43 protein-coding genes and 1 rRNA gene (1 of these 44 running past the window's edge) are annotated in these 47,439 nt (G+C 44.6%); 32 read left to right on the forward strand and 12 right to left on the reverse strand.

Annotated elements, in window-relative coordinates:
• On the forward strand, positions 1–287 hold the 3' portion of the coding sequence (locus ACFFLE_RS05730) for a YfiT family bacillithiol transferase (protein ID WP_380570176.1). It extends 223 nt beyond the left edge of the window; only the last 287 of its 510 coding nucleotides appear in the window; its start codon lies off the left edge, out of view; the stop codon is at positions 285–287.
• A 39-nt stretch (positions 288–326) separates the two neighbouring features.
• Complete coding sequence (locus ACFFLE_RS05735) at positions 327–1,190, forward strand: alpha/beta fold hydrolase (protein WP_380570177.1); 864 nt, start codon at positions 327–329, stop codon at positions 1,188–1,190.
• Between the two features lie 186 nt (positions 1,191–1,376).
• On the opposite strand, the gene ACFFLE_RS05740 is transcribed toward ACFFLE_RS05735, so the two are convergent.
• The 5 genes from ACFFLE_RS05740 to ACFFLE_RS05760 form a co-directional block, all read right to left on the reverse strand.
• Positions 1,377–2,291, reverse strand: a complete 915-nt coding sequence (locus tag ACFFLE_RS05740; protein ID WP_380570178.1) for an ABC transporter ATP-binding protein — start codon at positions 2,289–2,291, stop codon at positions 1,377–1,379.
• The gene (locus ACFFLE_RS05745; protein WP_380570179.1) at positions 2,291–3,334 is read right to left on the reverse strand and encodes an ABC transporter ATP-binding protein; all 1,044 of its coding nucleotides are present in this window, start codon (positions 3,332–3,334) and stop codon (positions 2,291–2,293) included. Before ACFFLE_RS05745 ends, ACFFLE_RS05740 begins: the two co-directional genes overlap by 1 nt.
• Before the next feature lie 5 nt (positions 3,335–3,339).
• Positions 3,340–4,254 carry an ABC transporter permease gene (locus tag ACFFLE_RS05750; protein WP_380570219.1) on the reverse strand — a complete coding sequence of 305 codons (915 nt, stop codon included), beginning with the start codon at positions 4,252–4,254 and terminating at the stop codon, positions 3,340–3,342.
• A 4-nt stretch (positions 4,255–4,258) separates the two neighbouring features.
• On the reverse strand, positions 4,259–5,197 hold the full coding sequence (locus tag ACFFLE_RS05755) for an ABC transporter permease (RefSeq protein WP_380570180.1): 939 nt from the start codon (positions 5,195–5,197) through the stop codon (positions 4,259–4,261).
• 78 nt (positions 5,198–5,275) lie between these two features.
• Positions 5,276–6,922, reverse strand: a complete 1,647-nt coding sequence (locus tag ACFFLE_RS05760) for a peptide ABC transporter substrate-binding protein (RefSeq protein WP_380570181.1) — start codon at positions 6,920–6,922, stop codon at positions 5,276–5,278.
• Between the two features lie 273 nt (positions 6,923–7,195).
• On the opposite strand from ACFFLE_RS05760, the gene ACFFLE_RS05765 reads away from it, so the two are divergent.
• The 3 genes from ACFFLE_RS05765 to ACFFLE_RS05775 all read left to right on the forward strand — a co-directional run bounded on the left by ACFFLE_RS05765 (position 7,196) and on the right by ACFFLE_RS05775 (position 10,034).
• Positions 7,196–8,623 carry an NAD-dependent epimerase/dehydratase family protein gene (locus tag ACFFLE_RS05765; RefSeq protein ID WP_380570182.1) on the forward strand — a complete coding sequence of 476 codons (1,428 nt, stop codon included), beginning with the start codon at positions 7,196–7,198 and terminating at the stop codon, positions 8,621–8,623.
• Positions 8,624–8,759: 136 nt separating this feature from the next.
• Complete coding sequence (locus tag ACFFLE_RS05770; protein WP_380570183.1) at positions 8,760–9,041, forward strand: DUF3219 family protein; 282 nt, start codon at positions 8,760–8,762, stop codon at positions 9,039–9,041.
• A 12-nt stretch (positions 9,042–9,053) separates the two neighbouring features.
• Positions 9,054–10,034 carry an LLM class flavin-dependent oxidoreductase gene (locus tag ACFFLE_RS05775; RefSeq protein ID WP_380570184.1) on the forward strand — a complete coding sequence of 327 codons (981 nt, stop codon included), beginning with the start codon at positions 9,054–9,056 and terminating at the stop codon, positions 10,032–10,034.
• Between the two features lie 29 nt (positions 10,035–10,063).
• Here the strand turns inward: ACFFLE_RS05775 and ACFFLE_RS05780 are convergent, their stop codons facing one another.
• Positions 10,064–11,014 (reverse strand): threonine ammonia-lyase, encoded by a 951-nt coding sequence (locus ACFFLE_RS05780; RefSeq protein ID WP_380570185.1) that lies wholly within the window; start codon positions 11,012–11,014, stop codon positions 10,064–10,066.
• Positions 11,015–11,260: 246 nt separating this feature from the next.
• On the opposite strand from ACFFLE_RS05780, the gene ACFFLE_RS05785 reads away from it, so the two are divergent.
• From ACFFLE_RS05785 to ACFFLE_RS05805, 5 genes are all read left to right on the forward strand, one after another.
• Positions 11,261–11,674, forward strand: coding sequence for a universal stress protein (locus ACFFLE_RS05785; RefSeq protein ID WP_380570186.1), 414 nt, complete (start codon positions 11,261–11,263; stop codon positions 11,672–11,674).
• A gap of 139 nt (positions 11,675–11,813) precedes the next feature.
• Positions 11,814–12,596: a Cof-type HAD-IIB family hydrolase gene (locus ACFFLE_RS05790; protein WP_380570187.1), complete on the forward strand. Its 783-nt coding sequence runs from the start codon at positions 11,814–11,816 to the stop codon at positions 12,594–12,596.
• A 140-nt stretch (positions 12,597–12,736) separates the two neighbouring features.
• Positions 12,737–14,632 (forward strand): heavy metal translocating P-type ATPase, encoded by a 1,896-nt coding sequence (locus ACFFLE_RS05795; protein ID WP_380570188.1) that lies wholly within the window; start codon positions 12,737–12,739, stop codon positions 14,630–14,632.
• A gap of 13 nt (positions 14,633–14,645) precedes the next feature.
• The gene (locus tag ACFFLE_RS05800) at positions 14,646–15,308 is read left to right on the forward strand and encodes a Crp/Fnr family transcriptional regulator (protein WP_380570189.1); all 663 of its coding nucleotides are present in this window, start codon (positions 14,646–14,648) and stop codon (positions 15,306–15,308) included.
• Between the two features lie 65 nt (positions 15,309–15,373).
• Positions 15,374–15,841: a Dps family protein gene (locus ACFFLE_RS05805; protein ID WP_380570190.1), complete on the forward strand. Its 468-nt coding sequence runs from the start codon at positions 15,374–15,376 to the stop codon at positions 15,839–15,841.
• A gap of 128 nt (positions 15,842–15,969) precedes the next feature.
• Here ACFFLE_RS05805 and ACFFLE_RS05810 read toward each other — a convergent pair whose 3' ends face one another.
• Positions 15,970–17,565: a BCCT family transporter gene (locus ACFFLE_RS05810; RefSeq protein ID WP_380570191.1), complete on the reverse strand. Its 1,596-nt coding sequence runs from the start codon at positions 17,563–17,565 to the stop codon at positions 15,970–15,972.
• 141 nt (positions 17,566–17,706) lie between these two features.
• On the opposite strand from ACFFLE_RS05810, the gene ACFFLE_RS05815 reads away from it, so the two are divergent.
• Positions 17,707–18,147, forward strand: coding sequence for a MarR family winged helix-turn-helix transcriptional regulator (locus tag ACFFLE_RS05815; RefSeq protein WP_380570192.1), 441 nt, complete (start codon positions 17,707–17,709; stop codon positions 18,145–18,147).
• Between the two features lie 104 nt (positions 18,148–18,251).
• Here ACFFLE_RS05815 and ACFFLE_RS05820 read toward each other — a convergent pair whose 3' ends face one another.
• Positions 18,252–18,944, reverse strand: a complete 693-nt coding sequence (locus tag ACFFLE_RS05820) for a YjjG family noncanonical pyrimidine nucleotidase (RefSeq protein ID WP_380570193.1) — start codon at positions 18,942–18,944, stop codon at positions 18,252–18,254.
• Positions 18,945–19,061: 117 nt separating this feature from the next.
• Here ACFFLE_RS05820 and malQ point away from each other — a divergent pair, with 117 nt between their 5' ends.
• Both malQ and ACFFLE_RS05830 read left to right on the forward strand, forming a co-directional pair.
• On the forward strand, positions 19,062–20,543 hold the full coding sequence (gene malQ / locus ACFFLE_RS05825) for a 4-alpha-glucanotransferase (RefSeq protein ID WP_380570194.1): 1,482 nt from the start codon (positions 19,062–19,064) through the stop codon (positions 20,541–20,543).
• Positions 20,540–22,888, forward strand: a complete 2,349-nt coding sequence (locus ACFFLE_RS05830; protein ID WP_380570195.1) for a glycogen/starch/alpha-glucan phosphorylase — start codon at positions 20,540–20,542, stop codon at positions 22,886–22,888. The genes malQ and ACFFLE_RS05830 overlap by 4 nt, the downstream gene beginning before the upstream one ends.
• Positions 22,889–22,935: 47 nt before the next feature.
• Here ACFFLE_RS05830 and ACFFLE_RS05835 read toward each other — a convergent pair whose 3' ends face one another.
• Complete coding sequence (locus ACFFLE_RS05835; protein WP_380570197.1) at positions 22,936–23,361, reverse strand: hypothetical protein; 426 nt, start codon at positions 23,359–23,361, stop codon at positions 22,936–22,938.
• Positions 23,362–23,382: 21 nt separating this feature from the next.
• On the reverse strand, positions 23,383–24,099 hold the full coding sequence (locus ACFFLE_RS05840; protein WP_380570198.1) for an SDR family NAD(P)-dependent oxidoreductase: 717 nt from the start codon (positions 24,097–24,099) through the stop codon (positions 23,383–23,385).
• Between the two features lie 138 nt (positions 24,100–24,237).
• On the opposite strand from ACFFLE_RS05840, the gene kynU reads away from it, so the two are divergent.
• From kynU to ACFFLE_RS05915, 15 genes are all read left to right on the forward strand, one after another.
• Positions 24,238–25,503: a kynureninase gene (gene kynU / locus ACFFLE_RS05845; RefSeq protein WP_380570199.1), complete on the forward strand. Its 1,266-nt coding sequence runs from the start codon at positions 24,238–24,240 to the stop codon at positions 25,501–25,503.
• Complete coding sequence (gene kynB, locus ACFFLE_RS05850; protein WP_380570200.1) at positions 25,503–26,132, forward strand: arylformamidase; 630 nt, start codon at positions 25,503–25,505, stop codon at positions 26,130–26,132. The genes kynU and kynB overlap by 1 nt, the downstream gene beginning before the upstream one ends.
• A complete protein-coding gene (locus ACFFLE_RS05855; RefSeq protein WP_380570201.1) occupies positions 26,125–26,967 on the forward strand; it encodes a tryptophan 2,3-dioxygenase in 843 nt (280 codons plus the stop codon). The genes kynB and ACFFLE_RS05855 overlap by 8 nt, the downstream gene beginning before the upstream one ends.
• Positions 26,968–26,982: 15 nt before the next feature.
• Positions 26,983–27,303, forward strand: a complete 321-nt coding sequence (locus tag ACFFLE_RS05860; protein WP_380570220.1) for a hypothetical protein — start codon at positions 26,983–26,985, stop codon at positions 27,301–27,303.
• 127 nt (positions 27,304–27,430) lie between these two features.
• A complete protein-coding gene (locus ACFFLE_RS05865) occupies positions 27,431–28,420 on the forward strand; it encodes a TAXI family TRAP transporter solute-binding subunit (protein WP_380570202.1) in 990 nt (329 codons plus the stop codon).
• Between the two features lie 4 nt (positions 28,421–28,424).
• Positions 28,425–28,952: a DUF1850 domain-containing protein gene (locus tag ACFFLE_RS05870; RefSeq protein ID WP_380570203.1), complete on the forward strand. Its 528-nt coding sequence runs from the start codon at positions 28,425–28,427 to the stop codon at positions 28,950–28,952.
• A complete protein-coding gene (locus ACFFLE_RS05875) occupies positions 28,942–31,167 on the forward strand; it encodes a TRAP transporter permease (RefSeq protein WP_380570204.1) in 2,226 nt (741 codons plus the stop codon). Before ACFFLE_RS05870 ends, ACFFLE_RS05875 begins: the two co-directional genes overlap by 11 nt.
• A 157-nt stretch (positions 31,168–31,324) precedes the next feature.
• Positions 31,325–32,473 (forward strand): NAD-dependent epimerase/dehydratase family protein, encoded by a 1,149-nt coding sequence (locus ACFFLE_RS05880; protein WP_380570205.1) that lies wholly within the window; start codon positions 31,325–31,327, stop codon positions 32,471–32,473.
• A gap of 16 nt (positions 32,474–32,489) precedes the next feature.
• Positions 32,490–33,626 (forward strand): glycosyltransferase family 4 protein, encoded by a 1,137-nt coding sequence (locus tag ACFFLE_RS05885; RefSeq protein ID WP_380570207.1) that lies wholly within the window; start codon positions 32,490–32,492, stop codon positions 33,624–33,626.
• A gap of 18 nt (positions 33,627–33,644) precedes the next feature.
• Positions 33,645–34,946, forward strand: a complete 1,302-nt coding sequence (locus ACFFLE_RS05890) for a pyrimidine-nucleoside phosphorylase (protein WP_380570208.1) — start codon at positions 33,645–33,647, stop codon at positions 34,944–34,946.
• Between the two features lie 249 nt (positions 34,947–35,195).
• A complete protein-coding gene (locus ACFFLE_RS05895) occupies positions 35,196–36,341 on the forward strand; it encodes a UTP--glucose-1-phosphate uridylyltransferase (protein WP_380570209.1) in 1,146 nt (381 codons plus the stop codon).
• Positions 36,342–36,394: 53 nt separating this feature from the next.
• Positions 36,395–37,063, forward strand: a complete 669-nt coding sequence (gene trhA, locus ACFFLE_RS05900; RefSeq protein WP_380570221.1) for a PAQR family membrane homeostasis protein TrhA — start codon at positions 36,395–36,397, stop codon at positions 37,061–37,063.
• A 78-nt stretch (positions 37,064–37,141) separates the two neighbouring features.
• Entirely contained in the window at positions 37,142–37,945 is an 804-nt protein-coding gene (proC, locus tag ACFFLE_RS05905; RefSeq protein ID WP_380570210.1) for a pyrroline-5-carboxylate reductase, read from the forward strand.
• 76 nt (positions 37,946–38,021) lie between these two features.
• Positions 38,022–39,578, forward strand: coding sequence for an amidohydrolase (locus tag ACFFLE_RS05910; protein WP_380570212.1), 1,557 nt, complete (start codon positions 38,022–38,024; stop codon positions 39,576–39,578).
• 13 nt (positions 39,579–39,591) lie between these two features.
• Positions 39,592–40,689, forward strand: coding sequence for an NAD/NADP octopine/nopaline dehydrogenase family protein (locus tag ACFFLE_RS05915; RefSeq protein ID WP_380570213.1), 1,098 nt, complete (start codon positions 39,592–39,594; stop codon positions 40,687–40,689).
• Positions 40,690–40,810: 121 nt separating this feature from the next.
• On the opposite strand, the gene ACFFLE_RS05920 is transcribed toward ACFFLE_RS05915, so the two are convergent.
• Together ACFFLE_RS05920 and ACFFLE_RS05925 are read right to left on the reverse strand one after the other, a co-directional pair.
• Positions 40,811–42,208, reverse strand: coding sequence for an alanine/glycine:cation symporter family protein (locus ACFFLE_RS05920; RefSeq protein ID WP_380570214.1), 1,398 nt, complete (start codon positions 42,206–42,208; stop codon positions 40,811–40,813).
• 27 nt (positions 42,209–42,235) lie between these two features.
• Positions 42,236–43,681 carry an alpha-amylase gene (locus tag ACFFLE_RS05925; protein ID WP_380570215.1) on the reverse strand — a complete coding sequence of 482 codons (1,446 nt, stop codon included), beginning with the start codon at positions 43,679–43,681 and terminating at the stop codon, positions 42,236–42,238.
• 164 nt (positions 43,682–43,845) lie between these two features.
• Between ACFFLE_RS05925 and ACFFLE_RS05930 the strand changes: the two genes are divergently transcribed.
• From ACFFLE_RS05930 to ACFFLE_RS05945, 4 genes are all read left to right on the forward strand, one after another.
• Positions 43,846–44,784 carry a mechanosensitive ion channel gene (locus tag ACFFLE_RS05930; RefSeq protein ID WP_380570216.1) on the forward strand — a complete coding sequence of 313 codons (939 nt, stop codon included), beginning with the start codon at positions 43,846–43,848 and terminating at the stop codon, positions 44,782–44,784.
• Between the two features lie 139 nt (positions 44,785–44,923).
• Complete coding sequence (salA, locus tag ACFFLE_RS05935) at positions 44,924–45,979, forward strand: iron-sulfur carrier protein/transcriptional regulator SalA (RefSeq protein ID WP_380570217.1); 1,056 nt, start codon at positions 44,924–44,926, stop codon at positions 45,977–45,979.
• 15 nt (positions 45,980–45,994) lie between these two features.
• Positions 45,995–46,765 (forward strand): KinB-signaling pathway activation protein, encoded by a 771-nt coding sequence (locus ACFFLE_RS05940; RefSeq protein WP_380570218.1) that lies wholly within the window; start codon positions 45,995–45,997, stop codon positions 46,763–46,765.
• A 423-nt stretch (positions 46,766–47,188) separates the two neighbouring features.
• Positions 47,189–47,439: ribosomal RNA gene (locus tag ACFFLE_RS05945) — 16S ribosomal RNA — on the forward strand; the annotation flags it as partial.

Raw genomic sequence — 47,439 nt, forward strand, 5'->3', positions numbered from 1 at the left:
GTCTGAAACTCGCCTTAACGGATGACGCGCCTAAAGTACCAGAATTTCTTCAAGAGGAATGGATAGCCCTGCCTGATATGGATCTTCCAGTGGAAAGTTCAATCAAAATGCTGGAAGGTATGAATGCGCGTATTGCTTCGATTGGACATAGTCTCACTGAAGCTCAATTGGACCGTTATTTTGTGCATGATACGAATGGTGAAATAACGGTTGCCACAAAGATGGCAAAACTTGCCTGGCATGAAGAACACCATCTTGCCCACATCAAAATCGCACTGTCCAATTGATCAGCCGGAATAGCTGGTGGTAAAGTAAGGGGGTTCGGGATGGATATTGATTTCGAATATATACACACAAATGGTGTTGACCTGCATGTCGCTGTTGCGGGTCCCGAAGAAGGTAGACTGGTAATATTACTCCATGGCTTCCCTGAGTTCTGGTACAGCTGGAGGAGACAGATACGTGTATTGGCCGAGGCAGGGTATCGGGTGGTCGCTCCTGACCAGCGCGGATATAACAAAAGTGATAAGCCTGCAGGCGTGGAATCATACGCCATAGAGATACTCAAAGAAGATGTAATCGGGCTCATCGATTATTTCAATCGAGATAAAGCGGCGATTGTTGGCCATGACTGGGGTGGTGCAGTGGGGTGGCACCTCGCGAGTGTCAATCCCGAAAGAGTAAGGTGTTTTACTGCGATCAATATGCCCCATCCAGGTGTATTTCCAGAAGTCATAATGACTAAGCCCACCCAAATCCTGAAGAGCGCCTATATGCTTTTTTTCCAGGTTCCACGTCTTCCCGAAGCCATCATGAGTTTTAAAGACTACAGTAGCATGGAACAAGCATTGAAGGTCACGAGTAGAAAAGGTACATTTTCCGATAAGGAGCTCGGTGCGTATAATATTGCCTGGTCTAAGGATAATGCGTTGAAAAGTATGTTGAACTGGTATCGGGCGATCTCCCATAGTATAAAAAGCATCGACAAGAAATCCAAAGTGGAGGTGCCTGTAAAAATCATCTGGGGCAGTTCAGATCAATTTCTTTCGCAACGGCTAGCAGAGGAGAGCCTTAAGTATACCCGGACTCAAAGAGTGGTATGGGTGAATGGTGCTACGCATTGGGTCCATCAAGAGTACCCTGATTTCGTCAATGACCAGATACTGAAATTTTTAGATGAACATAAGTAAGGAAAGCAAACCTTTGTAAGGAAAGCAAACCTTTGTCATAACCGTCTGACTTCATGTCAGGAATATATAAAAACGCCAGGCCCATGCTTAAATTTAAGCATGGGCCTGGCGTTACTGATTTTCACTATTCATTCGGAAAGGAAACGAACAGCCTTCAAAATCTCTGTTGTAACTAAAGCTGTTTCTTCAGCTCCAGTTATCGAACTCTTTTTTTGAGCAGAACACATAATGTCCGTTGCCGAAGTCCCTGAGTGTCACTTCTTCATCCTCACTATAATCATGCTGACTGGCATCATAGTCGATCCTCTTACGCTTCTTCTCGGTACGCGGATCGGGTTGTGGGACTGCCGAAAGCAATGATTTTGTATAAGGGTGAATCGGATTGTTATAAAGGTCCGACGCTTTCCCGACTTCAAGGAGCTGGCCCATATACATTACAGCGATACGGTCTGATATATACTTGACCATTGATAGATCATGGGCGATGAACAGATAAGCAAGCCCCCGTTCTTCCTGGATCTCCCTCATCATATTGACGACTTGGGCTTGGATGGACACATCTAGTGCGGAAATTGGTTCATCAGCTATTATCAATTTCGGATCGAAGCTGAGTGCACGTGCAATTCCGATTCTCTGACGTTGACCACCTGAGAACTCGTGTGGATACCTATTGGCATGCTCGCGGTTCAATCCTACAGATTCGAGCAGTTCATATATCTTTATACGACGCTCTTTTTTGTCTTTGTACATGCCGTGTATATCGTACCCTTCAGCAAGAATCTCAAAGACAGTCATTCTCGGATTGAGGGATGCATATGGATCCTGGAATATCATCTGGAGTTCCTGGTTGAATTTCTTTTGTTCTTTAGTGGACAACTGATCTGTATGCTTGCCATTGAATATGACTTCGCCACCGGTCTTCTCATAGAGTTTGATGATTGTTCTGCCTGTAGTTGATTTACCACAGCCAGATTCCCCAACGAGGCCAAGAGTCTCACCCGGCATCACATGGAAAGTGATATCATTTACAGCTTTGAGCGGATTATTTTTTGCGCCAAAGTATTTCTTTAAGTTCTTTACTTCAAGTATAGGTGCCGCCATCAGTTGTCACCCCCTGTATACTGAAGGTATCTGTTTTTAATGATGTCTGGTATCTCTGTTTTTGGTGCATCAGGATGCAGCCGCCACGTTTTAGCGAAATGCTGATCGTTTACTTTGAACATAGGCGGATTTTGTTCATAGTCAATTTTCATGGCGTACGGGTTCCTCGGTGCGAAGGCATCTCCCTTTGGAGGGTCGGTCAAATCTGGCGGTGAACCTTCTATTGTGCGTAATCTTTGATCCCTATCTTCGTTCAAGTCCGGCATGGACCCTAACAGGCCCCATGTATAAGGGTGCTGAGGATTATAGAAGATATCTTCGACCGTACCGACCTCAACGATTTCGCCAGCATACATTACAGCTACCCGGTCAGCAACATTGGCCACAACTCCAAGGTCGTGGGTGATGAAAATGATTGAGGTCTGTGAAGATTTTTGTATTTCTTTCATCACATCGAGTATTTGAGCCTGGATGGTTACGTCAAGGGCAGTTGTAGGCTCATCGGCGATCAATAGCTTTGGGTCGGCTGCAAGTGCAATCGCAATGACGACACGCTGCCTCATCCCACCCGAGAATTCATGTGGATACTGATTGAGGCGTCTCTCCGGCATTGGAATGCCTACCATCTTCATCAATTCAAGTGCACGTTTTTTAGCGTCGTTCTTAGAAATTTTCTGGTGTTTCAGCATCACTTCTGTAATCTGTTTACCTATCTTCATAGTCGGGTTCAAAGAAGTCATGGGATCCTGGAAAATCATGCTTATGTCTTTCCCTCTTACTTTTTCCATCTGTTTCTCAGAAAGGTCCAGCAGATTCTTACCATCAAAAAGTATTTCACCGCTGGAGTAGATGGCCGGGGGTTGTGGGAGCAGCTTCATTATAGCTTGGTTTGTGACACTTTTACCCGATCCGGACTCACCGACAATCGCTAGCGTCTCCCCTTTATATACATCGAAGCTTACGCCTCTTACTGCATTTACAGTACCTGCATAAGTTGAAAAATCTACATGCAGGTCTTTCATTTGGAGAACTGGTTCATTCATCAATATCACTTCCTTAACTTAGGATCCAAAGCGTCTCTCAGTCCGTCACCAATCGAATTAAATGCAAAGATTGTCAAACTGATGAATAACGCTGGGAAAAATAGTCTCCAAGGTGCGTTAGCCAATGCCGGATAGCCATCGTTGGCCATGGTACCCCAACTGGCAAGCGGTGCAGGTACACCAAGCCCCAAATAACTGAGGAATGCTTCAGTGAAAATCGCATTCGGTATTGTAAGTGTCATTGTGACGAGTATGGCGCCAAGTGCGTTAGGGAGCAGGTGCTTTCTGATAAGATGAAGATTTTTTGCCCCAAGTGTCCTGGCTGCAAGCACATACTCCTGATTCTTGAGTTTAAGTATTTCCGAGCGTGTAATACGAGCCATATTCACCCAACCTGTCAGTGATAAGGCAATGATCATAGGAAATAGTCCGGGTTGCATGACCACAAGGAGTATGATGACCACGAGAAGATACGGAATTGCTGTCAATATATCAGCAATACGCATCATTATTTCATCAGTCCGTCCGCCTTTTAATCCGGCGATTGCGCCCCAGGCCACACCGATTATAAGGTCGATGATAGCGGCTGCGAAACCGATGAATATTGAGATTCGTGCCCCTATCCACACCCGGGTGAATATATCTCGACCAAGATCGTCAGTTCCAAACCAATATGTCCCATTTGGAGAGACGTTGTAATCTCCATTCTGTTGTCTATAGGAGAACTCTGAAATCATGGGTGCAAATATGGCACCAAGAATGATGAGGAAAAGTGTGACAAATCCTACTAGCGCCAGTTTATTTCTGAGGAATCTTCTGGATACTTCCCCCCAGAAGGAAATGGACTTCTTGGCAAGTATTTCTGTTTCGTCGGAACGCGTACCGACGACTTCAAAATCTGAATCGTTGAGTTTCGGAATATCTTTATTTGCCACCTGATTTTCCTCCTCTCAGTTTGATGCGCGGGTCGATAAAGCTGTAAAGGATATCGACTAGTAATACAGCAAGAAGTAGGATGATGGAGTAGAAGACTGTGGTACCCATTATTACTGTATAATCACGGTTTGTGATACTTGTGACAAAATATTTACCCATACCAGGGATTGCGAAAATTTCTTCAATGACGAAACTGCCGGTAATGATTCCTGCTGTGAGAGGAGCCAAATATGTAACGACAGGCAATAATGCATTTCTTAGGGCGTGTTTGAAAACGACCACCCATTTTGATATGCCTTTTGCTTTGGCCATTTTGACATATTCACTATTCGTTTCTTCCAGCATACTGGAACGCGTCAGTTTGGCTATAAATGCCATAGGCGTGGAAGCTAAAGCCACGGCCGGCAATATACTGTAGATGAACCCTTCCCAACCTGCGATTGGGAACCATCCGGCTTTTAGGGCAAGGTAATACTGAAGTATCGAGGCCATAACAAAGGATGGTACCGATATACCGATGACGGCGATGACACTCATCAAATAGTCGGGCCACTTATTGTGGAATAATGCAGCAATCGTACCAATCAGTACTCCCATGCCTACTGCAATGAACATGGCTTCAAGACCAAGTGTCATTGAAATTGGGAATCCTTCTGCTATCATATCGTTCGTTTCGCGATATCGATATTTCATTGAGGTACCAAAATCGCCTTGAACTGTATTCACTAAATATTCTCCGTACTGAACATACCATGGATCATCGAGCCCATATTTTTCATTTAGACTTTCCTGGATGGCTGGGGGCACTGTCCTTTCTGAAGCAAAGGGGTTTCCTGGAGCCAAGCGCATCAAGAAGAATGTTGCTGTGATAATGATAAATAAAGCAATGATGATGTATATAAGGCGCTGACCAATATATTTGACCATCTTTAGCGCTCCTTCCTCAAAAATGACAGGTGAGTATAAATATACTCACCTGACAGTGTAATTCTTATCTTATGAAGTCTATTCTTCGATGTCTACGTATTTCAATTGTACGTTACCAAGTGGATCTGGTGTCATGTTCTTAACTTTGTCCTCATGCACTGAGAGGTTCGTGTAGAAATATATTGGTGCAATCGGGAAGTCTTCCATGAAGACACTTTCGGCTTCCTGTAGCATTTCTGTACGGGCTGCTTCGTCCGTTTCTTGTGATGCCTGGTCTAGGAGGCTGATGTATTCTTCATCGGTCCAGCCTGTATTGTTATTGCCTTCTTCTGTTTTGAAGATTTCAAGGAAGTTGACAGGGTCGTTGAAGTCAGCGAGCCAGCCGTAACGGCCAACTTGGTGTTCGCCGGCGTCAAGTGCTTCAAGGTAGACTTGCCATTCTGAGTTATCGAGTGTAACGTCGATGCCCAAATTCTCCTTCCAACCTTGTTGGACGAACTGTGCAATCGCAGCGTGTGCTTCACTTGTGTTGTATGAGAGTGCAATGCTGAGTTCGGAAGGATCTTCCATACCGAGTTCTTCGAGTCCAGCATCAAGGGCTGCTTTCGCATCGTCCATGTTGCCTGGTTCGAAGTATTCTTCAGGTTCTTCAAAGCCTTCCATCGTCAGAGGTACGAGACCTGTTGCTGGTTCCTGCTCACCTTTAGTGACGTTGTTGATGAGTCCTTCGCGATCGATTGCGATTGTGAGCGCCTCACGGATATTTTTGTTCTGCATGATTTCGTCTTGTGTATTGAATACATACATATAAGTACCGGCTTGGTCGCTGACGTTCAACGTACCATTGTCCTTGAACTTATCTAGAGCGTTCAAATCAATCGAGTTGAATGGTGAACCAAGATAGTCAAGGTCTCCGCCTTCATACATTTTAAGGGCAGTGGATTCGCTTTCCACCATGTCGATATTGACTGTCTGCAGTGCTACATTTTCAGAATCCCAGTAATCTTCGTTCTTTTGAAGGACGATTTCATCTGAACTTGTGAAGCTCTCCAAGTTGAATGGTCCGTTTCCAATATAGTTCTCACCATTTGGATCTGTGTGCCAATCTGGATTTTCTTCTGCTACTTTAGAGTTGATAGGGTAGTAGGTGTAGAAAGCCGTCAATTCGTCAAAGTAAGGTGTTGGATTGACAAGTTTCACTTCAAGCGTCTTTTCATCAACTGCTTTAACTGCTACATCATCTGCTGAGCCTTCGCCTGAGTTATACGCTTCAGCACCTTCTATGTAGTACAGTTGGTATGCATAGTCTGAAGCATTTTCAGGGTCAAGCGCCCATTTCCAGGCATATTCAAAGTCCTCTGCCGTGACAGGGTCGCCATTGGACCATTGGGCATCCCTTAAAGTATAAGTGTACGTTTTTTCGTCTTCACTGACATCGATGTTCTCAGCCATTGCGGGCTCAGGGTTACCTTCAGGATCAAGGCGTGTCAAGCCTTCGAAAACACTTGCCATGATGGCACCGGAAGTCGTGTCAGTCGCGAGTGCTGGGTGGAAAGAAGGTGGGTCAGAAGCGATTGAAAGATTGATGGTTTTACCATCTGATCCTTCACTGCTGGAACTGCCATCTTCGCCGCCGCCATTTCCGCTGTCGTCTCCACCAAAGTTACATGCGGCAAGGACGAGTGTCAAAGTCAGGAAAAGCAATAAAGCCTTAAAACTTTTCATACAATTCACTCCTTTTTTATTATTCTAATTATAAAGCTAATTAACGAAGTATTTCAACACTTCAATTGTGTAATATGACAAACTTCTCAAATGCACCCACCATTTGAAAACGCTTGCCTTTAATATTATCTATAAATTCTATAAAATTGTCAAATTTAGAATAGACAAACTTTTGAATATTGTCATATAACCTACGTACTTTTTAAAAGACTATATTCCGAAAAAAAGGGTATGGGTAAAAATACAGAAAATAATTGCGGAAGAGGTGTTTTAATGAAGATATTATTGACCGGTGCTTCAGGATATATAGGGGGCAACCTTTTAGAAAGTCTTAAAGAGGATAACGAAATAGTCGCAGTGTCGAGAAACATATCGAATAAACAGAATGAAGAAAACGTAACCTGGAAGGAAGCAGATCTTTATTCACAGATTGATATTGAAAAAGTGATGGAAGATATAGACATTGCGATATACCTCGTCCATTCCATGCAACCTTCCTCCAAATTGTCTCAAGGGAAGTTTAAGGACATGGATGCAATTCTAGCTGATAATTTTGCATGGGCTGCCAAACAGAAGAGCGTCAAGAGAATCATTTATCTGAGCGGGATCATTCCAGATGATGCTCATTTATCTGATCACCTCTCTAGCCGTTTAGAGTGTGAAGAGATTCTGGGAGCTTATGGAATACCTGTAACAACGTTAAGAGCAGGACTTATCGTAGGCCCAAAAGGATCATCATTCCCAATTCTGCATAATCTTGTGAAACGACTGCCAGGGTTGGTGTTGCCTTCTTGGGCCTACAATCGTACGCACCCTGTTGCATTGCAGGATGTCATTAAAGGGTTGGGTAAAATCGTTAAGCGGGAACCGGAAAATAATGAATCCATCGATATAGGCGGACCTGAAGAGAAGACCTATAAACAGCTATTTGAAGAAACGGCTGAAGTCATGGGGAAAAAACTGCCGATGGTTGATGTGCCGATCGTTCCCATAACATTGTCAAAACTCTGGGTGAGGCTGATTGCCCAGAAACCTAAAGAAATGGTCTATCCTCTACTGGAGAGTCTAACGCACAGCATGGTGATGCACGATGCCAATCGCGTAGAAGGCATCTCAGATGCACCAACGACATTTAAGGAAAGTGTACGTATTGCGCTTGATAGCGAAATGGACACAGCGGGGATGTCAAAACCTGAGGTGATAAAAAAGCAGGATCTGGAAAAAAATGATGTGAAATCCGTACAGCGTATTCGAATTCCTGCCAAATGGTCGGTTGATGATGCCGCTGACTATTACATCAATTGGTTGTCAAGAATCGGTGGTAAATTCATCACGACCCGTGTGAGAGATGCTGAAACATCGATTACCTTGCCGTTATTCAAATCACCAATTCTTATTCTTGAACGTTCCAAAGAACGTTCCTATGAAGACCGTATCCTTTATTATATTAAAGGCGGCAAGTTTTCACAGGAGCGCCAGGATGGTCGAGCCCGTCTTGAATTCAGGCGAATCCTGGATTCCAATGAAGTGCTTATCGCCATCCACGAATACGAACCCACACTACCGTGGTATGTCTATACACTGACGCAGGCTAAAATCCACCTCCTGGTCATGAAGGCATTCGGGCTAGAGACGAGAGTGCTTGCGAACATGCTGGATTCCAGATATGCCAAGTATGCTTCAAGTCCAACATCGAGTTAATATCAAATGGGAAGCACGTAATCAGAAGCATAGATTACGTGCTTTATATTGCAGATCAACCGTAGCGCGGAACACTGAGCAATCAATCTTAACAACGGATGTGAATATGCTATTCTAGATGAGAAAGGATGATAGTATGCCACAACAAGTAATTTTGAATGAGACACAAATACCGATAGAAGAGTACATCTTGAAAAATGAAGGCGGCCCGCGACAGTTGACCATCGTCTTCAATGTCCACAGTGAAGAATATCATGATATTGCAGTGCTGTTATACGAGCGGACTTTCGATATCAAATTGCCTTCTGAATCTTTGGGTTTCAAGGGGACGATCGTAAATTATTCGACTTCGCTAGATAACTTATATGAGCCAGGACAAACGGCAGAATATCGTGTCACGCTGCAAGAGGTTGTATAGGGGGAGAAGAGCATGAAATTGAGTATTTTGGATCAGGCCCCAATTTCCGAAGGCCAATCTGCAAAAGAGGCCTTGGAAGCATCGTGCCAACTGGCCCAAGTCGGAGATGAATATGGGTTCAATCGATTTTGGGTGGCTGAACACCACGCTCTACCCAGCTTAGCCTCCAGTACGCCGGAAGTGTTTTTGGGATATGTAGGGGCGCAGACGAAACGAATAAGAATTGGATCGGGAGCCACACTGCTTCCATATTATAAACCATACAAAGTAGCAGAAAATTTCAATATGCTGGCCACGCTATTTGAAGGACGAGTAGATCTCGGTATCGGGCGGGCACCGGGTGGGCCGTCCGAAGCATCCGAAGCTTTGACGGATGCCTTTTTACCTCAAGTGTTCAAGATGCCGGAGTTGGTGGATGAATTGATTCAATACAATGAGAACATCACCGGTTTACCACCTGCCAATCCGCTCCCGGGTACCCCACCAGCTCTATGGATGCTTGGCACCAGTCCCAAAAGTGCAGGTTTTGCAGCAGAAAACGGGCTGTCCTATTGTTTTGGCCAATTCATGAGTGATGAAGACGGAGCAGAAGTGGTGAAACAGTATAGGAAGAAGTTCCAACCGCGCGGTGGACAGGATCGGCCTCACGCAATGCTGGGCATATCCGTCGTGTGTGCGGATACTTCGGAAGAAGCACATGATATCGCCGACAGTTGGGCTGTATGGCAATTGATGCAGTCGGAGGGTACAACAGCAAAAGTGCCGTCTTCTGAAACGGCCCACATCTATATGGAAACGGCGGAGGTCCCAAAGAAGGTTGAAGCGGCTAAGCAGAAGATGATTATCGGCGACCCGGCTGACGTTGTGGATGAGCTAGAAAGGCTTCAGAACACCACCGGGGTTGATGAATTCATGATTATCACGATTACGCATTCGCCTGAAGATAAATGGAAATCCTATCAACTTATTTCAGAGCAAGCCGCAAACAGATAGTTGTCTGCGGCTGTACATTTGCTTTGAGTTCAAATGTTATCCAGCTGCTTGAGCAACGCAGCACCGGCATTTCCGCCAGAAATGACGAAGCATACATCATCATCAGCATCCACTGCGAGTTGTTTCGACAGTATTGCGGCAATCCCGACGCAGCCTGAAGGTTCTGCAAAGATCTTACCTTCCATAAGCATTAATTTGGTAGCCGATAGAAACATGTCTTCCTGGACAGTGAGTATACCATCGGCATGTTTCTGGATGACCGGAAAATTTTCCATGCCTGGCTGATTGGTGACGAGTGCATCTGCGATAGTATACCGATCTTCAACCTTTTTTCTCTCCCCTGCCTCCAGACTTGCGGTGTAGCGTGGTATGGAAGCGGGCTCCGTTCCATACACCTTGATTCCTTCCTTGACAGGCTTTACCGCTGAGAGAATGCCTCCGAGGAGGCCGCCTCCGCTCGTCGGCACTATTATCTTGTCGATATTCGGCGATTCATCTATGATTTCAGATCCGACAGTCCCCTGACCTGCGATAATATCGGCGTCATCATAAGGGTGGAGCAGTGTGTAACCATGTTTTTCAGCTAATTTTTCACTGAGGGAGAAGCGTTCTGAGACATTGCATTTTATGATGGCCGCACCATATTGTTCGATGGAGTGAATCTTGAATGGGGATGCGGTATCCGGAACTACAACTGTCGCTTTTATCCCTAGTGATTTCGCAGCATATGCAACCGCCTTCCCATGATTGCCCGATGAAGCGGTAATGATGCCCATTTCCTTATCACGTGGAGACAACTTCAATATTTTGTTCATGGCTCCGCGGAATTTGAAGGATCCTGTAACCTGCATGTTTTCTAGCTTCAAATGGACGCGGCACCCTAAAAATTCGTCAAGTGCCAGAGCGCGGATGAGAGGCGTTTCAGTTATATATCCATGTATCCTTTCTGCTGCATCATCAATCATTTGGGGTGTGACCATGATTTCAACTCCTCTTTTTAACTCCATTATACGCGGGAGGTCAGGTCAAGGAAATTGAAATGTGAAACTGCATGGGTTTCTACATTGCATGCAGCATTGGGCAAGGCGGGATATGTAAATCTTTTCATATAAGTCATGCGCCGTATATCAAGCTTTTATAGTCCTTGATGGAAAGGACGACGAAACTGGGGAACGTCACCCGGTCTAATTAGTGTTCAAATATTTCTAACCAGAAAGGATGAGTGGATGTATAAGGAAGTGTTATTGGCGATAGATGGTTCCGAGAATAGTCGCAGAGCAGCAGAAGAGACGCTTCATCTTGCAGATGGTGAAACCCAGATCACCCTCCTCCATGTGATGGATCCCGATGACAACCAGGGGGACGTAGTAAGGTCGACGAATGAGCGTGCTTGGAATAAGCAAAAGAAGGATGAAGTGTCTTCCATCATTGCATTCTTCGACAGGGAGAATGTAGGCCATAAATATTTGACGCGCCGTGGTCTGCCCGCCAAGGAAATCATTAAAGAAGCTGAACTGGAAGATTATGAGCTTGTAGTCATAGGCAGCAGGGGACTGAGCAGGTTTCAGGAGATGGTGCTTGGCAGTGTCAGCCACAAAGTAGCTAAACGTGCAGAAATCCCAGTGATGATCGTCAAATGAGTGCTTGCGATTTGAAGTGCCATATGGATGATACCTTGATGTAGCATCTTCAATAAGAGCCTTTCTTTGACATGAAAGGCTTTTCATAAGGTATGATGGTTATGCTTTTGAATGTAAATAATAGATGAGGTGCAAGGGAATGAAGGATAAAAGCATTGTTTTCTTTGATATTGACGGGACCTTGTTGGATCATGACAAAAATCTGCCGTCTTCAGCCAGGCAGGCAATTGCAGAATTGAAGGAAGCGGGTCATATCGTCGCAATCGCAACAGGGCGTGCACCGTTCATGTTCAAGGAATTGAGGAAGTCGCTCGGCATTGATACATATGTCAGCTTTAACGGTCAATACGTCGTATTGGAGGGACGCGCGATATATAAAAATCCTCTTGACTCAAAAGCTTTAGAAGTTCTGACGGAAGATGCACTCAGCAATAAGCATCCGGTCGTCTATCTGGATGAAGAAGATATGATGTCGAACGTGCCTGAACATGAATATATCACAGAAGGGATATCGACCCTGAAGCTCGGCATGATGCCTGGTCACGATCCCACATATCATGAGACACGGGCACTTTATCAAACGCTGCTCTTCTGCCCGGAGGGTGAGGGCGCCCAGTATGAAGAAAAGCATGGCGCATTTGACTTCATCAGATGGCATCCAGTCAGCATTGATGTCTTACCGAAGGGCGGGTCAAAAGCGCTCGGCATCGAAAAGATAACTACTCAATTGGGTATTCCCGAAGAGAATCAGTATGCATTCGGAGATGGCCCGAATGATCTGGAAATGTTGAGCGCCGTCCATCACAGTGTAGCGATGGGCAATGCGGCCGACGAAGTTAAATCGTATGCCAAGTATGTCACTGAAGATGTGGATGAGGACGGCCTCCTCCATGGGCTGAAAATGGTTTGCCTTATAGAATAGAAGAACTGCAAGCAGAAGCTTGCAGTTCTTTTTTTGTCTCGAATATTGACGGTCATCAATTTTTAATCATCCGGCAGAGTCTATAATAAGAATTAAACAAGGCACCGGCATTCAAAATTAAAACAGACGAGGTGGCAATTATGATGAGATGGCTAAATAAGCATTTGAATCACATGATGTATGCTTCTGGGGCATTGATTATAGTGGGGATAATATTCAGAGTGGCGGGGTATGCCGAAATAATGAACATGACATTCATTGCTGCAACGATTGCAGCAATCGGTCCAATCGTCAACAAAGCATGGATGGCCCTCAGGATGAAAAGTTTCAGCATAGAACTCCTCATCACCATTGCAGTAATTGGGGCGATGTTGATACAGGAATACACTGAAGCGGCAATTGTAACATTCTTATTCTTGTTTGGCGCATATTTGGAAAAAAGGACTCTGAACAAAACAAGGGATTCAATTCAGGCACTTGTAGATATGGCGCCTGCAACGGCAACTGTGTCAAGGGACGGACAGGAGCACGAAGTTGATGTCGATGAGGTGGAGGAGGGGGAGAGAGTAATCGTCAGACCCGGGGGTAAAATACCAGTTGACGGCATCATATCAAGTGGCCAGGCACACATCAATGAGTCTGCCATAACCGGAGAATCGAATCTGAGGTTCAAAAATGAAGCGGCTGAAGTGTTTAGTGGGAGTGTGCTAGACGAAGGTTATATTGAACTGACGGCAACTAAAGTCGGAGAAGATACAACATTCTCTAAAATCATTGAGCTGGTAGAGGAAGCGCAGGAAAGCAAGAGTGGCACGGAAAGGTTCCTGAATAAGTTTGCCCAGTACTATACGCCAACAATCGTAGTGCTCGCGGTGTTGGTTTTCATGCTTACAGGAAACCTGCATCTCGCCATCACCTTTTTGGTCATCGCCTGTCCAGGTGCATTGATTATCGGAGCCCCTGTAGCCTACGTTGCAGGTATAGGCAATGGTGCTAAAAATGGTGCACTCATCAAGGGTGGCGAAATTATAGATAATTTTGCAAGAATCGACACAGTAATCTTTGATAAGACAGGCACTTTGACGGAAGGACGGCCTTCGGTATCAGATATCATGGTATTTGATGATACAAATCGAGACAAACTGCTTGAACAGGTTGCGAACATTGAAATGGTCAGTGAGCATCATCTGGGGCAGACAATCGTTAAAGAAGCTAAAAAGCGATCTTTGAGAGTGGATATGGAAGGTGTGACTGATGCAGAAGCATGGAAGGGTAGAGGAGTCACCGGAAAATATCAGGGAAATGATTTTGTCATCGGCAACCTCAAACTGATGGAGGATTATGAGGTGAATGTAGGGGTGAGAGCTAAAGAAGATTACATCAAACAACAAAAGTTGGGTAATACAGCGATATTTGCAGCAAGGAATGGCGAAGTCGTCGGTATCATATCCATCATGGACCAAATCAGGAGAGATGCTTTTGAAGCAATCACAACTTTGCGTGATAAAGGGATTGGGAAGTTGGTCATGTTGACGGGTGACAACGCATATTCTGCTGAAAAGGTAAGCGGTATACTCGGTTTGGATGAATATCATGCAGAATTGATGCCCGATGATAAAATGAGGTATATAGAGAATGAAAAAGAAGCGGGTAGGCGGGTGATGATGGTTGGTGATGGCATCAATGATGCCCCAGCGTTGGCATTTGCAGATGTTGGAATCGCCATGGGCCACGGCGGTACGGATATCGCAATGGAGACAGCAGATGTAGTGTTGATGGGGTCAAGGATGGAACAGCTGGCTCATGGATTTACGATTTCGAAAGCAACTTATAGAGTCATGCTTCAAAACACAGCGATTGCGTTGTTGACGGTGGCATTGCTGCTTGGCGGAGTGCTTTATGGATATATCCATCTCGCTTCTGGTATGCTCATACATGAAGTCAGCATACTGCTTGTCATACTGAATGCGATGCGTCTGAGAAAATTGAGGGAGCGTAGCCTGAAGGTCGTACAAATGAAAGAGAGCATGGTTTAGGAGGCATTATGTAATGGAACAACACGCCAATCATAAGATGTGTGTCAGGAAAGTCCCGATTTTTAACCATCTTAACGATAAGGAAATGGATGAAGTATTCAACCAAGTTAATTCAAAAACCTACAAAAGGCAAGAGCATCTTTATATGGCAGGAGACCCTGAAAACGCTCTGTTTGTCCTTCATCGCGGAAAGATTCGTATATATCGTCTGAACGAAGAAGGCAAAGAACAGTTGATCCGCGTCCTTCTGCCGGGAGACTTTACCGGTGAGTTGGCTCTTTTTGGAGGGGAGGCAATGCATGACTCCTATGCTGAAGCAGCAGAAGAGTCTAAAGTATGTGAGATTCAAAAGAAAGAATTGTACACGCTTCTTAAGGAGTATCCAGAGATCGGAATCAAAATAATAGAACGATTTTCTGAACGTTTGAGTGAAGTCGAACAGCAGACCACCAATATTTCATTGCTTAGCAGTGAAGAGCGGTTGATTGAATTTATACGCACGGATGTGGATGAGAACGATCGTTTGAAGCTGTCGATGACGAAAAAGGATCTGGCGTCCTACTTGAGTATGCAGCCTGAGACACTGACCCGGCTATTCAAAAAATTGGAACAAGACGAGATATTAGAAAGGGTCGACCATAAAACCTACATTCTGTTGGACTACAGCATACTGTAAGAAGTTTATAGACGGGGGACTAGGGTATATTTAATAATGATATCAATCAGGAAAGGTGATTATTAATGGCTAATTCAGATTGTAAACAAGAAGTAAGAGAGGCACTTAACCTACAAGTCGCCAATTTTACAGTATTATGGACAAAACTTCATAACTACCACTGGTATGTTAAGGGAAACAACTTCTTCTCATTACACGACAAATTTGAAGAGCTGTATGACACTGCAGCAGAATATGTGGATGAGCTTGCAGAACGTCTGCTTGCCATTGGAGGAGAGCCTATAGGCAAACAGTCTGAAGCAATTGAGAGGGCAACTGTAAAGGAAGCGGAATATGATATAGAGGCCAATGCGATGGTCAGACAGCTTGTCCAGGATTATGATAATATCATCCAGGAGCTTGATGAAGGCAGAAAGGTAGCTGAGGAAGCGGGAGATGACCGTACAGCGGATACATTCATCAGTATGACTACGGATATAGAAAAAAATAATTGGATGCTTAAATCATTCTTGGGCAAAGAGGTTAAGCAATAGCCATAAATTGGATAATCAACATGAAGAAGCACCCTATTGGTATTGTGCAAACAATCCATAGGGTGCTTCTGTCTTACTAAATGGCGAAATAGAGGGCGCGGAATCATTAAATTACAGCATGGCCGGCGCTACTGGTATGAATCAGTTGAGGCATTCTTCTGTTTCTTCGCAGCTTCTTTTGTATTGTATTTCCAAGCCTCGTCCTTGTCGATCATCTTTATTACAGCGTAGACCGTCAGGAACTGCAGGAAAATGATCGGTAATCCCATCAAACCGGAAACAATCTCAAGTGGGCCGAGGCCTCCGATCTGCATGAGCACAAGGGCCAACCCTGTGATGACGAGAGCAACAAATATCCTCAAGAATTTCGACGGATCCTGTTTACTCATGTCATTCTTGCTTGTATAGGCAGCAATTGTAAATGTTGTAGAATCGAGTGTCGTAGTAAGGAAAATCATCGCTATGATGATATAGACGACCATCACTATGCTTGAGAGCGGCAATGTCTGAAGAATATTTGGTATTATCTGCACCGCTTCCTGTTCACTTGCCAATGCCAACACATCGAGTTCTCCATTCAGTTGGCTGTAGACTCCGATGCCTCCCAACACACCTGTAGCAATCCAAGACAGCAATGTCGGTGCAAGAAGATAAGTCAGAATCATTTCCTTTATCGTTCTTCCTTTGGATATTTTGGCGGCAAAGATACTGTGGAGCATCGCCCAAGTAGAACTGTATGCAATCCAGAATATCATGTGGTCACGCATATGTGCAGATTGTTCTACAGCCAATGAATCCGTAAATAGGGAATAGGCGAAATAGTTGTTCAGCAGGTGACCGACCGTGTCGGTAAAATAATCAAAAATGAAGACACCCGGTCCGACGATCAATATGAAAATTGCAAGCAAGCCTGCAAGATACATGTTCGCCAGGCTCAACCGTTTGATGCCTTTCTCGATGCCGAGGTATGCACTGAGCGAGAACAAAGAGACCCAGATGAGAGTGACAATCATGGTCATGGTGAATGTCACTTCCGTATCAAGAAGGGCAGCCAGGTTGGAGGTGATGATCGGTGTGCCTAACCCCAACGTGACGGCAGCACCTGAAAGGATGCTGACAAGGAAGAGTATATCAATAAGTATACCGCCGATGCCATCAGTGAATTTATCTCCAAAAATGACGCGTGTCGCTTCTGAGATGCGCATCATCGGACGTTTCTTTACGTGGATGACATAAGCGACTGCAGGAGCAGTCATGACAAATATGGAGAAGATCTGGAAGCTCCACATGTACATCGCATAGGCGTTACCCCATAACAGGGCTTCGTTGGAGCCAGCTTCTATACCGAAAGGGGGATTGTTTGCAACTTCGGCCCACTGTATCATACCAGTTCTCATTATGGTGGAACCGAGTCCCATTGCAATCAATATCGAAGCGTAGGATAATAATGAAAACCGTGGTTTCTCATCAGGATCCCCCAGCACGACCTGCCCGTATTTTGAAAAAGAGAGGTAAAGGCCAAGTCCGAGTAGAATGGTGGCATACCAGATGTACCCCCATCCGAACGAAGCTATGATCTGATCGAAAATCCCATTAAGTATTTTTAGAGACTGTGACTCATAGAATGAGAAGGGTATACTTATTGCAATGATCAGTAAAACGGAAGGTAGAAATATTTTCCAATCAATCGCCCTCCATCCAGTGAGTTTTGGTTTGTTCGACATTTTATTTTCCTCCTTGTCATCAAATTGTTACACTATATGCATGCGTAATGCATATAGTGTAACATATTTTCACTCCCTAAAATGTTTTGTAGTACAATACACGTTATGAAGATAATATAAACTCGAATGGAGAAATGAACCATGGACGAATCCAATGACCAAGCACTATCTTTGAAATTATATGTTATACTTCACCACGCTTTCCATGCCTTGCAGACTGAAGCTTTCAGGGATATGCGGAAGCATGGTTTGAAACCGACGGCTTTTGCGGTGCTTGAATTGTTGTATAGTAAAGGTCCCCAACAAATTCAGCATATTGGGGAAAAGGTATTGATTTCTTCAAGTTCAATTACGTATGTCGTGAACAATCTTGTACGAGAAGGATACGTCAGGAAAGAGCAATACAGTGGCGATCGGCGCATCACTTATGCCAGCCTGACGGAAAATGGTCAGGAATTGATGAAACACACTTTTCCGGAGCATGCGGAGCGTCTTGAGCAGGTGTCCGGAGGACTGGATGCAGAAGAGAAGGCTCAGTTGATTGATTTACTGAAGAAGTTGGGTAAGAATGCCAGCGGCTGATATGAACTCCATGGTAAGGGGGCGACATGAATGTGTCGTCCTTTTTTGTGCTCAATCCACCGAGGTTCAGGATGCATCATACTGTTTCACACGAAACATCCCCTTTAGTAATTCAGTATTCCTGTAAGTTCATCCAACCGGCTAACTATATAATCAGGAGCATAAGAATGAGGATTCGTATGGTTGTCAGGATTGAACCAGCATGTGTCTATTCCACTATTGATGCCTCCTTTGATATCTGATGTCAACGAATCACCGACGATGAGTGCTTCATCATGCCTAAATCCTGGAATATTCATAGCCACATGATCAAAAAAAGCCTTCATAGGTTTCTGATACCCCGTATCCTCACTGATGAAAACATTTAAAAAATAAGGGCGCAAACCTGATTTCAAAAGCCGGGCTTCTTGAGTCTCCTTAACGCCATTGGTGATGATATACAGATTATGGTGATCTGACAAACTATGAAGGAGATCCAGGACTCCGTCGAACAGCCGAGTACCATACTCAGTGATATTGCGGCGATACAGATTATCGACTTCATGACCATCGACTTCAAAGCCAATTGTGGAAAAGAAACGTTCATGACGCAATTTCAAGACATCTTCCTTTGAGATGAGATCTTGTTCAAGCAACTCCCAATGTTTTCTGTTTATTTTCTTGTACATGTTGAAGTGCTGTGGGATACTCTTGATTCCGTAATATTCAAGCACCTTCTTCAGAGCAGTATGTTCAGCATGACCAAAGTCCAATAGTGTATCGTCCAAATCGAATAGTAGTGTCTTATAGTCCTTCAAGTTTTAGCCTCCCTACAATGTGTGGTAACATCAACAATTATAAAGTTATTTTAGTGTAAATGCATATGGTATATTTAAGTGGAATTGCAAACGTTTGCACACAAAAGGAGGATGCATATGGAAGAGCGGTCCAGTGGAATATTGCTTCATATATCTTCATTACCCGGGAAATACGGAATTGGGGATTTTGGTGAAAATGCATACCATTTTGTAGATTTTCTCAGCGCTTCGAGAACCCGATACTGGCAGATATTGCCGCTTGGCATTACGAGTTACGGGGACTCGCCCTATCAAAGTTTTTCCGCCTTTGCCGGCAATCCTTATTTTATCGATCTGGACAGGGTCATTGAATCCGGTTGGCTGAGGAAGTCTGAAATCACGAGGACGGATCTGGGTGAAGATGATGATACAGTCGATTATGCAAAATTATATGAGGGTAAAATGGCGTTGCTGGATACAGCATTTCAACGTGCGTATCCGGATGTGAAAAATGAATTGGAATCTATGATGGAGCGTCATTCAGATTGGCTGCCTGATTTCGCCCTGTTTATGGCGATTAAACGGGCCCATGATAATGCGGCCTGGACGGAATGGCCTGAACGCTACCGCTTACGGGATGCTAAGACGCTGCAACGCTTCTATGAGAAGCATGAAGCGGAGATTATGTTTTGGGTATTCACCCAATACCTCTTTTTTGAACATTGGCACGATCTTAAGGAGTATGCCAATGGCAAAGGTATAAAGATCATTGGCGACATACCTATTTATGTGGCTGCAGACAGTGTCGATGTATGGTCGCGACCAGATCTCTATAAACTGGATGAAAACCTGCATCCGAGTGTGGTGGCAGGAGTCCCACCCGATATGATGAGCGATACCGGACAGCTATGGGGGAACCCCATCTATGATTGGGAGAAGATGAAGGAAGAGGATTACCATTGGTGGATCAGACGTGTCGAAGAAAGCTTCGAATTATATGATGCTGTGCGGATTGACCATTTCAGAGGATTTGAAGCATATTGGGAAGTGCCAGCCCAAGACGAAACGGCTGAAGATGGCAGATGGGTGAAAGGCCCTGGACTGCCTCTCTTTGAAGCCATACGTGAAAAACTAGGGGAGAAGGATATACTGGCTGAGGATCTTGGATTCCTTACCGAGGAAGTGTATGAACTTATTGCATCGACCGGCTATCCAGGAATGAAAGTGCTGCAATTTGGTTTCGGGGGCAAAGAATCGGAATATCTTCCTCATAACTATACAAGACATACAATTGCCTATACAGGCAACCACGATACACAGACCACAAAGGGATGGCTTGACAGTGCAGATGGTGATACTTTCAACAAAGTCCAAGCATATTTGAACTTGACTGAGGCAGAGGGGCACGTCAACGGCTGCATCAGAGGCGTTTTCGCATCCAGTTCGAAACTTGCAATAATACCTGTGCAGGATCTTCTGGGCCTGGACGATGCTGCGCGGTTTAACGTTCCATCCACAATTGGCGGCAATTGGGAATGGCGTCTGACACCGGGGTCGCTCACCAAGGCGCATAAAGATTATCTGAAAAATATGAACGAACGATACGGGAGGTCGCTATGACATCATTAAAACTTAAAGAAAGAATCGAAGGCCAGGCGTATGAGAGCCATGGGCAATCCTTCTATGAATTGAATGAAAAAGAACAGTTCATCGTGGTTGGCAATGCAGTCATGGAACAGCTTGTGCCAAAATGGATAGAATCAAAGAATAAATTCAAAAAGAAGAAACAGGCCTATTACCTGTCTGCAGAGTTCCTGATGGGGCGCGCACTCAGCAATAACCTTGTCAATATGGGTATGGAAGATGAAGTCAAACGCACACTTGAAGAGATGGGGGTCGACTATAATGCCCTCGAGGAAGCCGAGGATGATGCTGGCCTCGGAAATGGAGGATTGGGCCGTCTGGCTGCTTGTTTCCTCGACTCAGGGGCAACCCTTGATTATCCTTTGTCGGGCTATGGCATCCTTTACCAATACGGCATATTCAAGCAAAATTTTGTTAATGGTTTTCAGGTGGAGGAAGCGGATCCGTGGCTTGAGCATGACAATCCGTGGCTTATAAAGAACAGCAATGATACGAGGGTTGTTGAATTCAGCGAAGCGGACAAAGTAGAAGCGGTCCCTTACGATATGCCGATTGTAGGGTATGGAGGGGAGACAATCAATACGCTGCGTCTATGGAAAGCGGAAGCCATCAATAAATTCGATTTCAATGCATTCGATGAAGGAAAGTACATCGAGTCTGTCCGCGCCCAGAACGAAGCAGAAACGATTTCGCGCATCCTCTACCCCAATGACTCGACATATGAAGGCAAACGCCTCAGATTGAGGCAGCAGTATTTTTTCACATCGGCCTCTTTGCAGGATCTTATGGAAAAGTATAAGGCGGAAGGTCATAAGAATTATGATGACTTCTCCAAGATGCATTCCATACAGTTGAACGACACCCATCCGGCCATGGCGATACCTGAATTAATCCGACTGCTTGAAAATGAAGGTGTGGAGTTCGAAAAAGCTTTCGATATCACCCGAAAATCGATGGCGTATACGAACCACACACTACTGGCAGAGGCACTGGAAGTTTGGGAAAAGGATTTGTTCATCTCGGCAGTGCCGAATCTCTACCCTTACATTGAACAAATCAATGCACGTCTGATCGGCGAACTGAAAGAGTGGAAGATAGATGAGTCAGATTGGCATAAATACCTGATCATCCAAAACAACTCGATTCATATGGCTTTTATGTCCATCTATGCAACTAGGGCTGTCAACGGTGTAGCTGCCATCCACACCGAACTGCTGAGAACGGATGTCATCAAAGCGTGGCATGATATTTTTCCTGACCGCATACTCAACAAGACTAACGGCATTACTCAAAGGAGATGGCTATTGCAATCGAATCCTCAACTAAGTGAAATGATCACCGATTTGATTGGTTCAAAAGATTGGATCACTGATTTGATGAAGTTGAAAGGTATTGAGGAAAGATTTGAAGAAGAGGAGGTGCTGGAGCGTTTCATAGATGTCAAAAAAGAAAAAAAAGTGGAGCTTGCCGATTATATACGCTTCCACGAGGAGGTCGACATCGACCCCGACTCCATCTTCGACATCCAGATAAAACGACTGCACGAATATAAGCGTCAGCTTATGATGGCATTCTATATAGCAGACTTATATAACCGCATCAAAGCAGAACCTGATGCCGATTGGACCAAGCGGAGCTTCATCTTCGGAGCAAAAGCGGCTCCCGGCTATTATGCTGCAAAATCCATCATCAAATTCATCAATGAGCTTGCAAATAGGGTGAATAAAGATCCCGAGGTCAACACTATCATCAAGGTCGTGTTCGTGGAAAACTACGGTGTCTCCTATGCAGAGAAGCTGTTCCCGGCAGCCGACGTCTCAGAACAGATTTCCCTGGCAGGGAAGGAAGCTTCTGGGACAGGTAATATGAAATTCATGCTGAATGGAGCCGTGACAGTCGGCACGATGGATGGTGCGAACGTGGAAATCGTAGAAGAAGCGGGTCGGGAGAACAATTACATCTTTGGAATGGAAGTTGAAGAAGTTGTAGAAAAACGTGGTAAATATGACCCCAAAAAGGCTCTTAAGAAGACAGAAGGGTTGAAGGACGTAGTCGAGTCGCTTGTTGACGGGACTTTCAACGACAATAACACCGGTATGTTCCAAGACTTATATGACAGCCTCATCCATGACGACCAGTACTTCGTGCTGGAAGATTTTGCAAGCTACCGTGAGGCGCAGGATCAGATAGCAAGTGATTTTAAAGATCCGAAGATGTTTTACAGGAAAGGATTCATCAATATGGCGAACGCCGGTAAATTTTCATCCGACCGGACGCTTGAAGAGTATGCAAAAGAAATATGGCTTGTCAATAAAGGATGAATGCATAAAAAGTGCCCAGCCGGGTTACGGCTGGGCACTTTTTATTATTATTCGGACAACAGGAAAGCTTCTTCATCGCGGGAATGGATTTCATCTACAATGACGATTGAAACAGAGTAATCCACAAGCTTTTGGAAATCGACTTCATCTTTGGCAAGCTCTTCCTTCATCTTATCGATCATGATTCGCATCAGATCGTGGTCTCGGGTCAGATGTTGAATCTTGTCATGCATATCGGGATTGTTGCGTACAGTTTCTTCATACAGTCCTGACTCTTCCTCTTCACTGTCGGCATGCGTCAATATACGCTGTTCAACATACTCTATGAACGATTGCATTTCTTCAGCAAGTTCCTTATGTTCCATTTTATTCAGCATGATTTTCATATCGGCTACGTGATCCTCTGCACCTCCTAGACTTGCATCGTGGATGGCTCTATGTGCATGCAATTGTTTCAGGGCAGGTCCTGCCATGTCACCACTCCTTAACGTTTATTATTTGTGGATGGGATTGGTTGCCCACATTTGACTTGTTTTGATGAAAGTGCGCGGATTCAGCTTGAGTTGACTGACAATGATGTCCGCAATATCTTCCGGATGGGTCATTGATTCTTCTTTCAGGCTGGATTCTCCAATGAGGTCAGTCAGCACGGCTGACGGTGTCAAATAGGAAACGCGGATATTATGTTTGCGCATTTCCTGCATCACGCCTTCTGTCATGCCTATGACAGCATATTTAGTGGCAGAATAGAGTGCGCTGTGTGAAGAAGCCTTCAAGCCGGACATGGAAGAGATGTTGATGACATCACCAAGACCTTGCTCCTGCATCATCGGGAGGACACCATGCATCATATTGTAGATGCCGAACAGGTTGACATTCATCATCTCACTTAAGTCATCTTCGGAACTTTCAAGGAAAGGCATATGTTTCATGATGCCGGCATTATTGATGAGTATATCGATGCGAGGAAATGCATCCTTCACTTCGTTCAACATGCGTGTTACATCCTCATTACGCGAAACATCTCCGTTTAAAGCGACAATCTGTACATCATGTTTTCTGAGTGAATCGGCAGCATCGGCCAAAGTGTCGGCATTTCTTCCAATTATTGCTACGTTTACATCTTCTTCGGCCAAAGCATGGGCCGTCGCCAATCCAATGCCTCGTGTGCCGCCGGTAATGACTGCATATTTACCTGTGATATCCTGCATATACAATTCTCCTTCTTGTTCATTACTATAACGTCATTATAACAAAGAGAGAAGGAACAGACATGGAAGAGACTTTAATTGTGGGGATTTCACTGTATAATGGAGAAAAGGCTTACATATATAAAGAGGAGGCATATTATGGAAGAATGGTTGAAGACAGCACGCGACAAAGATTCAAATGATTCATTGGCGAAATTCAGATCACAGTTCTACATCGGTTCAGGCAATTATTATATGGACGGCAATTCCCTAGGACTGATGAGCAAGGCAGCTGAGGAAAGCCTCCTGTCGGTCATGGAAGATTGGAAACGCCATGCCATCGATGGATGGACCGAAGGGGAACGGCCGTGGTTCTATATGAGCGAACGCATTGGGGAAATGATGGCTGATCTCATTGGAGCCGGGCACCACGAAGTGCTCGCGACGAATTCAACTACAATGAATATCCATCAGACGGTAAGGACGCTCTATAAACCGACAGAGAAGCGGTATAAGATCTTGGTTGATGAATTGAACTTCCCCTCTGATATCTATGCTGTGCAAGCAACCCTCGATGATTTCGGCTACTCGGACGGTATGGTCAAAGTGCCATCCCCGAACGGGCATACGTTGTCTACGGAGACCATTATAAATATGATGGATGACAGTATCGCATTGGTTCTTTTGCCTTCCGTCCTATACAGGAGCGGGCAGATTTTGGACATGGAACAGATAACGGAGCATGCAAAAAAGCATGACATCATTATCGGTTTCGACCTGTGTCATTCAATCGGTGCCATCCCTCATGATTTAAAGGAGTGGGGGGTCGATTTTGCAATCTGGTGTACTTACAAACATCTAAACGGTGGTCCGGGTTCTGTTGCCGGATTGTATGTGAATGAAAAACACCATTCTCGGGAAGTTTCTCTGAGGGGATGGTTCGGCAACAATAAAGAAACCCAGTTTGATATGTCGCATACGTTTGATCCTGCTTCCGACATCAGCCAGTACCAAGTCGGGACCCCACATATCTTTTCGATGGCACCGCTTCTTGGTTCACTCGAGATATTTGAGGAGGCAGGCATTGCAGCCATCCGCGAAAAATCCCTCGAATTGACGGATTTCATGATTACAATGATTGAAGATATGTTCGAAGAGGGTGAAATTGAAATCGTCACCCCGAAAGATCATGAGGCAAGAGGGGGGCATATCCTCATTGGCCATTCCAATGCGGCAGGTATCAATGCAGCATTGAAATCCAAGGGCGTCATTCCCGATTTCAGAGCGCCAAGCTACGTCCGGATTGCACCCGTTGCCCTATACAACTCATTTGAAGATGTTTATCATACGATAATGATATTAAAAGAAATTATGGATGGACGGCTGTACGAAAAGTTTGAGAATAAGCGGGGAGTGATTGCCTGATGTGGATGGATATTACCCAGATGCTTGAAGAGGATATCGCACATTGGCCCGAAGACACGCCTTTTAGCTATGAACGTACTGTCACCAAGGCAGAGAGTGGTTCTGTGAATATCGGCAAAATCACAACAAGCACCCATATCGGTACCCATATTGATGCGCCTTTTCATTTTGAGGAAGACGGTGACACCGTCGATCAGCTGGATATCAACCGGTATATTGGAGAGGCGACGGTAATAGCAATAGAAAACTCGGAAGAACTGGGATTTGAGGCAATCAAGCAGTTTGATATCAGAGGGAATATACTGCTTATAAAAACTAAAAGAAAATCCGACACTACAGTTTTTCCGGAAAGTATACCCGTGCTTGAAAAAAGGGCAGTGGAATATATGGCTGCCCAAGGAATCAAATTGTTCGGGACAGATGTCACTTCAGTAGATCCGATTGACTCCAAAACCCTTGATATTCATCATCTACTCCATGAGAGGGACATCATGATTCTTGAAAATGCAGTGCTGGACGATGTCGCTCCAGGCTACTATGAATTCGTTGCATTGCCATTGAAGATTAAAGGGGCAGATGGTTCGCCGGTGCGTGCTGCGCTGCAGTATAAGGCGGATTTAAATGACTGATTATCAGGATCATACACTGGACGGAGAAGAAGTGAAGACTGATTTTTCTAAAGATATGACTTACAGCGAATATCTCAATCTGGAGCAGATACTGTTTGCTCAGGATACTATGAGTGAAGAGCACGATGAGACACTGTTCATCATCATCCACCAAGTGACCGAATTGTGGATGAAACTCATCATCCATGAAATAAATTCAGCCATTAAAGATATAAGGGAGGATAATTTCAGGGAATCGTTCAAAAAACTTGCGCGGGTCACCAATATACAAAGGCAGATCATTGCTGCATGGGATGTACTTTCAACAATGACTCCAAGCGACTATCTAAAATTCAGGGATGCACTAGGCAATGCCTCCGGATTTCAATCCTATCAAAACCGTATGATGGAATTCAGTCTCGGCTACAAGACGACACATGCATTAAAAATTTATGGAAAAGATCCTATCATCCATGCGAAGTTGAAAAAGCAGATCATGACACCGAGCATCTATGATGAAGTTATACGCGCAGTGGATAGGGCGGGATTCAATATAGACAAGGAAGTCCTCGAGCGTGATGTAATGGAGAGATATGTACCTGACCCATCCGTCAAAGAGGCCTTCAAGCAGATATACCTCAATACTGAAGATTATTTTGAACTGTACGAGATGCTCGAAAAACTGGTTGATGTGGAAGACCTGTACAGTCAATGGCGATTTAGGCATATGAAGACTGTCGAGAGGATCATCGGTTTCAAGAAAGGCACCGGGGGGAGCTCTGGTGTGAACTATCTGAAACGCGTCATAGATGATTATTTCTTCGAAGAACTTTGGGAATTGCGTACTGAATTGTAGGAAGGGTGTCTTTTGATGCGGGACTTTGGGCAGACCAATATATTTGATGATGTGATAAGAGAAGATGAGACGTTTGTGATTGTTGTGCAGGAAGTGGCCGGGTCGGGTGCACGATTGCAGAAGCGTGTCCTACGGGAGTACCCGGGCCTTAAAATGGAAGGAATGAAGAATTTATACGAACACTTAAAAGACGTCTATCTGGAAGAGGCGTTCTCGGAAGATGGAAAATACTTTGATATTACGGTCTATACCAATGAAGATTATGCAGGTGAAAATGTCTATGCACATACCAAACGGCATAAAAACAGCAAAGTATGGACGACGACTCCGAAATAAAAGGCTCCTGAGGGGTCTTTTTTTTATGCAAATAAAATAGAATATTCTAAAATATCAAGCCAATGTAAGCGCTATTATGTTACAATATATAGTAAGTAAGATAAAAAATACAAAGGGGACTGGGATTATGAAGAAATTTTCATGGTTGCTTGTATTGATGATGTCTCTATCTTTTGCTTTAGCTGCCTGTGGCGGTGAAGGAGAGGAGGCGTCCAGTTCAGGTGAAGGGGACTCTTCTGGAGAAGGATGGGTTGAAAATGTCACTGTGTTGACCGGGGGCGAAGCAGGGGTATACTTCCCGATTGGTGTTGCGATGGCGGATATCATTGATTCCCAATTGGAAAATGTGTCGGCTACTGGTGTTTCATCAGGTGCCTCCGTTTCCAACACGGAGCAGTTGAATAATGGTGAAGCGCAGCTCGCTCTTGTCCAGAATGATATTGCGTACTACGGAGTAGAGGGGACGAACATGTTTGAAGAACCCCTTGAAAATTACAGCGGTGTACTCACACTCTATCCTGAGACTATCCAGCTGGTCACACTTGCAGACTCTGGAATTGAATCCGTAGCGGATTTGGAAGGCAAGCGTGTAGCGATTGGAGATGTTGGTTCGGGTACAGAAGCAAACGCCAAACAGATTCTCGAAGCCCATGACTTGAGCGAATCCGACTTGGATGCACAGTATCTTGATTTCGCGGATGCTTCGACGAACCTCCAAGATGGTAACGTCGACGCGGCATTCGTTACAGCCGGCACACCAACCGGTGCGATTCAGGAATTGAGCGCCAGTGCAGATGTGAAGTTGGTCAGCTTCGATCAGGATGCAATTGATTCATTGACAGAAGAATATTCCTATTATACGCAACAGGATATTCCTGAAGATGCTTATGAAAACTTTGACAGTACAGCGACTACGGTAGCTGTACAAGCTATGGTGATTGCCTCCAATGATATTCCTGAAGATCAGATGTATGAAATGACGAAGGCGCTGTTTGAAAATCTTGATGATTTGAGCAATGCTCATGTCCGTGGTGAAGAAGTGACGCTCGACACTGCACAGGATGGTATGCCGATTGATCTTCATCCGGGTGCCAAAAAATATTATGATGAGCAGTAATTGAATGGATACTAGTAATAAGAAAAAGACATTGCGTCGCCGCAATGTCTTTTTCTCCCTTATTGGAATTTCAGTGGTAGCGTTACTCGTCATTCTTTATATAACAGCGCCTTTGGGTATTTCGATCTCTGACATGGAAACAGGTGAGGTTTTATACAGGACCCGGATTGATGACGGGGGACGTTTCTCTGTTGAATACATACATTCAGTCGAACGCTCGCCTGTGAAGGAAATTTTTGAAGTGCGTGGTACAGATATATATACGATGGAGAGCCATACGGAATCATTTGGGGCGGGCATGCCTTATGAAGGGGAAGTGATGGAACTCGAGGATGGCAAGTTCATCATCAGTGAAATCAACAGACCTGTCCGTGGAGGGGCCTTGAGGATACGCCCATCCTCTGTATTTCCTCATCATATCATGATAGGAGACGATGACATACTTATTTCCGAACCGCCGTTCAAAGGCAGAAATCTGGAGGTCAATGTCACCCGGACCTTATTTGAGAGAGGTGAAATCAATGGAAGATAAAGAACAAAAAAAATTGCTCCAGGAACTGGAAGGAAGTGACAGGGAACTCGGGAAGAAGATGGGCCGATTGGTCAGTATTGTGGCTCTATCTCTGGCATTCTTCCACCTCTATGTGGCTGGGTTTGGCCTGCCTGGCATCGGATCCAGGACTTTCCTGGTCATCCACCTTATATTGGGGGTCGTCCTTGCATTCCTGATTTTTCCGATAAAAAAAGGTTTGAATCAGAAGACCATACCTTGGTATGATTTGTGCCTTGCGGTTTTGACTTTGGGTATAGGGATATATCTCATCAACAGGCAGACGGCTGAAGCTATAATGTCGGCCCGCCCTACCGAAGTGGATTTGTTGGTAGGCGCGCTTTTTGTACTCATAGTCATTGAAGCCACGCGACGTGTGGTCGGCCTGCCTCTAGTTATAATAGCAGCCATTTTTATGGGTTATTTCTTTTTGGGTCAATTCATGCCGGGGGATTTCTACCATAATCGAGGGGACTTTTCCCGATTTGTCTATGAAATTGTCTATCGTAGCAATGGCATATTCGGCACGCCGATCTACGCCTCAGCGCAATTTGTTTTCATCTTTATCTTGTTCGGCGCCATACTTGAATCGACTGGGGCAGGTAAGATGTTCATCGATCTCGCCATCAGAGGGTTCGGTAAATACAAGGGAGGTCCCGCCAAAGCCAGCGTAGTGGCAAGCGGGATGATGGGGAGTATCTCCGGGAGTTCTACAGCAAACGCAGTTACTACAGGTACATTCACAATACCTTTGATGAAGAAGGTAGGATTCCCCTCTCATGTGGCAGGTGGCGTCGAAGTAGCAGCTTCTTCAAGCGGGCAATTCCTGCCGCCTGTCATGGGGGCTGCCGCCTTCATCATGGTGGAATTCACAGGAATCCCTTATTATGAAATCATTAAGAGTGCATTCATTCCTGCGATATTGGCTTACGTCGGCATTTTGTTCATGGTTCATTTTGAAGCGGGTAAACATAATATCTCCGGGATGGAACGTTCTGAAATGTCCTCGGCACGGAAATTGCTTATAAGGCAGGGGTATATGCTGGTGCCGATATTGATTCTGCTGTACTATCTCGTTATTGAACGCGCATCAGTCAATGCTTCGGCATTCTACACAATCATAGCGATGATCGTCATAGCACTCTTCACCTACCGCTTCAAGGAACGTCTGGGACGAACAATACTTTATGCGGCGATATTGCTTGCACTCACGTTTGCGATGCAGTATCTGGTTGGATACCTCAACCAGGGGCTGGTTGCGTTGAATGATGTTTTTGGAATAAGAGTCTTCAACAACCAGACGATACGATGGAGGGACTCGATATTCACCATGGTATTGGGTGGAATCCTTGTGGCATTTCTATTTGGCATTTTCCAAAGGATGATGAAACATGACAAGGTGAAGTCGGAATACGGAACCAAAGAGTTGTTGGAAGGCTTCGACACCGCTTCGAGGAATGCGCTGAGCATCATAGTAGCGTGTGCGACTGCGGGGATTCTGATCGGGGTCATCACGACAAGCGGTTTGTCTACGAAATTCACACGTATCGTCATAGAGTTTTCAGACACCATTGAATCTTCATTGCCAGCCTTCATGATTACCGATAACACCCAAATTTATATTGCGTTGGTATTAACTGTGTTTGCATGTCTGCTGTTAGGACTTGGTTTGCCGACTACAGCGACTTATGTGGTACTTGCTGCAGTGATTGCGCCAGTGCTCACCAATTTAGGCTTGCCAATCATTGTGGCCCACCTCTTTGTCCTGTATTATGGCGTGCTTGCAGATGACACACCACCGATAAACCTGCCCGCCTATGCAACGGCCGGTATTGCGAATGCCGGTCCGATCCGTACAGGCGTGCAGGGCTTCAAATACGATTCTGCGGCGCTTCTTCTGCCGTTTATGTTTGCGATAAATCCTACTATATTGCTGATTACAGATGCCACGGTACTTGAAATGGCATGGGCCGTCCTCACTGCCGCGATAGGAATGGCGACATTTGCGTCATTCATCCAAAATTATATGCTCACCCGCTACAATATCGTAGAGAGGGGGGTAGCGGTCGCTGCTGCATTGTTGTTCATACAGAGCAGTCTGATGACGGACATAGTGGCAATCGGGCTGTTCATCCTACTCGTGGCCTTCCAATATTATAAGAAGAAAAAGCAGCAACGAGCACCTGAAGCGGTTTGACCAGGAACTGGATCCATCAGGATCTGGTTTCTTTTTAGCATTTCATCAAATAGTCATTAAAAGTTTGTCCGAAGCCATAAACATCTTTATAATGGTATTGTATACTAGTGGTATACTGTGAGTATTGTAAATAACACTTGAAGCGAGGGATTTTTAAATGAGAATTATTGTAGCAGGAGGAGACGGTTTCTGCGGATGGCCTACTGCATTGTACCTTTCTGAGAAGGGCCATGATGTGACGATTGTAGACAATCTGGTGAGACGCAAAATCGATAATGAACTGCATTCCAACTCTGTAACACCAATTGCTTCGCTCCAGGAGCGCGTGGATAAATGGAAAGAACTCACCGGCAAAGAGATCAAAGTGTACGAAGGGGACCTTAACCATTATGATTTCTTGACTCTGGTCTTCAAAAATGAACGTCCGGAAGCCTTTGTCCATTTTGCCGAGCAACGGTCAGCGCCGTATTCCATGATTGATCGTGAGCATGCGGTCTATACTCAGCAAAACAACGTTTTGGGAAATCTTAACGTGCTTTATGCAATAAAAGAATTTGAACCTGATTGCCATCTCATAAAGCTCGGAACGATGGGTGAATATGGACAGCCGAACATAGACATCGAGGAAGGGTACATAGAAATCGAACACAAAGGCAGAAAAGATACTCTACCGTTCCCTAAACAACCGGGTTCTTTCTATCACCTGACAAAAGTGCATGATACTCATAACATCATGTTCGCCTGTAAGATTTGGGGTATTCGTGCAACTGATCTCAACCAGGGTATTGTCTATGGTTTGAACACTGAAGAGACAAAGAAAGATCCAGTGTTGGCTAACCGTCTTGACTACGATGCTGTTTTCGGTACTGCTCTCAACCGGTTCCTGGTACAGGCTGCGATCGGGCATGATATCACTGTTTATGGCTCAGGTGGCCAAACTCGGGCCTTCCTGAATATCCAGGACACTGTCCGCTGTGTTGAAATTGCTGCGGAAAATCCGGCTGAACAAGGTGAGTTCCGTGTCTTCAACCAATTCACAGAGTCATTCTCCGTTCAAGAACTTGCTGAGAAGACTAAAAAGGCAGCAGAAGAACTGAATGTTGAAGCGACAGTTAAATCAATAGAAAATCCGCGTGTTGAAAATGAAGACCACTACTACAATGCAGTGAATACAAACCTGATCGACCTTGGTCTTGAACCACACCTGTTGACGCAGGATGTCCTTAAAGAAATCCTCCAGGAAGCAATGGAACATAAGGATCGTATCATTGTAGATAATGTTCTTCCTCAAGTGACTTGGAAATAGAAAGAGGTAAGACCGTATGAAGATAGCAATTGTCACAGAAACATTTCTACCATCGACTGATGGGATAGTGACGAGATTGACGAAAGCCATAGATTACTTTATACGGGAAGGACACGAAGTTCTGGTCATTGCTCCAGACCTTGGTGTATACGATTATAAAGGTGCAAAAGTGATCGGTATCAAACCGATCACTTTCCCTTTTTATAGATACCGTAAATGGGGGGTTCCTTCTCGTAAAGTGTACCATGAATTGAAGAAATTCCAGCCTGACGTAGTACACGCAGTCAATCCGATCCTGCTTGCAACGAGTGCAGTGAAGGCTGCACAGAAACTTGATATTCCGCTTGTTTCCTCTTACCACACTCATCTGCCAAAGTACTTGGATTTCTATAAAGCGTATAAGCCGGCGAAACCGCTGCTATGGTGGTATATCAAACGCAACCATAAAAATGCGGATTTGAACCTTGTCACTTCACAAGCCATCCGTGAGGAACTTGATGCCCAGGGCATCGAGCGTCTGGATGTCATTCCGCGCGGGGTGGATGTAGACCATCGGCATCCACGGTTTCGTGATGATAAGATGAGGGAATGGCTGACCGGAGGGAAGCCGTCCAATAAGTTGCTGGTGTTCATCGGCAGGATAGCAATAGAAAAGGAACTGCATAAATTGGTGCCACTACTTGAAAAGCGCCCCGATATAAGCTTAGCCATGGTCGGCGACGGTCCAGCACGGGCGGAGATCGAAAAGCGTTTTAAGGGCACTAATACGGTATTTACCGGCTTCATCCATGGAGAAGAATTGTCCAAGGCATTTGCTTCTGGAGATGCATTCATCTTCCCATCAGTTTCTGAAACCCTTGGGCTTGTCATTTTGGAATCGATGGCTTCAGGCCTACCTGTCATTGCCGCGAAAAGTGGACCGACTAATGAACAAGTTGAACATGGCGTCAATGGAATGCTGTTTGAAAATGAAAATATTGAAAGTATGCTCGAGGCGGTATCTGTCCTTGAAGATCCAGAACATCTTGACTTGCTGCGCAGAAATGCCAGAAAAGAAGCGCTGGACTTTGCATGGGATAAGACATCCCAAAGATTGATAGATTTTTATATGGAGGCGCGTAACCGACACTCTGTTGGAAGTAAAACTATATAGTGTGGAAGGAAGATATGTATGAGAATGGTCGATATAATCGCTAAAAAGCGTGATAATGGAGAACTTACTAAAGAGGAAATCCAGTATTTTATAGACGGCTATACAAAAGGGGACATCCCTGACTATCAGGCTTCAGCCCTATTGATGGCCGTATTCTTCAATGACATGACTCAAGCAGAACGGGCAGATCTTACAATGGCAATGGTCAAATCCGGAGATGAAATCGATCTTTCAGCAATCAATGGCGTTAAAGTGGATAAGCACTCGACAGGTGGAGTAGGCGATACCACGACACTCGTCCTGGCACCGTTAGTGGCGGCCCTGGATGTGCCTGTAGCCAAAATGAGCGGGCGGGGGCTCGGTCATACAGGTGGAACAATCGACAAACTTGAAGCGGTAGAAGGGTTCCATGTCGAGATTACAGATAAGGAATTCACAGACATCGTCAATCGTGACAAAGTGGCGGTCATAGGCCAATCCGGCAACTTGACCCCGGCAGATAAAAAGATCTATGCGTTGCGTGATGTCACCGCGACAGTCAATTCGATTCCCCTGATTGCAAGTTCAATCATGAGTAAGAAAATTGCTTCAGGCGCTGACGCAATCGTCCTTGACGTTAAAACAGGGGATGGCGCCTTCATGAAGCATGAAGAAGACGCCGTGGCACTTGCGGAAGCAATGGTATCAATCGGCAACAATGTAGGACGCAATACAATGGCGATCATATCCAGCATGTCAGAGCCGCTCGGCTATGCCATCGGTAACGCCCTGGAAGTCAAAGAAGCCATTGAAACCCTTAAAGGCGAAGGGCCTGAAGATTTGACCAGACTATGCTTGGAACTCGGGGCACAGATGGCGGTTCTTGGGGGTGCTGCAGAAAGCTTGGATGAAGCGAAAGAAAAGCTCCAGGCGGTCATTGATGATGGACAGGCTCTTGAGAAATTCAAAACTTTCCTGAAGAATCAAGGCGGAGATCCGACTGTAGTCGACGATGTATCGCGCCTGCCTCAAGCAGATTATCAATATGAGGTTAAATCGAAAGAGAGTGGGTTCGTCGAAGAAATCAAAGCTGAAGAAATCGGTATTGCCTCAGCAATGCTTGGAGCCGGGCGTCAGACCAAGGAAGACGTCATTGATCTGGCTGTAGGCCTAGTGCTGAAGAAAAAGGTTGGAGATCCCGTGGAAGTTGGCGAAACACTTGCTGTCATCCACAGCAATACAGAAGATGTGGCAGAGGTTGAAGCCAAGATTCTCAAGGATTATAAAATTGGCGACAACAAGGTGAATATTGAACTTGTAAGACAAGTCATCACCGGATAAAACTCCCTATCAGGGAGTTTTTTTGTTTGCTCTCATTAAACAGACCAATGATGTCTATCAGTCAAAGAAGGTCGCAGCAAACTTGATTACGTCCCCTCGCTTTAGCCTTATAGAGATGCTCATCAACTTGTGGGTACAACTGCTCCTATACTTCATTTGCCCAGAGCATACCCTCATCATTATCTTTTATATTTTTACAGTTCCATAGATATACATTATAATTAAGAAAATGATTTGTGGAGGATAATGATGATGAAGGCAATGATACCCCAATACGACAAACTGGAAAGAAATGAACAGGAAGAAGTGGAACATCAATTCCAATCACTTGATACGGATGAAATCAAGGAAGTGTTTAAGGAGGTCTACCAAAATCCGACACCAGTGGATATGGGAAACATCACTGAAATCCCTTATACCACACCGGAAGAACTGGATGAACATATGTTGCATGAGATGACGCTTGATGCAATGGCCGATGGCCAGGTAGGGGTCCTGCTGATGGCAGGCGGTCAAGGGACCCGTCTTGAGCACACAGGACCGAAAGGCACTTTCTCGTTTGATGGCCATTCCTTATTCGAATTGCAGGCAAAACAACTCAAAGCATTCCAGGAAGAAGTGAATGTGTCTGTACCATGGTTCATCATGACGAGCGACATCAACCACGAGGAAACCAAGCAGTTCTTCTCCACGCATAATCATTTCGATTTGGAGGCAGACAATATCCATTTCTTTAAACAGGAACATTTCCCGGCGTTATCAAAAGATGGGGAACTGCTGCTTGATGCTGACAGGAATATACTGGTGACCCCAAATGGCAATGGAGGAATATTCAGTGCGCTGAAGCATTCAGGTATGCTGGAGCATATGAAAGAGTTGGGTATCAGGCATGTATTTATGAACAACGTCGATAATGTGGTGGTCAAGGTGGCGGACCCGCTGCTTGTCGGACTTCATATTCAAAATGACAATGAAGTGACATCCAAGTCAATAGAACCGAGGCCAGGGGAAAGTGTCGGACGTCTGTGCCTAGTGGAAGATCAGAAGAGCGTAGTTGAATATACTGAATTGCCTGAAGGTCAAGAGGAAAAATTCAAGAATGGGAACATCGGTATACATGTTTTCAATATCGAGTTTCTTGAAAAGGTAGCTGACGTAAAAATGCCTTATCATCTTGCATTGAAAAAATTGGAGCATCTCGATGATGACTTGAAGATCATTAAGGCGGAGGCCCTTAAATTCGAAAAATTTTATTTTGATGCGTTCCAGATTGCAAACACTCATATGACACTACAAGTCGACCGGACGGGGGAATTTTCGCCGCTTAAAAACAAGATAGGGAAAGACAGTGTCGAAACAGCTAGACGGGACTTGATGGATGAAGGCTTGATATAATGTTTTTGAAGCATACAGGTACACGCGGCCCTTTATACAGAAAACAGCACGATATGGGGGATAGAGTCGTGGATTCATTGAAACATATGATTCCGCTGTCTTTCGGGGAGGAAGTCGGCAATAGCGTCAGCCATGGCGTAGCAGCCATCATATTTATATTGCTGTTGCCCTTTACGGCAGTCTATATGTATGAGAGTGGTGGCGTGATGCATGCTGTGGGCGGCTCCATCTATGTCATCAGCATATTTTCCATGTTCCTGACTTCTACTCTTTATCATGCCATGGCTCATAACACAAAACATAAATATATCCTGCGCCTCCTTGATCATAGCTTTATATTTGTTGCGATTGCAGGCACCTATACACCTATTGCCTTGTCAGTGATCGGCGGCACTTGGGGCATAGCCACCTTGATTATCCAATGGACGGTGGCAGTGCTGGGTATTTTATATAAAGTGCTGAGTCCAAAAGTGAGCAATAGGGTGAGTCTGACAGTCTATCTCATCATGGGATGGATGGCCGTCATCTTCTTCCCGAGAATATTAGCGAATACAGATTGGATGTTTTTACTTATGATTACATTGGGAGGCGTGAGCTACACGGTGGGAGCTTGGTTTTACGCACAGAAGACACGCCGGTATTTCCATATGATATGGCATTTCTTCATCATAATAGCGAGTTTCCTCCACTATATTGGCATTGTTTTCTATATCCAACCTTGATTAGAGCGCCATTTTAAATATTCTTTTCAGTTTGTTATGATTGTTACTGTCCGTAAAATCAAAAATGGAGCTGATCTTATGAAAATCGTATTTTATGGCGCAGGTAATATGGCGAGTGCCATCTTTATAGGGATGATTGAAAATAAAGTGGTAAAACCAGAAGAGATATATTTGACGAGCAAAAGCCAGAAAGAGAAAATAAAATTCTTTCAGGATAAATTGGGAGTCAATATCTCTTATGATGATTCAGAACTGTTGAAGGATGCAGATTATGTCATTTTAGCGAGCAAACCGCAAAGTTTTCCTGATGTGGCCAAGAGGTTGCGGCCTTACCTTGAGGAAGCGACGAAGATTATTTCCGTTATGGCAGGCACGCAGATTAAAACAATCAGAAGAGAACTTAAAAGTGACAATCCAATAGCTCGGTTGATGCCGAACACTAATGCGATGGTCCAACATTCGGTCAGCGGTATCAGCTACTCTGAAAACTTTCCAGATAAGGACGAGCTTGTGGAATTGATGGAGAGTTTTGGCACGACCGTGGTAGTGGAAGAAGATGCAATGCATAATATTACTGCTGCAACAGGTTCAGGATCGGCCTTCCTATACTATATTTATGAGAAGTATGCGGAGAGTCTCATGGAGCTAGGATTCGATGAAAACGAAGCCATGTTCCTGACGACAAACCTTGTTATCGGCGCTGGTAAAATGGTGGAGGATTCCGATCTGTCGTTCAGTCAACTAAGGAAGAATATCACTTCAAAGCGGGGAACGACTGAAGCAGGATTGGACGCTTTAGATGGCGAAGGGATTAAGAGCATCTTGATGACAACATTAAATGCGGCAGCTAACCGCAGTGAAGAACTGAGCCAGGATGACTGATTCAACCATTTTGTAAGATAATGATGAATGCTTCATATATAATGTATATATGAAGCATTTTTTCTGGAGGTAATGAATGAAGATATTATATTATAACGGGAATATATATACGATGAAGCGTCCGGAAGATAAGGTACAGGCGGTTCTTGTAGAGAATGGAATTATTCTTGGCGCGGGTATTTTCTCGGATTTTAGGCATGAAGCGGATAAACTGGTAGATCTGGAAGGTGCTACAATGTTGCCGGGATTGACTGATACACACATGCATCTGGTTATGTTGGGGAAGAAATTAAAATCACTCGCACTCAATGACGTCAACGATATCAATATGATGAAAGAAGTGATCTCAGAATTTGATTCGAAGGATAAATGGAATGTCATCTTGGGTTATGATGAGAATAATTTTCCTGGTCAGTATAAAATGAAGCGCGAAGAGGTGGATATGCTGACCCATAAGCCGACACTGATCACTCGTGTATGCCATCACGCCGGATTGATCAACACGGCAGCGATGTCGCTTCTCGGTCTTGATCGTACGACAGAGGATCCGGAAGGTGGATATTTCGAAAGGGATGCGGACGGGGAATTGACAGGCTGGGTCTATGATAAGGCTTTTGAAATGGTTAGGGGGAAAACTGTGGAAGATGATATCGATTCAATAAGCGATGACATATCAACAGCAGTAGATCACCTCCATTCGTATGGCATCACCAATGTTCATACAGAGGATATGTCTTATCATGGTCCTTATCAAGTGCCCCTCGGGGCATATCTCAAAACGGTGGGGCCTGAGGGTAAAAAGATCCGGGTCAATCTGCTTCGGCACGAACAAGTTTACGATGAGATGGTTGCAGATGCGCCGGATTACCGAAAAGACTGGATTGAACCTGATGCCATGAAACTTTTCATGGATGGCGCTTTCGGTGGGAAGACCGCTCTGGTTAAAGACCCTTATGAAGGCACGGCTGGGCATGGACTGCAGATCCACTCCCGGGAAGATCTGGAATCGCTCATTGTGAAGGCCCGTTGCAATAAGGATGCAGTAGCAGTACATGTCATAGGAGATAGGGCGTGTGAGATTGTGGTGGACACCATTGAAAAACATCCAGCTCCTGAAGGTAAACACGACAGATTGATCCACACAAGTTTGTTGAACCAACCACTGCTTGAGAGAATGGCTAAAATGAGTATCATATGCGATGTACAGCCAACATTCCTTACATCTGATATGCCCTGGGTAGAGGAATATCTCGGAGAAACACGTACAGCATACCTTTATCCATTCAAGACAATGCTTGATTATGGCTTGATGCTTGGCGGATCGTCGGATGCCCCTATCGAAACAGCCAATCCGATGCAGGGAATCTATACACTTGTCACGCGTCGTGGGGAGAGCGGGATTTATAATGAAAGTGAATGCATCAGCCGGTATGAAGCATTTAAAATGTATACACATGATGCTGCCGCTATTATCTATAAAGGTGACAGGGCGGGGTTGATTGACGTAGGTTATTACGCTGACTTCGCGATATTTGAGCGTGACGTCATGCAGATATCGTCTGAGGAATTATTAACCGCAAAAGTAATAAAAACAATCGTCGACGGCGAAGTCGTCTATGATGGACAACTATAGAAGGAGGGGTTTGATGGGTTTAAAAATAGGAATTTTTGGTGCCGGCAATGGTGGGATCACCGCGGCTGCTGATATGACTGAGAAGGGGCACCAGGTGACACTTTTTCAGTCGCCGCAATCGAAGAAGGATTTGAGCCAAATTGAGGAGAGTGGGACAATTTCATTCAATGGAAAACCAATCTCACTCCATAAATTTACACGCGAAGCGGAAGAGGCCGTCAAGGGGCAGGATGTAATAATGCTTACAATACCTTCTGTTGCAATTGAACCGGTTGGCGAAACGATTGCACCTTATATTGAGGATGGACAGTATATACTGATCAACGGAGCGAGTGCAATGTCCAGCCTTCGTTTTAGGCGTGTACTGCATAATATGAAGGCTGACGTCGATGTAAAAGTAGGCGAGACGATGTCACTGACCTACGCCTCACGCTATTCATCTGAAAATAATGAGGCACAGCTCATCGCCTATAATAAATATAATCTTTTTGCCGCATATCCGGCGAGACATACCGAGGAGATGCTCGAGGTATTCCATCGCATGTACGACTACCTCGAACCCGCCGAAAATATACTGGAAACAACCTTAAACAATGGTAATCCTGAGAGTCATCCAGGCCCTTCCATACTAAATGCGGGGAGAATCGATTACGCTGGGGATGATTTCTATCTCTACAAAGAAGGAATCACCAAGCACACTGTGAACGTGGTGCACAAAATTGATGAAGAACGTCAGGAGATCTGCAGAGCGCTTGGTTTTGATGCACTTTCGAAATCAGAAAGAAGCCTCAGGAGTGGGTATTTTGAAGATGGGCTTACCTTAGATGAGCAGTACAACAATTCGAAGGTTTTGAAGGATATAAAGGGACCGATAGAACTTGACAATCGTTATGTCACAGAAGATGTATCCAACGGGCTAGTATTGTGGGCAAGCATTGGAAAGATGGTTGGGGTCCAAACACCGGTAATGGACTCGGTCATTACATTAGCGGGAGTCCTTTTGGAACGTGACTATTTCCAGGAAGGTGTGACTTTGGCTAAGCTAGGTATAGAGGATAGCAGTCCGGCACAACTGAATGAAGACATGAAATACAACCATACTAGAGATTAATTCGTGACTCATCAGATGCACGTGATATTTTGAAGATTAAAAATAGGCAACCCCACTTAGCAATAGTTTAATATCGCTAAGTGGGGTTTTTACAATATTTACAGAAACGAAATCTCTTTAATCACGCATGTTCATCTTTTATATCTTTCTGGTAATACTTCGGATCACTGAAAAATTCCTTCTTCAATTCGATGACCTTTGGAGAAAGCAATATTATGGCGATGATATTCGGTAACACTACAAAGAATAAGGTGAGATCAAGGAAGGCCCATAAGGCAGTCGCTCCTCCTATCGACCCGACAACGATCGAAATGACGTAGATACTCTTCATGACTGTGCCGGCCCATAGGCCGAAGAGGTACTCTGCTTGCCGTGCGCCATAAAAAACGACTACCGTTATGGTCGAGAAGACAAATATAACCAAGGCTATCGATACTACATAACTTCCGATCGGTCCAAAAGATTCTTCGAAGGCCCGGGCCGTCAAAGCTTCCCTGACACTTTCCTTATGTGCATCACTCTGTTGCCATACACCCGTCGTTAGGACGACCAACGCTGTAACTGTACAAATAATCAGGGTATCAACCAGAATTTGGATCACGGCCCAAAAAGCTTGACGAATCGGATGATCTGTCTGGGCAGCGGCATGTGCAATTGGAGAAGTACCTAACCCCGCTTCATTGCTGTAGATGCCGCGTGCGAAGCCCCACCGTATTGTTTCAGCGAGTACCGCACCAGCTCCGCCGCCAAGAGCCGCTGTCGGATTGAAGGCTTCGGTGAAAATCAATCTAAAGGCTGCAGGAACGGCCGAGGCATTCAAAATAAGAATGATGACCCCTGCCAGAATATAAAACAAGGCCATGAAAGGGACGAGGTAAGAAGACACTTTGCCGATGCGTTTCACACCACCAAAGACAACGACGCCGACGGCAATGGCTATAATGACGCCGGTTGCCAGTGGGTTGAATGAGAAGGACTCAGCTATCGTACTGGCGACGGAATTACTCTGCACCATGATGCTTGGTATCAACTCAATTAATAGGAAGGTGGCATACCATGCTGCCAGAAACTTACCGATCATGGGCCATTTTATGCCATTTTTCATATAATAAGTGGGGCCCCCAACATATTCGCCTGCTTTATTTTTCTCCCTATAGTGTACACCGAGTGCAGTTTCTCCAAATTTTAATGCCATGCCGAACACGGCGATGACCCACATCCAGAAAACGGCACCCGGGCCGCCAAGCATTATTGCCACCGGCACACCTACGATATTCGCAGCGCCGATTGTTGAAGATAGGGCTGTGGTAAGTGTCTGGAAAGGTGTGACAGTCCCTCTTCCCCGCGGTTTTTTGCCGATGCTTCCAAAAGTCTGCCTGAAAATATAGAAAGGGTAGACAAACTGAAAGAACTTCAACCTGAAAGTTAAGTAGACGCTAGTGAAAAACAACATTATGATAATCGGGTATCCCCAAAGGAACGATGAAATGGCTGTCACTGATTCTATTAATTTCTCCATGGCTTACCCCCTTTGATTAATTATATATTATGCGTCTGGAAGAGCGTATACACTGACGCTCTGACTATCGACGAAGAATTCCCCATTGCCTTCTTCATCGATGGTGACGACATCCTCCCTGTTTTCTGTAACGTCAACCCATTCCTCACCGCTATGCTCGTCGCCCACATACATTTTTTTGACCCCTTCTTCCACACCATTTGAAATGAGGACGGCGCATCCGGAATTTTCGACTTCATCTTCTCCAAAACGCACCCAGCCTATTGTATTGGGGTGGTCGAAGTAATCTTGTTGTTCTCCAAGCGCCTTGTTATGTCTGGCGTATAGAAGAGGATCGATCAATTCTCCCACCCCCTCTTCACCATCCATTCCATAGTAATCTCCGTAGAATACGCAAGGAAATCCATCCTCCCTCAGAAGAATGAGTGCATAGGCGGACTGTTTAAACCAGTCATCAATAAATGACTCAAGAGATTCTCCAGGCTGCGTATCATGATTGTCTACGAAGGTGACGGTGTTCCAAGGATCTTCTTGCACAAGTGTGCCGTCGAATATCTGGGTGAGATCATAGCCTTCATATTCATTTGCAGCTTCAAAAAGATTATAGTGCAATTTGACATCGAAAAGATCTATATCGAATTCCACATCCTTCAAAAATCCTTCTTTTGCTTCTACATCTGGATTCCAGAACTCTCCGAAGAAATATAAGTCGCGATCAGCATGTGCTTCCAGCGCTTCTATAAACTCTGCGATAAATGTACTGTCGATATGCTTGACGGCATCCAACCTGAATCCATCGACGTTCAAAGTATCAGTGAGCCATCTGCCCCAACCGATCATCTCTTCTTTGACATCAGGATGATCGTAATCGATGTCTGAGAACATGAGGTAGTCGAAATTACCATATTCGTCATCAACATTACTGTTCCAATCCTTGTAGTCACCCAAGATACGGAAAATCCCTGTCCGGTCTTCTCGTGCATCATAGTCGACTCCACTGAAATGGTTGAAATTCCAAACGAAGTCACTGTATTTTCCATCTCTTCCGGGAAAGAAGAACCGTGTATACCCTTCTATATCAAAAGGCTCAGAAATATCCTTTTCCCGATCTTCCTGATCCACTTCGATGACTTTGAATGTTTCAGCTTCATCTCCGGCAGCCTTATGGTTCATCACAAGATCGATATAGACCAGTAGATCGGCCTCCTTACATGCTGCTATCGCCGCTTCGAGTTGTTCACGCGTACCATATTTGGTGCGGACGTCTCCTTTCTGATCAAATTCACCAAGGTCGTACACATCATAGACTGCATACCCTGGATCTGTCGTACTATCCGCTTTAGTGGGTGGTGGCAGCCATACGGCATCAAAGCCTTTACCCTTTATTCTTTGGGCGTCATCCTTGAGACGGTTCCAATGTTCGCCGTCATCGGGGAGATGCCATTCGAAATACTGCATGATTGTTAAGTTCATTTATCATCCCGTTCCTCTCTATTGTAATACTCTCTTTATAGCCAATATGAGGATAGTTAACCCCAAATATAATATTTTAGTTTTGAAATGAAATGGAAAAATGTGTTTGGGTGCCATAAAACGAGATAGTAGCTAACCATAATACATTTTAAGGAGGTAATTTTTTGGGTAACGTAGGAGATCAGCTAATGTCGGTATTAGACAAGATCATCGCTTTTATACCTAATTTAATCAGTGCACTTTTACTTTTACTTTTAGCGTGGATTATCGCAGTAGTACTGAAAAATATTATTGTAAAAGGTTTGAAGGCAGTCGGCTTTGATAAATGGCTGCAGAAAAAAGAGTTGAGCAGTCCGGACGAAGCTAAAAAGGAATCCGAAGGGATCATTACTACACTTGGAAAGCTGGCATACTTTCTAGTATTTATCTTGTTCCTGCCGCCAGTTTTCGACGCGTTGAATATGCAGTCGGTATCAGTTCCGATTAAGGAAATGATGACTGCAGTGCTTAATTTCATCCCGAAACTGCTTGTTGCTGCGGTCCTGATAGTATTGGGACTGTACCTGGCTAAGATTCTAGGTAGATTGGTTACAAATCTACTCCAGGGCTTAAATATGAGCAGATTCAATTCATACGTAAACTTTGGCGATAAGACAAAAGAAGGGATCGACATTCCACAAGCTTCCGGTGTAGTCATATCGGTACTAGTAGGTCTGTTCTTCGTCGTACAGGCGTTGACAGTATTGAACCTGGAAGTCTTCAATACGATTGGAACAGCGATTATCGCCTATATCCCGCTTGTTATATCAGCCCTCATTATATTGACTCTAGGATTTGTCGGAGGCAATTTGCTTTCTACTGTAATAACTAAGAGTACAGGAAATGCCTTTATCGGTGAGATTGCGAAGTATCTGATTATAATCGTTGCGGTATTTATGACGCTCGATCAATTGAATTTCGCCCAGAGCATCGTAAATCTAGCATTCCTGATCATCCTAGGCGCTGTAGCTGTTGCTTTCGCAATAAGCTTTGGCATGGGTGGTAAACCGTTCGCTCAAAAACAGCTAGAGAAATTCGAAAATAAAGTAAATGAGAAAGAGTAATATCCATTGACCTACAACTTAATATGAGTAAAGTAACCAAACACTTCAGCCATAAAGTGTTTGGTTTTTTTCATTATAAATAGAATATGTTGTGTTATCATGGATGTATTAACCATAAGGCGTAAAGGAGAATTTTTAAATGCTTACTAGAGAGCAAGTGGAAGAAATCGTCGGTAACATAAATGATCCAATTCTGAATGTACCTATATCTGAAACAGAGGGCATCCAGGAAATAAGCATCAAAGAGGAAAAGAACCATGTAAGTGTAAAAGTGGCAATTGGCCGGCTCGGCGGACAGGAGCAGCTTGATCTGCAGATGAAAATCGTAAATGCAGTCAAAGAAGCAGGCGCAGATACAGTCGGTCTCAGGTTCGATGAACTCGACGAAGAGACAATCGAACGCCATAGAGGTAGAGGCACTTCAGGCAGTGAAGTGGAGAATCGCTTCAAAGATAATGATACAGCGTTCATTTCTATCGCTTCCGGCAAAGGTGGGGTCGGCAAATCGACTGTAGCAGTCAATTTAGCGGTCTCATTGGCGGAGAAAGGCAAAAAAGTCGGACTCATAGATGCGGATATATATGGGTTCAGTGTGCCCGACATGATGGGTATCACCGAAAAACCTGGAATTAAGGATAAAACAATCATTCCTGTTGAAAGATACGGGGTAAAAGTTATTTCCATGGCATTTTTTGTCGAAGAGAACACACCGGTGATCTGGAGAGGCCCTATGCTCGGCAAGATGATCAGCAGCTTCTTTAATGAAGTCGATTGGGGCGACCTTGACTATCTTCTTTTGGACCTTCCTCCTGGTACCGGAGATGTGGCACTTGATGTCCATCAGCTGTTGCCGCACAGTAAGGAAATAATAGTAACCACACCACACCCGACAGCCGCATTCGTGGCTGCCCGGGCAGGTGCCATGGCACAGCATACTGATCACGACATCATTGGTGTCATAGAAAACATGAGTTATTTTGAGAGTGAACTTACAGAAGAGAAGGAGTATGTCTTTGGACAGGGTGGCGGACAGAAGCTTGCTGATGAACTAAGTGTGCCGCTACTTGGCCAGTTGCCTCTCGGCCAGCCTAAGTGGGACAAAGAGGATTTTGCGCCTTCAGTCTACGGGGCGGACCATCGGATAGGAAAGATCTATCGTGAGATTGCAGACAATGTAATCGATGAAAGTAAATAGCCGGGGGATTATAGTATGACATCTAAGTATCTTGTGAGGTTCTATTTCAGGACACTGCTTCTCGGCATGATCATCACAGCTCTGGTGAGTATGGTTACAGAGTATGAGAATGTAACGCGATACCTTTTTGCAGGCCAGTTTGGTGAATTTCTTGCTGGCCTAATCTGGTTTCTTGGATATGGATTGTTGATTGCCACAGTAAGTCAAGTGGCATTCTTCATCTATCTGTTCATCCATCCATTAGGGATGGGGCTTTTCAGGAAGCTATGGCCTTATATACAATTGTTGTTGGTAATCTATGCTGTATTCGACCTTTTCTATGTCAGATTTTACCGCTTTGGCAAAGAAGCGGGTGAGGTAATTGATTATATATGGATTCCAATCATTGTAGTCATTGCCGGCTTTATAGTCGCATGGTGGAAAGACCGCGAAGCGCGCGGTACCCAAGTCTTCATCCCATCACTCTTCTATATGGTATTCATGACTTCGATCGCCCTGATTCCTTTCCTAAACGTAGAGGATACATCTTGGATCTATCGTTCAATCTTTACATTGGTGGCAGTGAATGCTTTCCAACTTATAATGTTACCAAAGTATATTGAAGCGTCAGAGCAGGAAAAACGAGAACGCGGTAGGGTGACAAAGGCAGAACGCAACGAAGAAAAGAGAAAAGCAATGGCACAGAGAGATGAACGCCAAAAACAAAAAGAAGCTGGTCAGGTTAAAGTGAACAACAAGATGAAGTATAAGAATAAGACGAGACAGAATACATCTAATAAGAAATGACAAAGGCGGTGCATAGCACTGCCTTTTCAATTGGTGTAACAATGCACGATAAAAAAGCTGCATACCGTTGACACCCTAAAGGGGACTTGCTATGATATAAAAGTCGCTGAAAACAGATGGCAACTTACCAACAGCAAGCAACTTAAAATAAAAATAAAAAAAGGTTGCAAGCGAAATTGTAAGATGGTATAGTAGAGAAGTCGCTGAAAACAGCAGGCGAACATTTAAAAACTACAAAAGTAATCTTGAAAAAGAGATATTAACGATTGCAAATATGTAGGGCGAATGCTATAATAGTAAAGCAGTCAACGAGAGAACATTGAAAACTGAATGACAATATGTCAACGTTAATTCCAATAAACCGGATGGTTAATCCATCCAACTTGGGCGACAAGTAAAACCGCAACGAGTCAGAGCACTCCAATTATGGAGAGTTTGATCCTGGCTCAGGATGAACGCTGGCGGCGTGCCTAATACATGCAAGTCGAACGCGCAGCCCCGGAGCTTGCTCTGGGGTCTGCGAGTGGCGGACGGGTGAGTAACACGTAGGCAACCTACCCATCAGACTGGGATAACCGCGGGAAACCGTGGCTAATACCGGATGACCCTGATCCCCGCAGGGGGATGAGTTGAAAGGCGGTCTTTGACTGCCACTGATGGATGGGCCTGCGGCG

The organism is Salinicoccus siamensis (assembly GCF_042429615.1).
Taxonomy (GTDB): Bacteria; Bacillota; Bacilli; order Staphylococcales; family Salinicoccaceae; genus Salinicoccus; species Salinicoccus siamensis.

Excerpts from the sequence above, each read along its gene's own strand:
- ACFFLE_RS05735 (WP_380570177.1), top strand. The coding sequence starts at position 327 with ATGGATATTGATTTCGAATATATACACACAAATGGTGTTGACCTGCAT.
- ACFFLE_RS05740 (WP_380570178.1), bottom strand. The coding sequence starts at position 2,291 with ATGGCGGCACCTATACTTGAAGTAAAGAACTTAAAGAAATACTTTGGC.
- ACFFLE_RS05745 (WP_380570179.1), bottom strand. The coding sequence starts at position 3,334 with ATGAATGAACCAGTTCTCCAAATGAAAGACCTGCATGTAGATTTTTCA.
- ACFFLE_RS05755 (WP_380570180.1), bottom strand. The coding sequence starts at position 5,197 with ATGGTCAAATATATTGGTCAGCGCCTTATATACATCATCATTGCTTTA.
- ACFFLE_RS05760 (WP_380570181.1), bottom strand. The coding sequence starts at position 6,922 with ATGAAAAGTTTTAAGGCTTTATTGCTTTTCCTGACTTTGACACTCGTC.
- ACFFLE_RS05765 (WP_380570182.1), top strand. The coding sequence starts at position 7,196 with ATGAAGATATTATTGACCGGTGCTTCAGGATATATAGGGGGCAACCTT.
- ACFFLE_RS05770 (WP_380570183.1), top strand. The coding sequence starts at position 8,760 with ATGCCACAACAAGTAATTTTGAATGAGACACAAATACCGATAGAAGAG.
- ACFFLE_RS05775 (WP_380570184.1), top strand. The coding sequence starts at position 9,054 with ATGAAATTGAGTATTTTGGATCAGGCCCCAATTTCCGAAGGCCAATCT.
- ACFFLE_RS05780 (WP_380570185.1), bottom strand. The coding sequence starts at position 11,014 with ATGGTCACACCCCAAATGATTGATGATGCAGCAGAAAGGATACATGGA.
- ACFFLE_RS05785 (WP_380570186.1), top strand. The coding sequence starts at position 11,261 with ATGTATAAGGAAGTGTTATTGGCGATAGATGGTTCCGAGAATAGTCGC.
- ACFFLE_RS05790 (WP_380570187.1), top strand. The coding sequence starts at position 11,814 with ATGAAGGATAAAAGCATTGTTTTCTTTGATATTGACGGGACCTTGTTG.
- ACFFLE_RS05795 (WP_380570188.1), top strand. The coding sequence starts at position 12,737 with ATGATGAGATGGCTAAATAAGCATTTGAATCACATGATGTATGCTTCT.
- ACFFLE_RS05800 (WP_380570189.1), top strand. The coding sequence starts at position 14,646 with ATGGAACAACACGCCAATCATAAGATGTGTGTCAGGAAAGTCCCGATT.
- ACFFLE_RS05805 (WP_380570190.1), top strand. The coding sequence starts at position 15,374 with ATGGCTAATTCAGATTGTAAACAAGAAGTAAGAGAGGCACTTAACCTA.
- ACFFLE_RS05810 (WP_380570191.1), bottom strand. The coding sequence starts at position 17,565 with ATGTCGAACAAACCAAAACTCACTGGATGGAGGGCGATTGATTGGAAA.
- ACFFLE_RS05815 (WP_380570192.1), top strand. The coding sequence starts at position 17,707 with ATGGACGAATCCAATGACCAAGCACTATCTTTGAAATTATATGTTATA.
- malQ (WP_380570194.1), top strand. The coding sequence starts at position 19,062 with ATGGAAGAGCGGTCCAGTGGAATATTGCTTCATATATCTTCATTACCC.
- ACFFLE_RS05830 (WP_380570195.1), top strand. The coding sequence starts at position 20,540 with ATGACATCATTAAAACTTAAAGAAAGAATCGAAGGCCAGGCGTATGAG.
- ACFFLE_RS05835 (WP_380570197.1), bottom strand. The coding sequence starts at position 23,361 with ATGGCAGGACCTGCCCTGAAACAATTGCATGCACATAGAGCCATCCAC.
- ACFFLE_RS05840 (WP_380570198.1), bottom strand. The coding sequence starts at position 24,099 with ATGCAGGATATCACAGGTAAATATGCAGTCATTACCGGCGGCACACGA.
- kynU (WP_380570199.1), top strand. The coding sequence starts at position 24,238 with ATGGAAGAATGGTTGAAGACAGCACGCGACAAAGATTCAAATGATTCA.
- kynB (WP_380570200.1), top strand. The coding sequence starts at position 25,503 with ATGTGGATGGATATTACCCAGATGCTTGAAGAGGATATCGCACATTGG.
- ACFFLE_RS05855 (WP_380570201.1), top strand. The coding sequence starts at position 26,125 with ATGACTGATTATCAGGATCATACACTGGACGGAGAAGAAGTGAAGACT.
- ACFFLE_RS05860 (WP_380570220.1), top strand. The coding sequence starts at position 26,983 with ATGCGGGACTTTGGGCAGACCAATATATTTGATGATGTGATAAGAGAA.
- ACFFLE_RS05865 (WP_380570202.1), top strand. The coding sequence starts at position 27,431 with ATGAAGAAATTTTCATGGTTGCTTGTATTGATGATGTCTCTATCTTTT.
- ACFFLE_RS05870 (WP_380570203.1), top strand. The coding sequence starts at position 28,425 with ATGGATACTAGTAATAAGAAAAAGACATTGCGTCGCCGCAATGTCTTT.
- ACFFLE_RS05875 (WP_380570204.1), top strand. The coding sequence starts at position 28,942 with ATGGAAGATAAAGAACAAAAAAAATTGCTCCAGGAACTGGAAGGAAGT.
- ACFFLE_RS05880 (WP_380570205.1), top strand. The coding sequence starts at position 31,325 with ATGAGAATTATTGTAGCAGGAGGAGACGGTTTCTGCGGATGGCCTACT.
- ACFFLE_RS05885 (WP_380570207.1), top strand. The coding sequence starts at position 32,490 with ATGAAGATAGCAATTGTCACAGAAACATTTCTACCATCGACTGATGGG.
- ACFFLE_RS05890 (WP_380570208.1), top strand. The coding sequence starts at position 33,645 with ATGAGAATGGTCGATATAATCGCTAAAAAGCGTGATAATGGAGAACTT.
- ACFFLE_RS05895 (WP_380570209.1), top strand. The coding sequence starts at position 35,196 with ATGATGAAGGCAATGATACCCCAATACGACAAACTGGAAAGAAATGAA.
- trhA (WP_380570221.1), top strand. The coding sequence starts at position 36,395 with ATGGGGGATAGAGTCGTGGATTCATTGAAACATATGATTCCGCTGTCT.
- proC (WP_380570210.1), top strand. The coding sequence starts at position 37,142 with ATGAAAATCGTATTTTATGGCGCAGGTAATATGGCGAGTGCCATCTTT.
- ACFFLE_RS05910 (WP_380570212.1), top strand. The coding sequence starts at position 38,022 with ATGAAGATATTATATTATAACGGGAATATATATACGATGAAGCGTCCG.
- ACFFLE_RS05915 (WP_380570213.1), top strand. The coding sequence starts at position 39,592 with ATGGGTTTAAAAATAGGAATTTTTGGTGCCGGCAATGGTGGGATCACC.
- ACFFLE_RS05920 (WP_380570214.1), bottom strand. The coding sequence starts at position 42,208 with ATGGAGAAATTAATAGAATCAGTGACAGCCATTTCATCGTTCCTTTGG.
- ACFFLE_RS05925 (WP_380570215.1), bottom strand. The coding sequence starts at position 43,681 with ATGAACTTAACAATCATGCAGTATTTCGAATGGCATCTCCCCGATGAC.
- salA (WP_380570217.1), top strand. The coding sequence starts at position 44,924 with ATGCTTACTAGAGAGCAAGTGGAAGAAATCGTCGGTAACATAAATGAT.
- ACFFLE_RS05940 (WP_380570218.1), top strand. The coding sequence starts at position 45,995 with ATGACATCTAAGTATCTTGTGAGGTTCTATTTCAGGACACTGCTTCTC.